56 protein-coding genes and 1 pseudogene (2 of these 57 cut by a window edge) are annotated in these 54,955 nt (G+C 66.3%); 33 read left to right on the plus strand and 24 right to left on the minus strand.

All coding sequences use genetic code 11. From position 1 onward, the window contains the following. From ACFYOW_RS28075 to ACFYOW_RS28100, 6 genes and pseudogenes are all read right to left on the minus strand, one after another. Positions 1-712: pseudogene (locus ACFYOW_RS28075) on the minus strand (DEAD/DEAH box helicase) (its annotated part extends 632 nt beyond the left edge of the window); the annotation flags it as partial. 123 nt (positions 713-835) lie between these two features. Further along, positions 836-1,774, minus strand: coding sequence for a M56 family metallopeptidase (locus ACFYOW_RS28080; protein ID WP_387292814.1), 939 nt, complete (start codon positions 1,772-1,774; stop codon positions 836-838). A gap of 63 nt (positions 1,775-1,837) precedes the next feature. Continuing rightward, the gene (locus ACFYOW_RS28085) at positions 1,838-2,230 is read right to left on the minus strand and encodes a BlaI/MecI/CopY family transcriptional regulator (protein WP_040689937.1); all 393 of its coding nucleotides are present in this window, start codon (positions 2,228-2,230) and stop codon (positions 1,838-1,840) included. A gap of 71 nt (positions 2,231-2,301) precedes the next feature. Continuing rightward, a complete protein-coding gene (locus ACFYOW_RS28090) occupies positions 2,302-3,117 on the minus strand; it encodes an ABC transporter ATP-binding protein (protein WP_387292816.1) in 816 nt (271 codons plus the stop codon). Then, complete coding sequence (locus ACFYOW_RS28095) at positions 3,114-4,259, minus strand: FecCD family ABC transporter permease (protein WP_387292818.1); 1,146 nt, start codon at positions 4,257-4,259, stop codon at positions 3,114-3,116. Before ACFYOW_RS28095 ends, ACFYOW_RS28090 begins: the two co-directional genes overlap by 4 nt. Before the next feature lie 55 nt (positions 4,260-4,314). Then, complete coding sequence (locus ACFYOW_RS28100) at positions 4,315-5,388, minus strand: FecCD family ABC transporter permease (protein ID WP_387292820.1); 1,074 nt, start codon at positions 5,386-5,388, stop codon at positions 4,315-4,317. A gap of 108 nt (positions 5,389-5,496) precedes the next feature. Between ACFYOW_RS28100 and ACFYOW_RS28105 the strand changes: the two genes are divergently transcribed. The 5 genes from ACFYOW_RS28105 to ACFYOW_RS28125 all read left to right on the plus strand — a co-directional run bounded on the left by ACFYOW_RS28105 (position 5,497) and on the right by ACFYOW_RS28125 (position 9,500). Next, positions 5,497-6,210: a hypothetical protein gene (locus ACFYOW_RS28105; protein WP_387292822.1), complete on the plus strand. Its 714-nt coding sequence runs from the start codon at positions 5,497-5,499 to the stop codon at positions 6,208-6,210. A gap of 479 nt (positions 6,211-6,689) precedes the next feature. After that, positions 6,690-7,088 (plus strand): PaaI family thioesterase, encoded by a 399-nt coding sequence (locus ACFYOW_RS28110; protein WP_051181982.1) that lies wholly within the window; start codon positions 6,690-6,692, stop codon positions 7,086-7,088. 66 nt (positions 7,089-7,154) lie between these two features. Next, positions 7,155-7,457, plus strand: a complete 303-nt coding sequence (locus ACFYOW_RS28115; protein ID WP_387292824.1) for an urease subunit gamma — start codon at positions 7,155-7,157, stop codon at positions 7,455-7,457. Positions 7,458-7,464: 7 nt separating this feature from the next. Further along, on the plus strand, positions 7,465-7,782 hold the full coding sequence (locus tag ACFYOW_RS28120) for an urease subunit beta (RefSeq protein ID WP_387292826.1): 318 nt from the start codon (positions 7,465-7,467) through the stop codon (positions 7,780-7,782). Next, positions 7,779-9,500: an urease subunit alpha gene (locus ACFYOW_RS28125; RefSeq protein ID WP_387292828.1), complete on the plus strand. Its 1,722-nt coding sequence runs from the start codon at positions 7,779-7,781 to the stop codon at positions 9,498-9,500. The genes ACFYOW_RS28120 and ACFYOW_RS28125 overlap by 4 nt, the downstream gene beginning before the upstream one ends. Here ACFYOW_RS28125 and ACFYOW_RS28130 read toward each other — a convergent pair. Further along, positions 9,485-10,006, minus strand: a complete 522-nt coding sequence (locus ACFYOW_RS28130) for a hypothetical protein (RefSeq protein WP_387292830.1) — start codon at positions 10,004-10,006, stop codon at positions 9,485-9,487. The two genes, ACFYOW_RS28125 and ACFYOW_RS28130, sit on opposite strands and share 16 nt — an antisense overlap. A 158-nt stretch (positions 10,007-10,164) precedes the next feature. Here ACFYOW_RS28130 and ACFYOW_RS28135 point away from each other — a divergent pair, with 158 nt between their 5' ends. The 5 genes from ACFYOW_RS28135 (at position 10,165) to ACFYOW_RS28155 (ending at position 13,971) form a co-directional block, all read left to right on the plus strand. After that, on the plus strand, positions 10,165-10,845 hold the full coding sequence (locus tag ACFYOW_RS28135) for an O-methyltransferase (protein WP_387292832.1): 681 nt from the start codon (positions 10,165-10,167) through the stop codon (positions 10,843-10,845). Between the two features lie 165 nt (positions 10,846-11,010). Further along, the gene (locus tag ACFYOW_RS28140) at positions 11,011-11,547 is read left to right on the plus strand and encodes a DUF3558 domain-containing protein (protein WP_387292834.1); all 537 of its coding nucleotides are present in this window, start codon (positions 11,011-11,013) and stop codon (positions 11,545-11,547) included. A gap of 12 nt (positions 11,548-11,559) precedes the next feature. After that, a complete protein-coding gene (locus ACFYOW_RS28145; RefSeq protein WP_387292836.1) occupies positions 11,560-11,925 on the plus strand; it encodes a hypothetical protein in 366 nt (121 codons plus the stop codon). 19 nt (positions 11,926-11,944) lie between these two features. Then, entirely contained in the window at positions 11,945-13,201 is a 1,257-nt protein-coding gene (locus ACFYOW_RS28150; RefSeq protein ID WP_387292838.1) for a hypothetical protein, read from the plus strand. Then, positions 13,198-13,971: an ESX secretion-associated protein EspG gene (locus ACFYOW_RS28155; RefSeq protein ID WP_387292840.1), complete on the plus strand. Its 774-nt coding sequence runs from the start codon at positions 13,198-13,200 to the stop codon at positions 13,969-13,971. Before ACFYOW_RS28150 ends, ACFYOW_RS28155 begins: the two co-directional genes overlap by 4 nt. Here the strand turns inward: ACFYOW_RS28155 and ACFYOW_RS28160 are convergent. Both ACFYOW_RS28160 and ACFYOW_RS28165 read right to left on the minus strand, forming a co-directional pair. Further along, complete coding sequence (locus ACFYOW_RS28160) at positions 13,962-14,942, minus strand: zinc-binding dehydrogenase (protein WP_387292842.1); 981 nt, start codon at positions 14,940-14,942, stop codon at positions 13,962-13,964. The genes ACFYOW_RS28155 and ACFYOW_RS28160 overlap by 10 nt on opposite strands. Before the next feature lie 57 nt (positions 14,943-14,999). Further along, complete coding sequence (locus tag ACFYOW_RS28165; protein WP_387292844.1) at positions 15,000-15,677, minus strand: TetR/AcrR family transcriptional regulator; 678 nt, start codon at positions 15,675-15,677, stop codon at positions 15,000-15,002. Between the two features lie 91 nt (positions 15,678-15,768). On the opposite strand from ACFYOW_RS28165, the gene ACFYOW_RS28170 reads away from it, so the two are divergent. Genes ACFYOW_RS28170 through ACFYOW_RS28180 form a run of 3 tightly spaced genes read left to right on the plus strand, consistent with a single transcriptional unit; the run spans position 15,769 to position 18,637 of the window. Next, positions 15,769-17,229, plus strand: coding sequence for an MFS transporter (locus ACFYOW_RS28170; RefSeq protein WP_387292846.1), 1,461 nt, complete (start codon positions 15,769-15,771; stop codon positions 17,227-17,229). A 50-nt stretch (positions 17,230-17,279) separates the two neighbouring features. After that, complete coding sequence (locus ACFYOW_RS28175) at positions 17,280-17,729, plus strand: hypothetical protein (RefSeq protein ID WP_387292848.1); 450 nt, start codon at positions 17,280-17,282, stop codon at positions 17,727-17,729. Further along, complete coding sequence (locus ACFYOW_RS28180; RefSeq protein WP_387292850.1) at positions 17,726-18,637, plus strand: SDR family NAD(P)-dependent oxidoreductase; 912 nt, start codon at positions 17,726-17,728, stop codon at positions 18,635-18,637. Before ACFYOW_RS28175 ends, ACFYOW_RS28180 begins: the two co-directional genes overlap by 4 nt. Here ACFYOW_RS28180 and ACFYOW_RS28185 read toward each other — a convergent pair. Both ACFYOW_RS28185 and ACFYOW_RS28190 read right to left on the minus strand, forming a co-directional pair. Further along, positions 18,598-19,695 (minus strand): epoxyqueuosine reductase, encoded by a 1,098-nt coding sequence (locus ACFYOW_RS28185; RefSeq protein WP_387292852.1) that lies wholly within the window; start codon positions 19,693-19,695, stop codon positions 18,598-18,600. The two genes, ACFYOW_RS28180 and ACFYOW_RS28185, sit on opposite strands and share 40 nt — an antisense overlap. A gap of 66 nt (positions 19,696-19,761) precedes the next feature. Beyond that, positions 19,762-20,340: a phosphatase PAP2 family protein gene (locus ACFYOW_RS28190; RefSeq protein WP_387292854.1), complete on the minus strand. Its 579-nt coding sequence runs from the start codon at positions 20,338-20,340 to the stop codon at positions 19,762-19,764. Positions 20,341-20,463: 123 nt separating this feature from the next. Between ACFYOW_RS28190 and ACFYOW_RS28195 the strand changes: the two genes are divergently transcribed. From ACFYOW_RS28195 to ACFYOW_RS28205, 3 genes are read left to right on the plus strand one after another with little or no spacing between them, the layout of a single operon-like run. Beyond that, positions 20,464-21,120, plus strand: a complete 657-nt coding sequence (locus tag ACFYOW_RS28195; protein WP_387292856.1) for an urease accessory protein UreF — start codon at positions 20,464-20,466, stop codon at positions 21,118-21,120. A 40-nt stretch (positions 21,121-21,160) separates the two neighbouring features. After that, positions 21,161-21,877: an urease accessory protein UreG gene (gene ureG, locus ACFYOW_RS28200; protein WP_387292858.1), complete on the plus strand. Its 717-nt coding sequence runs from the start codon at positions 21,161-21,163 to the stop codon at positions 21,875-21,877. Further along, positions 21,867-22,517, plus strand: a complete 651-nt coding sequence (locus ACFYOW_RS28205; protein WP_387292860.1) for an urease accessory protein UreD — start codon at positions 21,867-21,869, stop codon at positions 22,515-22,517. Before ureG ends, ACFYOW_RS28205 begins: the two co-directional genes overlap by 11 nt. Before the next feature lie 144 nt (positions 22,518-22,661). On the opposite strand, the gene ACFYOW_RS28210 is transcribed toward ACFYOW_RS28205, so the two are convergent. Together ACFYOW_RS28210 and ACFYOW_RS28215 are read right to left on the minus strand one after the other, a co-directional pair. Continuing rightward, positions 22,662-23,378, minus strand: coding sequence for a hypothetical protein (locus ACFYOW_RS28210; RefSeq protein WP_387292862.1), 717 nt, complete (start codon positions 23,376-23,378; stop codon positions 22,662-22,664). Positions 23,379-23,539: 161 nt separating this feature from the next. Next, a complete protein-coding gene (locus ACFYOW_RS28215; protein WP_387292864.1) occupies positions 23,540-24,979 on the minus strand; it encodes an NAD(P)/FAD-dependent oxidoreductase in 1,440 nt (479 codons plus the stop codon). Positions 24,980-25,157: 178 nt separating this feature from the next. On the opposite strand from ACFYOW_RS28215, the gene ACFYOW_RS28220 reads away from it, so the two are divergent. Continuing rightward, positions 25,158-26,660: a cytochrome P450 gene (locus tag ACFYOW_RS28220; protein ID WP_387292866.1), complete on the plus strand. Its 1,503-nt coding sequence runs from the start codon at positions 25,158-25,160 to the stop codon at positions 26,658-26,660. Here the strand turns inward: ACFYOW_RS28220 and ACFYOW_RS28225 are convergent. Further along, complete coding sequence (locus ACFYOW_RS28225; RefSeq protein WP_387292868.1) at positions 26,647-27,495, minus strand: tat pathway signal sequence; 849 nt, start codon at positions 27,493-27,495, stop codon at positions 26,647-26,649. The genes ACFYOW_RS28220 and ACFYOW_RS28225 overlap by 14 nt on opposite strands. 102 nt (positions 27,496-27,597) lie before the next feature. Beyond that, positions 27,598-27,795, minus strand: coding sequence for a hypothetical protein (locus tag ACFYOW_RS28230; protein ID WP_387292870.1), 198 nt, complete (start codon positions 27,793-27,795; stop codon positions 27,598-27,600). Positions 27,796-28,057: 262 nt separating this feature from the next. On the opposite strand from ACFYOW_RS28230, the gene recC reads away from it, so the two are divergent. From recC to ACFYOW_RS28275, 9 genes are all read left to right on the plus strand, one after another. After that, the gene (recC, locus tag ACFYOW_RS28235) at positions 28,058-31,405 is read left to right on the plus strand and encodes an exodeoxyribonuclease V subunit gamma (protein ID WP_387292872.1); all 3,348 of its coding nucleotides are present in this window, start codon (positions 28,058-28,060) and stop codon (positions 31,403-31,405) included. A 121-nt stretch (positions 31,406-31,526) separates the two neighbouring features. Then, a complete protein-coding gene (locus ACFYOW_RS28240; RefSeq protein WP_387292874.1) occupies positions 31,527-34,877 on the plus strand; it encodes a UvrD-helicase domain-containing protein in 3,351 nt (1,116 codons plus the stop codon). Then, a complete protein-coding gene (gene recD / locus ACFYOW_RS28245) occupies positions 34,874-36,754 on the plus strand; it encodes an exodeoxyribonuclease V subunit alpha (protein WP_387292876.1) in 1,881 nt (626 codons plus the stop codon). Before ACFYOW_RS28240 ends, recD begins: the two co-directional genes overlap by 4 nt. Positions 36,755-36,809: 55 nt before the next feature. After that, positions 36,810-37,283, plus strand: a complete 474-nt coding sequence (locus ACFYOW_RS28250) for an RNA polymerase sigma factor (RefSeq protein WP_387293233.1) — start codon at positions 36,810-36,812, stop codon at positions 37,281-37,283. Beyond that, positions 37,283-37,897, plus strand: coding sequence for a methylated-DNA--[protein]-cysteine S-methyltransferase (locus ACFYOW_RS28255; RefSeq protein ID WP_387293235.1), 615 nt, complete (start codon positions 37,283-37,285; stop codon positions 37,895-37,897). The genes ACFYOW_RS28250 and ACFYOW_RS28255 overlap by 1 nt, the downstream gene beginning before the upstream one ends. An 11-nt stretch (positions 37,898-37,908) precedes the next feature. Continuing rightward, positions 37,909-38,628, plus strand: coding sequence for a 2OG-Fe(II) oxygenase (locus ACFYOW_RS28260; RefSeq protein ID WP_387292878.1), 720 nt, complete (start codon positions 37,909-37,911; stop codon positions 38,626-38,628). A gap of 1 nt (position 38,629) precedes the next feature. Next, positions 38,630-38,884: an Ada metal-binding domain-containing protein gene (locus ACFYOW_RS28265; protein WP_387292880.1), complete on the plus strand. Its 255-nt coding sequence runs from the start codon at positions 38,630-38,632 to the stop codon at positions 38,882-38,884. Positions 38,885-38,946: 62 nt separating this feature from the next. Further along, positions 38,947-39,459, plus strand: coding sequence for a methylated-DNA--[protein]-cysteine S-methyltransferase (locus ACFYOW_RS28270; RefSeq protein WP_387292882.1), 513 nt, complete (start codon positions 38,947-38,949; stop codon positions 39,457-39,459). Between the two features lie 47 nt (positions 39,460-39,506). After that, the gene (locus ACFYOW_RS28275) at positions 39,507-40,019 is read left to right on the plus strand and encodes a DUF664 domain-containing protein (protein WP_387292884.1); all 513 of its coding nucleotides are present in this window, start codon (positions 39,507-39,509) and stop codon (positions 40,017-40,019) included. 41 nt (positions 40,020-40,060) lie between these two features. Here the strand turns inward: ACFYOW_RS28275 and ACFYOW_RS28280 are convergent, their stop codons facing one another. Beyond that, positions 40,061-40,639, minus strand: a complete 579-nt coding sequence (locus ACFYOW_RS28280; RefSeq protein ID WP_387292886.1) for a DUF3558 domain-containing protein — start codon at positions 40,637-40,639, stop codon at positions 40,061-40,063. After that, positions 40,636-41,244, minus strand: coding sequence for a hypothetical protein (locus ACFYOW_RS28285; RefSeq protein WP_387292888.1), 609 nt, complete (start codon positions 41,242-41,244; stop codon positions 40,636-40,638). Before ACFYOW_RS28285 ends, ACFYOW_RS28280 begins: the two co-directional genes overlap by 4 nt. Between ACFYOW_RS28285 and ACFYOW_RS28290 the strand changes: the two genes are divergently transcribed. Then, positions 41,224-42,717, plus strand: coding sequence for a flavin-containing monooxygenase (locus tag ACFYOW_RS28290; RefSeq protein WP_387292890.1), 1,494 nt, complete (start codon positions 41,224-41,226; stop codon positions 42,715-42,717). The two genes, ACFYOW_RS28285 and ACFYOW_RS28290, sit on opposite strands and share 21 nt — an antisense overlap. Before the next feature lie 7 nt (positions 42,718-42,724). Here the strand turns inward: ACFYOW_RS28290 and ACFYOW_RS28295 are convergent, their stop codons facing one another. Further along, entirely contained in the window at positions 42,725-43,390 is a 666-nt protein-coding gene (locus ACFYOW_RS28295; protein ID WP_387292892.1) for a TetR/AcrR family transcriptional regulator, read from the minus strand. 104 nt (positions 43,391-43,494) lie between these two features. On the opposite strand from ACFYOW_RS28295, the gene ACFYOW_RS28300 reads away from it, so the two are divergent. Further along, on the plus strand, positions 43,495-44,364 hold the full coding sequence (locus tag ACFYOW_RS28300) for a metal-dependent hydrolase (RefSeq protein WP_387292894.1): 870 nt from the start codon (positions 43,495-43,497) through the stop codon (positions 44,362-44,364). After that, the gene (locus ACFYOW_RS28305; RefSeq protein WP_387292896.1) at positions 44,361-45,431 is read left to right on the plus strand and encodes a PDR/VanB family oxidoreductase; all 1,071 of its coding nucleotides are present in this window, start codon (positions 44,361-44,363) and stop codon (positions 45,429-45,431) included. The genes ACFYOW_RS28300 and ACFYOW_RS28305 overlap by 4 nt, the downstream gene beginning before the upstream one ends. A 2-nt stretch (positions 45,432-45,433) precedes the next feature. On the opposite strand, the gene ACFYOW_RS28310 is transcribed toward ACFYOW_RS28305, so the two are convergent. After that, complete coding sequence (locus ACFYOW_RS28310) at positions 45,434-46,129, minus strand: TetR/AcrR family transcriptional regulator (RefSeq protein WP_387292898.1); 696 nt, start codon at positions 46,127-46,129, stop codon at positions 45,434-45,436. 164 nt (positions 46,130-46,293) lie between these two features. On the opposite strand from ACFYOW_RS28310, the gene ACFYOW_RS28315 reads away from it, so the two are divergent. Both ACFYOW_RS28315 and ACFYOW_RS28320 read left to right on the plus strand, forming a co-directional pair. Then, complete coding sequence (locus ACFYOW_RS28315) at positions 46,294-47,865, plus strand: succinic semialdehyde dehydrogenase (protein ID WP_387292900.1); 1,572 nt, start codon at positions 46,294-46,296, stop codon at positions 47,863-47,865. A 43-nt stretch (positions 47,866-47,908) separates the two neighbouring features. Then, complete coding sequence (locus tag ACFYOW_RS28320) at positions 47,909-48,739, plus strand: SDR family oxidoreductase (RefSeq protein WP_387292902.1); 831 nt, start codon at positions 47,909-47,911, stop codon at positions 48,737-48,739. 5 nt (positions 48,740-48,744) lie between these two features. Here ACFYOW_RS28320 and ACFYOW_RS28325 read toward each other — a convergent pair whose 3' ends face one another. The 3 genes from ACFYOW_RS28325 to ACFYOW_RS28335 all read right to left on the minus strand — a co-directional run bounded on the left by ACFYOW_RS28325 (position 48,745) and on the right by ACFYOW_RS28335 (position 51,228). Then, entirely contained in the window at positions 48,745-49,260 is a 516-nt protein-coding gene (locus ACFYOW_RS28325) for a maleylpyruvate isomerase family mycothiol-dependent enzyme (protein WP_387292904.1), read from the minus strand. A 200-nt stretch (positions 49,261-49,460) separates the two neighbouring features. After that, entirely contained in the window at positions 49,461-50,261 is an 801-nt protein-coding gene (locus tag ACFYOW_RS28330; protein ID WP_387292906.1) for a putative protein N(5)-glutamine methyltransferase, read from the minus strand. Between the two features lie 94 nt (positions 50,262-50,355). Beyond that, positions 50,356-51,228 (minus strand): YdcF family protein, encoded by an 873-nt coding sequence (locus tag ACFYOW_RS28335; protein WP_387292908.1) that lies wholly within the window; start codon positions 51,226-51,228, stop codon positions 50,356-50,358. Positions 51,229-51,434: 206 nt separating this feature from the next. Between ACFYOW_RS28335 and ACFYOW_RS28340 the strand changes: the two genes are divergently transcribed. Next, the gene (locus tag ACFYOW_RS28340; protein ID WP_387292910.1) at positions 51,435-52,289 is read left to right on the plus strand and encodes a bifunctional 5,10-methylenetetrahydrofolate dehydrogenase/5,10-methenyltetrahydrofolate cyclohydrolase; all 855 of its coding nucleotides are present in this window, start codon (positions 51,435-51,437) and stop codon (positions 52,287-52,289) included. A 93-nt stretch (positions 52,290-52,382) separates the two neighbouring features. Here the strand turns inward: ACFYOW_RS28340 and ACFYOW_RS28345 are convergent, their stop codons facing one another. Both ACFYOW_RS28345 and ACFYOW_RS28350 read right to left on the minus strand, forming a co-directional pair. Continuing rightward, on the minus strand, positions 52,383-53,975 hold the full coding sequence (locus ACFYOW_RS28345) for a 2OG-Fe(II) oxygenase (RefSeq protein ID WP_387292912.1): 1,593 nt from the start codon (positions 53,973-53,975) through the stop codon (positions 52,383-52,385). 8 nt (positions 53,976-53,983) lie between these two features. After that, positions 53,984-54,466, minus strand: a complete 483-nt coding sequence (locus tag ACFYOW_RS28350; RefSeq protein WP_387292914.1) for a MarR family winged helix-turn-helix transcriptional regulator — start codon at positions 54,464-54,466, stop codon at positions 53,984-53,986. Between the two features lie 82 nt (positions 54,467-54,548). Here ACFYOW_RS28350 and ACFYOW_RS28355 point away from each other — a divergent pair, with 82 nt between their 5' ends. Beyond that, positions 54,549-54,955 carry the 5' portion of an ABC transporter ATP-binding protein gene (locus tag ACFYOW_RS28355; RefSeq protein ID WP_387292916.1) on the plus strand. The gene runs 1,354 nt beyond the window's last position, so 407 of the gene's 1,761 nt are visible here — the first part of the coding sequence; its start codon is at positions 54,549-54,551; its stop codon lies off the right edge, out of view.

Here is a 54,955-nt window from a genome sequence, read left to right on the forward strand (position 1 = left end):
CGCGCTTATCGGCCTTGCGCAGGTACAGCAGATGATGCGACATCGTCGCGACCGAGGCCGACGGCGGCGCGGTGGAATGCGTGACGGGGGAGCGCAGGTAACGCTTGACCAGTTTGTCGACCTCACCGTCGAGAGTGGCCGAAAACAGCAGGCGCTGACCATCTTTCGGCGTCCGGTCGAGCAGTTTGGTGACCTGTGGCAGGAAACCCATATCGGCCATGTGGTCGGCCTCGTCCAGTGCGGTGATCCGCACATCGGACAGGTCGGCGGAGCGCTGGTTGATCAGGTCTTCCAGCCGTCCGGGCGTGGCGATCAGCAGGTCCACTCCGCGCGCGAGCCGGTCGGCCTGCCGCTTGATCGGTGCGCCGCCGACCACCGAGGCGATTCGCAGCCCGAGCGACAGTGCCACATTGTCCAGCGCCTTTTCGATCTGAGCCGCCAGTTCGCGGGTCGGCACCAGTACAAGGCCGCGCGGACGACCCGGCTTGGCCTGGGCCCCCGCGAGCAGCGCGAGCATCGGCAGCCCGAAGGCCAGGGTCTTGCCGGAGCCGGTTGGGCCGCGTCCGAGCACATCCTTACCCGCCAGCGCATCGGTCGCGGTCGCGGCCTGGATCGGGAACGGCGCCTCGATGCCGTCGCGGCGTAGCGCCTGGACGAGCACGGCGGGTAGGCCCAGCTCCGCGAAGGTGGTGGCAGGGGTGGAGGAGGTCAACGGGGTTGTGTGCCTTTCATGTCTCGGCGCGGGCGGATCCGGGCACGCGTGGTGCCGCCGAGATGGTTGGGCCCGGTCATCGGTATGCGGTAGGACCGGGTGTGTCGGGGAGAACCGGAGGAATCAGTTACGCAGCAGTCGATCCAGTTCGACCAGCCAGGGTACCGCGACGGCCATGGTCGGGACCACCAGGATGGCCGCCGACCCCAGATACGCCGCCGAGGCCACCCGAATATCGCCGATCCGGCCGCCCAGGCGCTGGATGCGGATCAGGGTGGTCGGCCCGCCCGCAGCGAGCGCGCCCTGCGGAGCGGTGGATTTTGCGCATGCCACCAGGGCGCGGGCCAGCGGCTTCGGGCCGGTCACCTTCACCGCCGAGTCGTCGGCGAGCAGTTCGATCAGCAGTTTCACCGAGCCGAGTGCGGCCTTGCTGCGCACCACTCGGGGGAAGGCCTCGTGCACTGCGGTGAATGCCTCGAGCACCAGATCGTGGCGGGCGCGCAGATGCGAGCGCTCATGGCTGACGATGGCGGTGACCTCGGCGTCCTGCAGGCTGGTCAGCGTGCCTTCGCTCAGCACGACCCGCTGGCGCAGGCCGGGCAGACAGTAGGCGATCGGCTCGGTCGAGGCGAGGACCCGGATATCGGCGGCGCGGCGCTGCGGTCCGCTCTGGTCGAGCAGATCGACGAGCATGCGGTGGCGCGCACGGCGCCTGCGGGTGTGGACGCCGACGCGCACGATCGCGTATATCAGCCGCGCGCCGACCAGCAGGGTCAGCGCGAAGACGAAGACATAGGCCAGCCACAGCGGCAGTCCGAGCGCGTCGATTTCCCGGGCCGGGGAGGTGGTCGGGCGACCGTTCGGTCCGGGGACGAGTAGTTGGGCGGCGATGGCCAGGCCCGAGCCGAATGCGCTGAGCACGGCGGCGAGCGCGATGGCCTGCCATAACACGAGCGCGGCGCGCGGAGTCCGATACGGCCAGGTCGCGCGGCTCAGCAGCGCTGGGGCAGGCCCCGCGAGAAGCAAAGCGAGACCGGCGAAGACCGGCGCGGTTGCGTTCATCGACTCAGCTCACTGCGTTGTGGGGCCAGGGTCTCACCTCGTTGTGAGGCCAGGATCCCAAGACTACTGCTTCGGCGGCGCAGTATCTTCGGATGCCTCGAGCTTAGCGAGTGCTTCCCGCAGCGCGTCCGTATCGTCCCTGCCGACCTGTTCGACGAAATGCACGAGCGCCGCCGCGCGGCTGCCCGCCACATCGGCCTGCTGCAATGCGTCGACCATCAAGCTGGCCACCAGTTCATCACGGGTGTGCACCGGGGCGTAGCGGTGGGCGCGGTCATCGCGGCGCTGGACCACCAGGTTCTTCTTCGCAAGCCGTTGCAGCACCGTCATCACCGTGGTGTACGCGAGCTCACGGCGGGCGGCCAAAGCCTCGTGTACCTGCCGTACGGTCTGCGGCTCGTCACTGGACCACAGCTGATCCATGACCGCCTTCTCGAGTTCACCAAGTCCTGCCATTCCACAAGTTTACGGACTCAACGACACAATTGCGTACTACACCCCGTCGTAACTACCTGATAGCTGGTGTGTCATTTGTCATACCCGGGCAAAACGTGCCGGGTTCCGATGGGCACGATCATCGGACGGCCGGAGACCGGATCGTCGAGGACCGAGGCGTCGAGATCGAAGACCTCGCGCAGCAGTGCGACATCGACGATATCGGCGGGCGCGCCCTGGGCGACGATGCGTCCGTCGCGCATGACGATGAGTCGATCGCTGTAGCGAAGGGCCAGGTTGAGGTCGTGCAGCACCATCACCACGGTGCGGCCGAGGTCGTCGTGGAGCCGGTCGATCAGGTCCAGTACCTCGACCGAATGCGCTAGGTCGAGGTAGGTGGTCGGCTCGTCGAGCAGCAGGATATCGGTGCGCTGGGCCAGTGCCATGGAGATCCAGGCGCGCTGGCGTTGCCCGCCGGACAACTCGTCGAGTGAGCGATCGGCCAGGTCGGCGATGCCCGTCGCCGCGAGTGCGGACATGACCTCGGCCTCGTCGGTGGCCGACCACTGCCGGATCCAGGATTGATGCGGATGACGCCCGCGCGCAACGAGATCCGCGACGGTGAGCCCCTCGGGCGCGACCGGCGACTGCGGGAGCATGCCGATGATGCGTGCCACATCCTTGGTCTTCATCGTCGAAATCGCCTTGCCGTCCAACAGAATTCGACCCTGTCGCGGACGCAGCAGGCGCCCGAGCGAGCGCAGCATGGTCGACTTTCCGCAGCCGTTGGGACCGATGACGGTGGTGACGACCCCAGGTGCGATATCGATATCGAGCCCGTCGACGATGACGCGGTCGCCGTAGCCGAGGGTGACTTCCTGTGCGGAGAGCCGCGTATCGCTGGTCATGACAGGGTCGCCTTCCGATTCATACGCACGAGCAGGTAGAGCAGGAACGGTCCGCCGAAGGCGGCGGTCACGACACCGACCGGCAGATCGACCGGAAACAGCGTGCGCGAGGCCACATCCGCGCCGACCACCAGGATGGCACCGATGAGCGCGGAGCCGATGAGTGGTTCGCCGGGAGTTCGCAGCAGTCGGCGTGCGATCTGCGGTGCGGCGAGCGCCACAAAAGTGACCGGGCCGACAGCCGCCGTGGCGACGGACGCGGCCACGACGGCCGCGCCGATCAATAGCGTCTGCTGGGTCTGGATCCGCACGCCGAGCACGCGGGTGGTGTCGGTGCCGAGACGAAGTGCGGCAAGGGTTCGCGCGGAGCCCACCGCGACCACGACGACCATGGCCAGGGCCAGCGCGGCCGGGACGAGTTTCGTGCGGTCCGCGCTGTTGAGCGAGCCATTGAGCCAGAGTTGCGCGCGAGCCGCGTCCTGCAGGCTGGCGCGGGTGAGCAGAAAGCTGATACCGGACAACAACAGCGCGTTCACACCGATGCCGATAAGCACCAGTCGCATCGGCGTGACACCGCGGTCGCCGGTCACACTGCGACCCCAGGAGAGCAGGTAGATCACGATCGCGGTGAGCAGACCACCGCTCAGCGCTGCCAGTGGTGTGCCGACACTCGCGGCGAGTCCGGTTGTCGCGCCGCCGGTTCCGACCAGGACCGCGACCGCGCCGAGGCTCGAGCCGGTGGTGATGCCGAGCATATCCGGTGCGGCGAGCGGGTTGTGCAGGATCGATTGGGTGATCGCACCCGCGATGCCGAGTGCCGCACCGACGACCGCGGCGGTGAGCGCGCGCGGCAGTCGGGACTCCAGCACGATGAAGCGCTGGGATCGAGTGCCGCCCCCGCTGAGCACATCGAGTACTCGCCCGATCGGAATGTGGGTGTCGCCGAAGGCGATATCGAGGCAGAACAGTGTGAGCGCGGTCGCGGCGAGCGCCAGAACTATGAGCGCCATGGTGGGGCGCAACCCAATCGACGCCGGACCGAGGCGCAGGGCAGGGCGGATGTGGCGCAACGCCGGCGGAGTACTGCCGGGCCTGGTCGCGGTGTTATCCGGGGAGATTTCGTCGATGATTCCTTCGCTCATGGATGCTCCCCGGTGGCCCGCGAATTCGTGCGCGGCGATCGCTGTGGCATCTCCCTCACAGGCTCACCAACCTCTTGCGACGAACGAGCAGAATGAAGAACGGTGCACCCAGGGCCGAGATCATCACGCCGACCTGTACTTCGCCCGGCCGCGCCACAATTCGCCCGACCACATCGGCGACGAGCAGCAGCAATGCACCGAGCAGTCCGGAGTACGGGATCAGCCAGCGATAGTCGGGACCGGTGAAAACCCTTGCGACATGCGGCACTATCAATCCGATGAATGCGATCGGGCCGACCGCCGCTGTCGCGGCACCGCACAGCAATACGATCGCCGCCAGGCCGAGCGCACGGCTGCGTCCGATATGTACCCCGAGTCCGCGGGCGACTTCGTCGCCGAGGCTCAGCAGATTCAGGCCCGGCGCAGCCGCGACGGCCAGCAAAACGCCTATCGTCAGGAACGGCAGCACCTGCCAGAACACCTCGGCGTCGCGCCCGTTCACCATGCCGACCACCCAGAATCGGTAGGTGTCCAGCGCAGCATTGTCCATGAGCACAATGGCATTCGTCATCCCCTGCAGGAATGCGGTCACCGCGGCGCCGGCCAGTACCAGACTGAGCGGACTCGCCTTGCCACCGCCGATCGCGGACACACCGAACACCACCAGCCCGGCGATCAGCGCCCCTGCGAAGGCGAACCAGATGTACTGTTCGGGTGCCGTCAGCGCGAACAGGTAAATGCTCAGTGCCGCAAGGAAGGCCGCGCCGGCGTTCAAGCCGAGCAGGCCCGCGTCGGCGAGCGGGTTGCGGGTATAGCCCTGGATCAGCGCACCCGCGATGCCGAGTGCAAGCCCGGTCACCAGCCCGAGTGCGGTGCGCGGCAAGCGAAGTCCGCGCACGATCTCCTCCGCGGTCGACCCGGCGGGACAGGTGAACGGCCCGCCCGGGCAGCTGAGGGCATTGTGCACGGCGTCGTAGACGGTGCCGGGCGACAGTGATCGGGTGCCGATGGCGATGCCGGCCACGGTGGCGATGAGGAGCAGTGCGGTCAACGCGACGAGTCCGAGCCTGCGACGGCGCGCCGTATTCGTTCGTCGCGCCCCCGGCGCGATGGTGCCTGATGCCGTCACGGCGACGAACTACTCCTGACTTGATATCTGGTATCCGATTGCTAGGTCTGGTAAGCCTAACCTATCTTTTCGACCCGACCCATCACGGAGCCGACCCGAGGAGGTTCGATGTCCGAGCCAGTCACGACCTACATGCCTCGCCAGTCCCAGGTGGCATTCGGTAGGGCCTGTGTCCGGTTGCGCTCGTTGCAACCCGAACATCCGCGGGTATATGCGGTGGCCGCCATGTCCGAGCAGGGCAAACGACGTTGGTGGCGGCTGGCCGACGGATTGCGCGAGGGGCGGATCGAATTGATGTATCGGCGGCATGCCGCGGAAATGATCAGCGCCGAAGCCGCCGCCGAGGTGGTGGCGACCGCGCTGATCCACGCGGTGATCGGCCGGGTGGTCGCGCTGCTGGTGGCCGAGGGGCGGGTCTGGGATCCGGGTCTCGAGAATCTGTGGCTCCATACCGACAACGACGGTGGCATCGACTGGGCGGGCTTGGCGGACACCACGATTCGGGTGGTCGACGGTGATCGGCTTGCCGGAGCGGCTGGGGTCGTCACGTTGCCGTGCGAGCGGGCGATGTACGTCTGGCTCGCGCATCGGTGTGAGCCGTCGTTGCGGTTGATCCAGCGGACATTGGCGGGTTGCGCGGGACTCGGTGAGCGTCGGTTCTGGTCGCTGGTCGGTGAATCCATTGTGGGCGCAGCCACCTATGTGCCGGATTTGGCGCGGACGGATTCGCAGATCGGTGCGCGCCGCGGTGAGGGGTTGCTGTCGACGCTGGAAGAGCGCGGTTTGCCCGTGCGACGCGTTGTGGGTTGCCTGGTTCGATAGGGCCCTATCAGGTGAGTGGGTTGCTCGGCTCTCCCGCGGCGTCTCGGTGGGCGCCGAACGAATCGCCATGGTTGCCGGTTGCGTGCCGAGCCGGTCCGCCGGGCCGTGTCGACAATCTGGCGCGCTAGTCGTGCGTGGAATGGGTTATGGCAGAAAGTGTCTGGCTGTCCGCATGCCTTTGGTCGAATGCGCCACGGCGAGCGGAGTCCGATACGGCAGGAGTTGCCTACTTAGGTAAGCCTGACCTATAATAATTTCGGCGTTGGGGTCGGCCGAGTGTTCCGGAGGGCTGCCGTGAACCCCCGATCCATTGCCGCGGCGGGCTCCATGTGCGTGTGGAGCCCGCCGCTCTGTCTCGGCGAGCGAACGCCGGGAAGTAGCCGTCGTGCGAGCGCCCGGACGCCCTGTGTCAAGGTGAATGCATGACACAGCAGGAAGTTGCCCAGATCGAGTCGCTGGCCGACGTGACGCCTGAGCTGATGACCGAGCTCAGCAAGAACACCTTCACCGATCTGATCGGCCTCGAATTCACCGAGGTCACGCCGGATCGGGTGCGCGGCGAGTTGACCGCGGGGCCGCAGCTGCTGCAGTTGGCCGGCATTGTCAACGGCGGCGTGTACTGCACGGTCGTCGAAACCCTGGCCAGCGTCGGCGGTGGGGTCTGGTACAACGCCCAGGGCAATAAGGGCACCGTGGTCGGGGTGAACAACAACACCGACTTCCTGCGCTCGGTCCGCGAGGGCAAGGTCTTCGGCGAAGCGACGCCGCTGCACCGCGGCCGCCTGCAGCAGCTGTGGCAGGTCGTGCTGACCGATGGCGAGGGTCGCACGGTGGCGCGCGGTCAGGTCCGGCTGCAGAACCTGCCCGCACGGGATTGATCGGCGTTCCCGGAACGGGCGTGCCAGAATTACCGTCACCCGATCCACGAGCGCTGAGGAGCCCGGATGCGACTGTCGCCGCACGAGCAGGAACGGCTGCTGCTGAGCTACGCGGCCGAACTGGCCCGGCGCAGGCAGGCGCGCGGGCTCAAGCTGAACCATCCGGAGGCGGTCGCGCTGATCACCGATCATGTGCTCGAGGGTGCGCGCGACGGGCGCACGGTCGCGGAGCTGATGTCTTCGGGACGAACGGTTCTCACGCGTGCCGATGTGATGGACGGGGTGCCGGAGATGATCCACGACGTGCAGGTCGAGGCCACCTTCCCGGACGGCACCAAGCTGGTCACCGTCCACCATCCGATCGGCTAGGGCGACCATGATTCCCGGTGAATACCTCTGCGCCGAAGGCGCTATCGAACTGAACGCGGGAGCGGACCGCATCGAGCTCGATGTCGTGAATACCGGCGACCGACCGGTCCAGGTCGGCAGCCATGTGCATTTCCCGCAGGCCAATGCCGTGCTGCGTTTCGACCGAGAGGCTGCGCACGGACGTCGGCTCGATATTCCCGCCGGTACCGCGGTGCGCTTCGAACCCGGTCTCGGCCAACGGGTCGCGCTGATTCCGCTCGGTGGGGCACGCGAGGTGCACGGCATCAGCCTGAATCCCCCCGGACGTTTGGACGATGCGTCATGAGTGAGCTGAGCCGTGTGCGCTACGCCGAGCTGTTCGGTCCGACCACCGGCGACCGCATTCGCCTGGCGGATACCGATCTGCTGATCGAGATCACCGAAGACCGCAGCGGCGGACCCGGACTCGCGGGCGATGAGGCCGTCTTCGGCGGCGGCAAAGTGCTGCGCGAATCCATGGGCCAGGCCCGCGCGACCCGCGCCGACGGCACCCCCGACACCGTGATCACCGGCGTGGTCATCATCGACCATTGGGGAATCATCAAGGCCGACGTGGGCATTCGCGACGGCCGCATCAGTGCCATCGGCAAGGCGGGTAATCCGGACACCATGAACGGAGTGCATCCGGATCTGGTGGTCGGCCCGAATACCGAGATCATCGCGGGCAACGGCCGCATCCTCACCGCGGGCGCCATCGACTGTCATGTGCACTTCATCTGTCCGCAGCTGATGGACGAGGCACTCGGCGGCGGCATCACCACATTGATCGGCGGCGGCACCGGCCCGGCCGAGGGCAGCAAGGCGACCACCGTGACGCCCGGATCCTGGCATCTGGCCCGGATGTTGGAGGCCACCGATTCCTGGCCGATGAATATCGTGTTGCTGGGCAAGGGCAATACTGTCAGCGCCGAATCCATGTGGGAGCAATTGCGTGGTGGCGCAGCGGGTTTCAAGCTGCACGAGGATTGGGGTTCCACTCCGGCCGCCATCGATGCCTGTCTCACCGTGGCTGATGCGGCGGGTGTGCAAGTGGCGCTGCACTCGGACACCTTGAACGAAGCCGGATTCGTCGAGGACACGCTCGGCGCCATCGCGGGCCGCGGCATCCACGCGTATCACACCGAGGGCGCGGGCGGCGGGCACGCACCCGACATCATCACCGTCGCTGCACATCTCAACGTGCTACCCAGCTCGACCAACCCGACCCGTCCGCATACCGTCAATACCTTGGACGAGCACCTGGACATGCTCATGGTGTGCCATCACCTCAGTGCGTCCATCCCGGAGGATCTCGCCTTCGCGGAGAGCCGAATTCGGCCTTCCACCATCGCCGCGGAGGATCTGCTGCACGATCTCGGCGCGATTTCCATGATCGGCAGCGACTCCCAGGCCATGGGCCGCATCGGCGAGGTCGTCATGCGCACCTGGCAGACCGCGCACGTCATGAAGCGCCGCCGCGGTGCGCTGGCCGGCGACGGCGCCGCCGATAACGCCCGCGTGCGGCGCTACATCGCGAAATACACCATCTGCCCGGCCATTGCCCACGGACTCGACCACGAAATCGGTTCGGTGGAGGTTGGCAAGCTCGCCGACCTCGTGCTGTGGGATCCGGCGTTCTTCGGTGTCCGCCCGCATGCCGTCCTCAAGGGCGGCGCGATCGCCTGGGCCGCCATGGGCGATGCCAACGCCTCCATCCCCACCCCGCAGCCGGTGCTGCCGCGACCCATGTTCGGTGCCGCACCACTGGCCGCCGCCGCGACCTCTTTGCACTTCGTCTCCGAACAAGCCATCGAGGACGGCCTCGCCGACCGCTTGGGTCTGCGCCGAAAACTGGCTCCCGTCAAGAACGTTCGTCGCGTCACCAAGGCGGATATGCCGAACAATGACGCCATGCCACGGATCGAAGTAGATCCGGACACCTTTACCGTGCGCATCGACGGCGAGGTCTGGACCGAGCAGCCCGCCACCGAGTTGCCCATGGCCCAGCGCTACTTCCTGTTCTGATTGCCCGTGCGGGAAAGGGCAGGTTGGCGGGCGACGGCTGACATCGTAAGGTCGGTCCCGGCGTTGGGGCGGACATTCGTGACCCCGGAACACCTACTCCGACTCGTGGGAGAACATTTCGGATTGGCGTCGTTGGCGCCGATATGCAGCGTCACGAGTTGGGTTTTCGGTCCGAGAGCGTCGAATTGCGCTGTGATGCCAGGGCCTTGGGATGCGATGAGGTCCGGAATCTTGGCGGAACTGCAGGTTCGGTCGTCCAATTTCAGGCTGAGGTCGGCGGCGACCAGCTTTGGGGTATTGGCAGTGGAGCGGGCGCATTGCAGCGGTGCCCCGGTATCGAATTTCTGGACGCCGGTGGTCGCGGCACCGGAATCACCCAGGGCGACGTAGGCGGCGCTGCCGTCGGCCGCAGCCGTGGATGCGGGTGCAGCCAGGAGAGCAGAAGTGAGGGTCAGCAGGCTGATCGCGAGTGCGCCTGCGCGCCAACCAGTTCGGCGGGTCTTCATGATCGCTACCTCGTCCGCAATAAAAGTGATACGGCTTGGTCTCAGTTCTTGGGGACACTACTGGGTGAGCGGTGTGGCCCGCAAAGGTTTCCGGGAACACGGGTGTCGGCTCTTGGAGTTTCGGCGGTATCCGGGCATCCGGTGGCAGACTTCATGGCATGACGACGTTCGAGTGGGCCGACGTGGACAGCTACATCGTGGACTCTCTGGTGGGAGGCGAAGATTCGACCGCGACGGCATTGGCGGCGAATGCGGCGGCCGGACTGCCCGCCATCGACGTATCGCCGGCGCAAGGGAAGTTCCTGCATTTGATAGCGCGGTCGATCGGGGCGCGGAGGGTGCTCGAGATCGGCACGCTCGGCGGTTACAGCACGATCTGGTTGGCACGGGCAGTGGGTAAGGACGGCCAGGTCATCACCCTGGAATTCGAGCCGCGGCACGCACGGATGGCGCGGGAGAATCTGGATCGGGCCGAGGTCGGGGACCGGGTCGAAATCCGAGTTGGTGCAGCGCTGGACAGTTTGCCCGTACTGGCGGAGGAGGATCCGGAGCCGTTCGATCTGGTGTTCATCGACGCCGACAAGGTCAACAATTCGAACTACGTGCTCTGGGCGCTGCGCCTGACCCGGCCCGGCTCGGTGATCATCGTCGACAATGTCGTGCGCAATGGCGCTGTCGCCGACGACCATTCGGACGATCCGGCGGTCCAGGCCAGCCGCGAGCTGGTGGAACTGCTCGCCGCCGAACCCAGCCTCGACGCCACCATTGTGCAAACCGTCGGCAGCAAGGGCTGGGACGGTTTCGCCTACGCCGTGGTCAACGGTGAGGCCCTCGACTGAACACGGCAGCTCGGATCTCCGGTGCGCGATTTCGCCGGTGATCCGGGCGTGGGGGCGGCGCCTAGGCGTGATTGGTTGGAACCGAACAGCCGCGGGGTGCGTCATAGACTTCGAGCGACGTGTGATGGCTGGAACGGGAGGGCCTTGGTGGGACGACGGACGACGATGACCGTGGTGGCGGTGGGAATGCTGTTGGTGGTGACCGGCTGCGGATCGACGAAGGGTGGGACGGCCACACCGAGCACCGGAGCTGCTGGTACCTCGGCCGCGGCTGCGGCACTGTGGGATCCGTGCACGCAGATCTCGGATCAGGTGCTGCAAAAGATCGGGTTGGATCCTGCCTCCAAGGAGAAGGACGTGGCGGGAGTTCCCGAGCCAGGTTTCAAAGTATGTGGCTGGCACGATCCGGCAATGCCGCACGTATACAACATCACTGTATTTTCCACGCTTCATACAGTGGAGGATTTCAAACGAAAGTCCGACAATATCGAGTTCACGGACGTCTCGATACAGGGCCGTGGCGGGCTCACCTATCGAAGTGCTAGTTACCAAAAGGACGAAGGCTGCGACCTGATTTTCCCGGCAACGCAAGGAGCAATTCAGGTATCGGCATTTAATCCTGGCCCCGAGGGGCGGCGGACTCCGCCGTGTGATCGGGCAAAAGCAGCGGCCGACGCGCTTGTACCACTATTCCCGCGATAACTGGGGGTTTCCATGTCCATGGAAGAAGAGAAAACACGCTGGCAGTTTCTCTCCGGGGAGGCAAGTGCTGGGCGGCTGTATTTGGACCCGTCGGTAGCAAAGGGGTGCCGTGACGCGTGTAATCGACAGATCGAGCTCTATACGACTCTGTCCAACAATCTCAACAATATGCGCGTCGTGACGGGGCTAGGGCGATTCGACTGCTCCGACGAACTTGCGAAGATGCTCGGCGCAAAGGCGATGGGTGGCGACGGCGACGTTGCTAGTGCACTCAAGGAGCACATCGAGGTAGTAACCCTCATCCGCGACACCATCCAAAAGTCCGTGGACAAGCTCGAGGCGCAGGACGAGTCCTACGCGAAGCTCTTCAAAAACTGAAAAGAACGGGGGAACAGCCGTGGTATTTCCAATTCTTCCGGAAATCGGTGTCGCGCTGTACGAGTGGAGTAAATCCGGCCCGCCGAGTTCGTCGTCTCGGGACGAGAGTGCGGATGCGACGGAGGCGCGGAATCGGATCAAGGAAATCGAGAGTGCCGGGCTCGGTCTGCAATCGCAGCCTTCGAAGGTGCCCGAATCCGCATATGTGAACCCGGACCAGTTGGACGATCTGTACGGTCGGGTTTCGGCGATGTCGGTGACCGATATCAAGGGGCTCGAGCAGCGGTGGAATTCCCTGAAGAACGCACTGGACGACGGTCTGAAGAATTTCCAGCCGGAAATCTTGAAGGCGATGGACGGCAAGTGGAACGGCGCCTCGGCCAAGTCGGCGTCGGACGGTATCAAGGAGTATGTCGACAAGTCGGCCGGTCTGGTCGGGTCTGTGCAGTTGGTCGCCGAGAAGGTGAAGCTCGTCCGTTCCGGGATCGAGCTCACCACCGCCAATGTGCAGGAAGCGCCCGGTCACACCATCACCAGCAACATTGCCAGCTGGATTCCGGGTCCGACGTGGAATATCAATAGCCATCGCGACGAGCAGTACAAGTCGGCCGCCGAGAACACGGTCAAGAACGTCTTCTACCCGTCGGTGCGCGAGGCCGATACCGGTGTCCCGCTGGTGCCCAAGCCGTACAACCCCGTCTACAAATCCGACGACACAACGAAGAAGCCGGGTGACGATACCGGCGGTAGTACACCGGGTAAGAACCAGTCGAAGAGCCCCACCACTGGGACGGACCCGAAGACGAGTAACACCGGTACCGAAAACCCGGGGAGCACCACCCCCTCCACGACGGACGACACGTCGAGCACCAGCCCCAGCGCAACCAACACCTCGACCACGCCGACCACCACCGACACATCAACCGTTCCGACCTCGACGACTCCCACCGGGACCACCCCGAGCCTCAGCTCCGGCACCTCCGGCCTCGGCAGCTCGGGCGCCCCGTCGACGGGCACGCCGTCCCCGGGTAAAACCCTCAACCTCCCGCCGGTCGTCACCACCTCCGGCACCACCGGCACGTCCACTTCCAGTGGCAGCACCGGCCGTTCGGGTATGTCGGGTATGGGTATGCCGGGTTCCCGTGGCGGCGGCAAGGATGACGAAAAAGAGCCGAAGTCGAAGGAATACCTGGTGAATCAGCAGAACGGTGAGGAGCTCACCGGTCTCGATGAGGCGCATCGGGTGAAGGCGGTGCCGCCGGTGATCGGCGAATGACCGTGCGGGACTGGACTTTTACTCCGCTCGGCTTCAAGGTGCTGTGGCGGGCGATGGAACGCGATGTACTGCCGTATCCGCTGCAATACCGCTCCACCGAACGGACCCTGGCCGAATACGACCAGGCGTGGAAGGACGAGGCGGGCGCCCTGCACCGCCAACTCGACGACTGGCTGCGCTCCGCGCTCGGTATTCTCGCGCAGCCCGAGGCGCGCGTCCAGGTCGCCGGATTCCTGGGCAAGACGAAGCTCCGGGTGCATGTCGCGGTTCGGCATCAGCACGCGGTATGGCTGCGCCAGGAGCCCACCGATGATCCGGATCGCGGTGGGGCGGTACATATGTCGATGATGGATGCGGACTATGTTTCGCGCCGGGTGGCGGATCTGTTGCCGCCCGCGCGGCGCGGCAGTGGACCCGGGCTGGAGGTTTCGCGCCACGATCTCGAGGACGGCGCGGATGACGACCGCCCGTACTACGTGGGCTCGCGCTCACCGCGTCAGAAGGCTGCCCAGTTCTTCGAACGGCAGCGTCCCAATGTCGTGCATGTCGCGGTGTATGCGGGTGCGGCCTGGGACAACCGGCCCGCACCCGCACGCGGCTTCCATGTCATGGACTATCCGGATGGCCGCTATCTGGTGCGCAGTGGCGGCACCATCAGCGCCGTCCCCGCGGACGCGCTGGTCATCACGGACAACCTCGACCGAGCGATGCGCGCAACGGTCGAGGGATTCCGCGAGGAGAACGACCCGGGCTACCGCTCCTACGCCTGAAGCACCACCTTGCCGACGGTGCCGCGCGACTCCAGCGCGCGGTGCGCGTCTGCCGCATCGGCAAGCGCGAAACGCTGGACCGCGGGCCGCAGCCGACCGGCTGCGGCCTCGGCCATTGCCTTATCCTCCAGCGGGCGCAGATCGCCGCCGACACGCTGGAGCATGCGGGGACCCACGACCATCTCGGAGGTGATGCCGCGCGTGGCCAACTCCTGCTCCGAAAGCGATAGCGGAGCACTGTCGGCCGCGCCGTAGATCAGATGCTGACCGCCCTTGCCGAGCAGATCGATGGCGGTGCGGCTTATTTCGCCGCCGACGCCGTCGAACAGCACGGTAGCCCTGCGGTCGCCGAGTTGGGCACGCACCTGCTCGGGCCAGTCGGGACGAAGGTAGTCGATCGCGATATCTGCGCCATTGCGTTGCACCAGTTCGACTTTCGCGGGTCCACCGGCCAGCCCGACGACAGTCGAGCCGACATTTTTCGCATACTGAACGAGTAGGGTCCCGATGCCGCCCGCGGCGGCGGTTACCACCACAACACTGTCGGGGCCGAGTTCGGTGAACAACAGAATCCCCATGGTCGTTCGCCCGGTGCCGACGATCGCGACCGCCTCCGCCGGATCGAGCTCGGCCGGAATCTCGTGCAGCCGAGCCGTTTCCGCCACGGCCAACTCGGCATAGCCACCGGGCTCCTGGCCGAGATGCGCGACGACTCGTTTGCCGAGCCAGGATGCATCGACGTCGGGTCCGATCTGGTCCACGGTCCCGGCGACTTCGCGCCCCGGGATCGTCGGCAGCGTGGGCGGCGGATAGGGACCGGCCGCACCACGACGCAAGGCCGTATCAATGAAATGCACGCCCGCCGCCGCGACCCGGATAAGCACTTGACCCGATCCGGGCACCGGATCGGGAACCGTTTCGTAGCGCAGATTTTCGGCTGGTCCGAAGGTGTGAAGGCGGATGGCGTGCACGATGGCTCCTAGTCGTCGGCGAACCAGCCCACCCTGCAACCTGAAGTGCCGTTCAGGTCAAGCGGTGGCGGACCTCGAGCACCGTGCCTCGAATCCGTCGCAGAGCGCGGACAATCCGATATACAGCAGATCCTCCGAGGTCAGGTCGCTGACGCCACTGCCGTTCAGATCGGCGAGCGCGGGTGGGATCGGCAGTTGTGATGTTCCTTCCAGCAACGCCCGCAGTCCGTTCGAGCCCTCCGGATTCATGCCCTTGCGGGCGACCAGCGCACCGCTGATATGTGGCAGCGTGGCCCCGGAGATGTAGTTCCACACCGCGAAGGCCATCGTGGACGCCTCGCGGGTCGAGACATCGAGCTCGCGCAGCCCCTCGACCAGCCAGGCGAAACAGGCCAGACCCTGCGGGCCGAAGCTGTAGCGGGGCATCGCGAAGGTGAGCAGCACCCACGGATGCTTCTGGTAGAGCGCCCAATCGATTTCGGCGGCAATGCGGACCCGGTCGCGCCAGGTCCAGTTCTTGCCCTCCGGCGACGGATACGGGTTGCGGGCCGAGATCTCGTCGGTCATCAGCGCGAGCAGTTCGTCCTTGTTCGCGACGTGCCGGTACAGCGACATGGCTCCGACACCCAGTTGCTCGGCGATATGTCGCATGGACAATCCGTCGAGCCCAGCCTCGTCGGCAAGGGCGATCGCGGTGTCGACAATGGCCGCCTGGGTGAGCTTCGGCTCGGTCATCCCATGACTCGCTTCCAGTTTTGGGACCGCATGCGTACACTGTACCCGGATCGATGCGTACGCCGTACGCGGCACGGGAGAGGAAATCGACATGACACAGGTGGAGGTCGCGCAGGCGCCGCCGACCGGTTCGCGGCGTGCTCGGCTCGGTCTCGCGGTACTGCTGCTGCCGGTGCTGCTGGTGTCAATGGACATTTCGGTGCTATTCCTGGCCATGCCGACGCTCACCCTCGATCTCGACCCCTCGGCCGCGCAGCAGCTATGGATTCTCGATATCTACGGCTTCCTCATCGCGGGCCTGCTGATCACCATGGGCAATCTCGGCGACCGGATCGGGCGGCGCAATATTCTGCTGGTCGGTGCGTCGATCTTCGGTATCGCCTCGATCATGGCGGCCTTCGCGCCAAGCGCCGCGGTGTTGATCATCGCGCGGGCGCTGATGGGGATGGGCGGCGCAACGCTGCTGCCGTCGAGTCTGGCGCTGATCTCCAGTCTGTTCCCGAACGCCCGTGAGCGTGCCGCCGCAATCGGCGTGTGGACCGCATTCTTCGCGGGCGGATCGGCAGTCGGCCCGATCCTCGGTGGCCTCCTGCTGCACCACTTCTGGTGGGGGTCGGTATTCCTCATCAATATTCCGGTACTGCTGATCCTGCTCGCCTTCGGTCCGTTCGTGCTGCCGGAACATCGCGCCGGGGTGGTCGGTCCGCTGGATATTCCGAGCGTGCTGCTGTCGATCGGCGGCATTCTGCCGGTGGTGTACGCGGTGAAGCAGATCGCCGCGGAAGGGTTCGATGTCGAACCGCTCGTGATCGGACTCATCGGTGCGGTGCTGCTCGCGATCTTCGTGCGGCGCCAGCGGCAACTGGCCGAACCGCTGCTGGATCTGCGACTGTTCCGGCGCGCGCAGTTCTCGGTAGCCATCGGCTCCAGCCTGGTCGGCATGATGTCGCTGGCCGCGATGAGCTACCTGACCAGTGTCTACCTACAATCGGTGACCGGACGGGACCCGCTCGCGGCCGCGCTGCTCGGGATTCCGATGGCGATCGCGGTATTCGTGTGCTCGATGGGTGGTGCGCGGGTCGGACACCAGCTCGGGGTGCGTCCCACCTTCGTGCTGGCGCTGCTGGCCTCGGCCATCGGCAATCTGATGCTGATCGGTGTCGGTGTGGCCGGCGGAATCGCCTGGTACCTTGCGGGATCCACGATTGCGGGCATCGGTTACGGCCTGGCGTTCACCCTGGTGTCGGACGTGGCGGTGTCCTCGGTGCCGGCGGAGCGGGCCGGATCCGCCGTCGGGATCTCCGAGACCAGTTTCGAATTGGGCAACGCGCTCGGCCTCGCACTGCTGGGTTCGGTTGCGGCACTGGTCTTCCGGTCCGGTGGCGACTATGCGGACACACTCGGTGAGACCATCCAGCATGCGGGCGGCAATTCCGCGCTGATCGATTCCGCACGCGAATCCTTTGTCTCCGGAATGCATGTCGCGACCTCGGTCGGTGCGCTGCTGTTGGTGGTGATGGCGGCGGTCGCCGCATTCTCGCCCCGGCGCTGACCGGCGCGCCTCCCCGGATTCGGCCGCGATTCGCGATATAATCAGTTGTCATGATTTCGCATGACATCACCTCGATCGAGGGTTTCATCCGCAGCTACGACGAAATCGTCGCGGCATCGGATTTCGCCGCACTGCCAAGCCTTTTCGAGCCGGTGATCCTGGTGACCACCCCGACATCGAGTCGCTGTGTGAGCCGGGAGGAGTTCGTGGCCGCCGCCCGAGCGCGGGCCGACCAGTTCGGTGCGGGGTCGACGCCGCGCACTCGTCTGGTCGAGCAAACCACCTTCGAACTGGGCGGACACTGCTGGCTGACCTCGGCCCGGTGGGCGCTGTCGCTCGGCGAACGGTCCCTCGACGTCTACAGCGACTTCCTGGTGCGCCGTGCCGAAGACGGGCTGCGGATCGCGGCCTACCTGCCCCGACAGGATCTGCCCGAGCTCCTGCGCACCTCGGCAAATGATCGCGAACAGGGCAGGTCGGCGCATACAGTCGAGAGGTGAACGACACTCCCGAATCGAGCAATGGCCGCCCGCTCGCCGAGCGAGTGGCGTCCTGGCTGCTGTACCCGACCTCCCGGCCGCGCGAAAAATCCCTGCGCGCGGAGGTCGCGGGCCGGACCGTGCTGGTAACCGGCGCGTCGCACGGTATCGGTAAGGCGAGCGCGCGCAAACTGGCCGCGGCCGGTGGGATCGTGCTGTTGGTTGCGCGCTCTGTCGACGCTCTGGAGCAGGTGGCAGCCGAGATCACCGCCGAGGGCGGTACCGCGCACGTGTATCCGACGGATATGACCGATATGGACGCGGTCGAAAAACTCGGGCACGACCTACTCGCCCAGCACGGTCATATCGATGTGCTGATCAATAACGCGGGCAAGTCGATTCGCCGTTCGATCGACGAATCCTACGACCGCTTCCACGATTTCACGCGCACCATCGATGTGAACTATCTCGGTCCGGTCCGGCTGCTGCTCACCTTGCTGCCGAGTATGCGTGAACGCAAACAGGGCCATATCGTCAATATCTCCACCTGGGGCGTGCTCATGCCGCCCGCCCCGCGGTGGGCCGCCTACGGTGCTTCCAAATCCGCCTTCGATATCTGGTTGCGCAGTGCCGCAGCGGAAATCGCCGCCGACAAGGTGACGACGACCGCTATCTACATGCCGCTCGTGCACACCAGGATGAGCGCGCCGACCGACTTCAGCCGCGTTCCCGGGCTTACCGTCGACGAAGCCTCAGATCTGGTCTGTCACGCCGTGGCCGCCAAGCCACGCAAGATCGCGCCTTGGTGGTCGCCGGGGGTCCAGGCGTGGTCCGATCTGACCCGAGGACGGGCGCAGCGTTTCATGGAACACGCGTTCCTCGCTGATCGTTATACGCCACGTGTCCGGCGCGGCCGCGGGCCGATCTGATCGAGCAGGACATTGACCTCGTCTGGGAAACCATTGGTCACAGCCTTCGGCGTCTTGGTCGGGAATCGGCGCGTGACGTGCTCCTCCGCTGCCGATCCCGGCAGGACGTAGACGGGTTCGGCCTTGTTCTGCAGCGGACGCACGACATCGTCGAGGTGGGTTTTGCGATCGTCGAGGTAGGCGCCGATCACATCCTCGCCGGCCGGGCAGACGGCCATGCAGTATCCGGCCTTGTAGTTGGGTTTGAACGACAGGCTCTGCCACATCGAGAACGATTCGCCGGTGGTGACGCGCTCGCGGTACTCGGCGGCGCTGTCGCTGTCGGCGACGGTTTCGGCCCAATCGGTGAAGCCGCCCATGAACTCTCGGTAGTTGTGGGTATAGCAGGCCTGGAAATCGAAGCCGCCGTCATTGGTGATCGCGCCGACCGGACAAGCCGATACGCACAGCTTGCACTCCAGACACGGATTGAAATCCAATGCGGCGCTCGGCTCGTCGATCACCGCATCGGTGACCACCGTGCCAAGCAGGATGAAATTGCCGAACTTCGGGTGAATCACGTTGCGGTGGATACCCATGACGCCCAATCCGGCCGCTTCGGCCACCACCTTGTGCGCGATCACCCAGATCCGACCCGGGAACTTGTCGACCTCCATCGGATATCCGGGCGCGGGGTAGACGGCGCGGTACCCGGCGTCCTGCAGGGCCCTGGTAATGCGGCGCGACACCTCGTTGGTCTCGTCGTCGGCGTGGTTGAATTCGGTATTGGCCAGGCTGCGCATGGTGCTGCGCAGGTTGTCCCGGTTCATCCGGACACAGAAGGTCACGAATGTGCGTGCGGAGGGCAGGATTTCGCGCGCATGCTCGAGTTCGACCGCCACCCTCGGGTCGTCGACCGGTACGAAGCCCACATCGTCGGCTCCGGCCGCGAGGCAGAGTTCGCGCAGCCGCGCCGCATTCAGCACCGGATCCGGTGTCGTGCGCGCCATTTCGGTCATCCGCTTGACGGTTGGATGCTCCGCCAATCGTCGCTGCCCAGTTGGTTCCTTATCCGACATCGGCCCTCCTCGTAACCGCGAGACCGATACGGCCTCAGGAAGATAGACCGCGCCGATCCCCGAAACTCATCGCACTCCGGGCGTGTCGGACGGTATGTGGTTGGCGGTATTGCGGTTCGGGCGCAACTTGTCGGTCGTCCACGCGACGGCCGCGCCGACGCCCGCGCCGAGCAGCCAACCGGCCAGGACATCGGTTGGCCAGTGCGCACCGAGATACACCATGCCCCCGCCCACGAACACGACCGCCACAACGAGCGTGGTGCCCGCCGCGCGGCGCATACGGGGCGAGTGCCACTGTACCGCCAGGAATATGCCCATCGCCAGTGCCGACGTAGCCGCAGCATGAGTGGAAGGCATTGCCCAGCTGTGGATTTCGGGCCACACGGTCAGATCTCCAGCCGGCCGCGGCCGCCTGACCACCTGCTTCAACCAATGCGCGATGAAATCGCCCAGTAACAGACTCCCCGCCGCGATACCGCCGACCCGCCAGCTCCGCGTCGCGACCACGGCCAATACCCCGGCCAGCGCGACGATCTCGAGTACCTCGATGCGCATTCCGGCATTGCCGATGCCCTGAATCACCTGCGTCACCGCGTCGGTGCGCCGGACCGAGACGACGCGCATGATGCTCTCATCGAACCCCATCGCGCCCATGTTTCCAGACCCCCAGCGGTGGCAGGAGACATCCCGAGCCCGCTCCGGTCCGAAGATCATGTGTGGCCCGGTCGGGGTGAGGGAGCCCGGCCGTGTCACGCATAGGATCGACGGGTGCACGGATCGGATGCGGGGACCACGGGGTTGGCGACGTTGTTCGCGTTGGCGGACTCGCGGCTGCCGATCGGGGGACATGTGCATTCCGGCGGTGTGGAGGAGGCGGTGGCGTCCGGGATGGTGCGCGATGTCGCGACGGTGGAGCTGTATTTGCGGCGGCGGATCCGGACGTCCGGTCTGGTGGCGGCCTCGTTGGCGGCGGCGGTGTGTGCGGGGAAGATGACCGCCGAGCGGGCGGAAGCAGAGGCCGATGCGCGGACACCGGCTCCGGCAGCGCGGGCGGCGTCGCGGGCACAGGGACGTGGTTTGGTGCGGTTGGCGAAACAGGTTTGGCCGGGGGCGGATTGGACGGTTCTCGGTATGCGGCCGCATCTGTCGACGGCCTTCGGTGTGGTCGGGCAGATCTGCGGTGCGACTCCGGAGCAGGCCGCCGCGGTCGTCGTGTACACGACCATGACCGGCGCGGCGACTGCGGCACAGCGGTTGCTGGCGCTGGATCCCGCCGCTGTCGCCGCCTGCACGATCCGGCTCGGCGAACTCTGCGATCGGACCGCCGCCGCGGCCGCGACCGAACTAGCCGCGCTCTCGGATCCGCTACAGGACGTACTCGCACAGCGACACCTCGTACGCGGTATGCCCCTGTTCGCGTCCTAGGCGCGCAATCGGTAAGGATGGAGGCGGAAAGGAGCACGATATGCCACCCCACCTGATCGACGGCGAACCGCACGATCACTCGCACGACCGGCCCAAGCGCGAGCGCACGCCCGGCGAGGCGCTGCGCATCGGCATCGGCGGACCGGTCGGTTCGGGCAAGACTGCCCTGGTGGCCGCCCTGTGCCGGCAGCTGCGTGCCGAACTCTCGCTCGCGGTGCTGACCAATGACATCTACACCACCGAGGACGCCGACTTCCTGCGCAGGCACGCGGTGCTGCCGGATGAGCGGATCACCGCCGTGCAGACCGGTGGCTGCCCGCACACCGCCATTCGCGACGACATCACCGCGAACCTCGATGCCATCGACGATCTGATCGCGGCCAACCCGCCGCTGGATCTGATCCTGGTCGAATCCGGCGGCGACAATCTCACTGCCACGTTCTCCTCCGGCCTGATCGATGTACAGATCTTCGTCATCGATGTCGCGGGCGGCGACAAGGTGCCGCGCAAGGGCGGTCCCGGCGTGACGTTCTCGGATCTGCTGGTGATCAACAAAACCGATCTGGCCCCGCTGGTCGGTGCCGACCTCGACGTGATGGCACGTGATGCCGCGAAGGTACGCGAGGGTCGCCGCACGGCGATGATCTCGCTGACCGAGGATCCGGCCGCCACCGCGGTGCTCGCGTGGGTGCGCGAGCAGCTGCGGACCATCGCTGAACAGGACAAATCCGTCACCGAATCCGCTGTTGCGCACTGAGGTTCGCATTGCCGCGGCCGTCGGCACGCTGCCAGAGATCCACGCGAGCGGCGGGCTGGCGGCCCGGCGCACCGGTCCGGACACCGTTCACCTGATCGGCACCGCGGCCACTCCGCTCGGCGGCGATGAACTCGATATCGAGATCGTGGTCGGCGCGGGCGCACGTCTGGTGGTGCGCTCGGTCGCGGCCACCATCGCGCTACCGAGCACACGCACACCATTGTCGTTGGCGCACTGGCATTTCGACGTCGCGGGCGAGCTGGATTTCGATCCGGAGCCGACGATCGTGGCGGGCGGCGCGCACCATCATGCGGTGACCGAGGTGCGATTGACCCCCGACGCCCGGCTACGGCTGCGCGAACGCGTACAGATCGGGCGCACCGGCGAAGACGGCGGCGGCTGGCGCGGTGACCTGATCGCCGATATCGGCGCCCTACCGCTGTTGCGGCATCGACTCGAACTCGGTGCAGGTGGTACCACCGACGACAATCTCGCCGCACCGAGGGCATTGGACAGCGAACTCGTCTATCCGGACGACCGCCCTGTGGAAACCGACGGCTTGGTCGCGTCCCGCCTCCCACTCGCATTGGGCGGGACCCTGTCCACCCGAACGGGACCGCTGCTCGTCAGTACGCGATAGCTCCCGATTCGCCGAGGAATGTGTCATCCATCACAGCGGCGCTTTGCCCGGACCGACGCGGTGTAGCGATGCGCCGGGTGGGGGAATGAAAAGAGGTGGGAACCCGACAACGTCGTCAGGTTCCCACCCCGGTTCGGCGCTCGATCAGTCGCCGACGACCCGTGACGGCGCATTGAACGCATTGACCGCGCCGATGGCCGCACCGGCCGCCGCCCCGAGCACGGCCGCCGGGGCCGTGATCACGGCCGCGCCGAAGCCCGCCCCGAGCATCGGACCCGCGACCACGCCCACCGGCGCGAACGCAAGTCCTACGACCAGTCCCAGCGCACCGCCGACCAGCGCGGAGGTCGCCGCGACCGGGACCGCCGCCCCGGCTCCAGCCGCAGCACCCATCGCGGCGGTGCCGATGGTCTGTCCGGCGATCCGGTCCGAGCGGCTGCGCTCCATGCCGATCGAATCGAGGAATGTCGCCAGATTGGCCTCGGCGATTGCGGAGTTGTCGTTGATCTGGATTGCCTGCTCCTGGTTGATCCAATCCGGTGCGTCGATGGTGACGTCACCGAAGCGGAACTTGCCGGGCGGCGGCGCGATCGGGGGCACCGGAGCCACGGGGCCGGGCGCGTGCAGCACACCGACGGGCGCTAGGTACTTCTTGTCGGGCGCGGGACGCGACCATTGCAGAGAGCTCTGGGTGTCGTCCGGGATGCGCAGGCCCTCGTACGGCATCGCATTGGGGGCTTCGGCCGCGGGCCACTGCGGCTTCTGCTCCTGAGTGGCTGTATTCGACTGTGCGGGATCGGCATTCGCGGTGCCGGTGCCCACCAGCGCCAGAACGAGCGGTACTGCACCCGCCGCGACCATCGTCCCCATCTTCTGCCGCTGCGGGTTAGGAGCTCTGTGCTTGCCTGTCCCCATACATCGCCTTTCATCCGGAGAAATGTCATCCCACATTCGGATTCGAGGGACTCTCGGATGGGTGCAAAATTGCCGAGGCGGCGATGTAGCTAATTATTAGCCGATGGCTAGCCCACCTTGCGGTCGGCCGCCTTCTCGGTACGCGCGGCCTTCCCGTTCTCCGCGGGCGGCGCCCCCAGCGCGGCCGCGAGTTCGTCGGCCTCCTGCTGATCGGCCTGCACCGCCTCCACTGCGAGCCGGGCGAAGACCCACTGCTCGGTGGCCGCCATCTGCCCGCGGGTGCGGCCGAGGAAGGTCACGAACCACTGGATGACGGTGATGATCCGGCTGCGGTAGCCGACCAGGTAGTACAGGTGCAGCGCGAGCCAGGCCAACCAGGCGATGAATCCGCCGAACTCCAGCTTGCCGACCTGGCAGACGGCGCTGAACCGCGACACCGTCGCCATACTGCCCTTGTTGAAGTACTTGAACGGCTTGCGGTCCTGCGGCGCTTCGCCTTTCAGTCCGGCCTTGATCTGCTTGGCCGCATAGGTCGCGCCCTGGATCGCGCCCTGTGCCTGACCGGGCACATTCGGCACCGACATCAGGTCGCCGACCACGAACACATTCGGGTGGCCCTTGATGGTCAGATCGGGTTCGACGATCACGCGTCCGGCGCGGTCGGTCTCGGTGCCGTCGGAGCGTTCGGCGAGCATCTTGCCCAGCGGGCTGGCCTGCACACCGGCCGACCACACCTTGCACGAGGATTCGATCCGGCGCACCGTGCCGTCGGCATCCTTCACCGTGACCCCGTGCGCGTCGACATTGGTGACCATCGCGTTGAGCTGGATCTCCACCCCCATCTTCTCCAGCCGCCGCTTGGCCTTACCGCCCAGCTTCGGACCCATCGGGCCCAGCACCGCACCCGCGCCCTCGACCAGGATCACCCTGGCATCGCGCGGATCGATGTTGTGGAAGGTGCCCTCCAGGGTGCGATCGGCCAGTTCGGCGATCTGACCGGCCAATTCGACACCGGTGGGTCCGGCGCCGATCACCACGAAGGTGAGCAGTCGGTCCCGCACTTCCTGGGTGGTGGCCAGTTCGGCGCCTTCGAATGAGCCGAGGATGCGCGCGCGTAGCTCCAGCGCGTCGTCGATGGTCTTCATGCCGGGGGCGTAGGTGGCGAACTGGTCGTTCCCGAAGTAGGACTGCTGCGCTCCGGTCGCCACGATCAGACTGTCGAAGGGGGTGAGGGTGTTCTGGTTGAGCAGCTGAGAGGTGACCGTCTTGTGCTCGAGGTCGATATCGATGACATCGCCGAGCAGCACCTGGGCGTTCTTCTGCTTGCGCAGCACCAGCCGGGTCGCGGGGGCGATCTCACCGACCGACAGGATGCCGGTGGCCACCTGGTAGAGCAGCGGCTGGAACAGGTGGGTCGAGGTCTTGGAGATCAGGGTGACGTCGACGTCGGCATGTTTGAGGTGCTTGGTACCGAACAAGCCGCCGAATCCGGAGCCGATCACCACCACCCGGTGGCGATGGTTCTCCTGGACAGACTGAGTGCTCATCGTCGGTGCTCCTCAAACCTGGGGTGCGGCCCCTCGAACGGTGTTGACCCGACTTACGGTAGTCGGCGCTCTGCTGGCCGTCGCGGCGAGATCCCGGTTGTTGATGTGCCGATTCTTTTCGAGCGAACGAATGTGAAAAAGAGAATACGATAGATCCTGTCGTTCAGGGAGGTTTGTCATGGTCGCTGGTGGCCGTGTCGCCCACATCCGCAGCGGGAATGGAAAGCCCAGCGTGCGGCACGAATCCGAGAATGCGTCGCTCATCGACGTCCCGGACGACCACCTGATCGATCGACTGCTACGCCGGGTTCCCGAGCGTCCCCATGTGCTGGCCTCACCGCCGCGCGGCAGCACCGCGATCGCGGTGACAGGAGATGCCGGACTTCCGTATTTCGGCCGGGGTCTGCACTACCTGCGCTGGGGTCCGGCGGAAATGATGCAGCGGTATCGCCGCTACGGTCCGGTATCGCTGAATTCGTCGCTGGGCTTGGATCGCGTGCTGGTCTGTGGTCCGGAGGCGATCGATGAGGTGCTCGGTAAGCGGCGTCGCGATTTCGGCCAGGGCTGGGACTACTTCATCGGTCCGTTCTTCCGGCGCGGATTGCTGCTCCTGGAATTCGACGAGCACATGTTCCACCGCCGGATCATGCAGCAGGCGTTCACCAGGGCGCGGCTGGAGGCGCATCTCGCGGCGTTGACGCCGGTGGCGCGGGTCGCTATCGATCGGTGGGCGCCGCGGACCGGCGGCACCGTCCGGCTCTATCCGACGATCAAGGAATTAACGCTGGAGATCGCCGGCGAGACCTTTATGGCCGTCGATGTCGGGATGCAGCGCCGCAAGCTGATCGATGCGTTCATCGACTGCACCCATGCGGGACTATCGGTTATTCGACATCCGGTGCCCGGCGGCAATTGGCGTGCCGGGCTGCGCGGGCGCAAGGTGCTCGAGCAGTACTTCACCGACATGCTGCCGAGCAAGCGACGGACGGAGTCGGCGGATTTCTTCTCCGGACTGTGTCATGCGCGCACCGAGGACGGCGCCGAATTCAGCGACGCGGATGTGGTCAACCACATGATCTTCCTGATCATGGCCGCGCACGACACCACGACGACCACCGCCACCGCCGTGGCCTACTACCTCGGCAAACATCCCGAATGGCAGCGGCGGGTGCGCGCCGAGGTGCACGCGGTCGATGCCGAAATCGGCGGCGCCGCACCGACAATCGCCGATCTGGACCGGATGTACGAACTGGATCTGGTGATCAAGGAGAGTTTGCGCTTGATGCCGCCGGTGCCCGGACTGCCGCGACGGGCGGTGCGCGACACCGAAATTCTCGGGCATTACATTCCGGCGGGCACGCCGATCGATTGTGCGTATACGGTCAATCACTTCCTGCCGGAGCTGTGGACCCGGCCGGAAGTGTTCGATCCGGAACGCTTCGGCGAAGCGCGGCGCGAGGACAAATCGCATCGACTCGCCTGGGTGCCCTTCGGCGCGGGTGCGCACAAATGCATCGGGATGCACTTCGGGACATTCGAGGTGAAGACGATCATTGCCGCGCTGGTGCGAGATTACGAATGGGAGCTCCCGGGGGATTATCGAATGCCGTGGGGATTCACGACGATTCCGTTCCCCCGGGATGGTGCGCCCGTATCTTTGCGTCCCGTCAGCGTCCGCTGAACAGGAGTTCGGCGACCTTGGTGTCGGTCGCGGCGCCTTCGGTATAGCCGCCGTCGCTGCCGAGCGAGCTCATGATGGCCAGGGTGTAGCGCTCGCCGGGGCCTGCGAAGCCGACCGAGTTCACCACCCAGCCGCCCTGTTCCTCGGACCAGCCGTTCTTGAGGCCGGGCCGCATCGCGGCGCCCGCGCCCCACACGCCCCAGTGCTGGTTGCTGTCGACCGCACGCATGCGGTCGAACAGGTAGTTCCGGTCGTCCGGGTGCATATTGTTGAAGATCGAATCCATCAGCCGATCCAGGTCGGCGGGGGTGCACTTCTGGAACGACCAGTCCGGGAACATCGCGGTATTCGTCGGCTGCGGAACCAGGTTCACCATGCCGCTGGCGCGGAAGGCATTGTTATAGGCCATCCGATCGAGGCCGGCGTACTTGTTCCAGAGGATGTCGGCGGCTTGGTCATTGGAGGTGGCGAGCATCGATTCCATCAGGCCGCGGTCCTCGGGACCGAGACCGATCGCGCCCGCCCGCGCGCGGTTGAGCAGGTCGGCGGCGATCGCCAGTTTGATGGTGGAGGCGGTCCAGACCGAGTTCTCCGCATTCTCGTTCGCGTACACCCCACCGCTGACTCGGTCGCGGACCACATAGCCGGTCACGCCGGGCCGACTCTTCAAATACGCGTCGACGGCGGCGATTCGGCTGCTCATATCGCAATCGAAACCGGCGATGCAGCCCTGCGTATGGGCCGGAGGCGCCGCGTAGGCCGACGGAATCAGCGCGGTGGTAGTGGGGACCAGGATCGCCGCAGCGGCGAGGACAGAGACGGAGGCGTGACGCACGAGGCAACACGATCGCACATCGGCGGGCCGGACGCACGTCTTGAGCTCTGCGCGACGCTGTGGTAGATGGCGTTGCGTGCTTGTACCGCAGCGTCTTTCGCCCTAGTGGAATGCGGCGTGCAATTCCTCGACAGTGCGACCGTTGAGGCGGTAGCAGTGGGCGAAGGCCTCGGCATGCTGATCGCGCGGCCAGGAGTGTAGGACGACGGTACGACCATAGGAGCGCGAGTTGACCAGCTCCCATCTGTCACCGACCCGGCGGACCGTGAATCCGCCTCTCGGCATCAGGGGAATCACCATCGCCATCATGAACGCGAACCAGCCTTTCGTGCAGCTATCCCGTTCCTCCCCGGTTGAGCACTGTTGCACATCGACGTCCGCGATCCGACGTGACACGACGAAGTAAATCGTTCGCGTGTGGCTTAATTCACTCCCGCGGGGATGGGGCCGGAAGGTTGCGTGCTGGTCGCTGGGCGTATAAACGTGCGGAAGCGCAGAGGCGTCCGGATAGGCGACTTGACGCGCAGTGCGGACATACCGGACCAACGACGAGAGGGCGCAGATGTCGCTGCACATACATCGTGCCGAGCGCGCCGATGCGTTGGCGGAGGCGTTGGCCGCGCTGCTTGCGGAACCGTTGCCGGACGCTTTCGCGGCCGAGGTGGTCGCGGTGCCCGCGAAGGGTGTCGAGCGGTGGTTGACGCAGCGGTTGTCGACGGTGCTCGGCGTGTCCGGTCGCGGCGACGGTGTTGCCGCGAATATCGAATTCCCGTCTCCCGGTGCGTTGGTCGCCGAAATATCGGCGGCGGCCAGTGGCGTGCGGGCAGAGGCGGATCCGTGGGCGTCGGAGCAGGTCGTGTGGACATTGCTGCGGGTGATCGATGCGTCGCTGGGCGAACCGTGGAGTGCGGTACTCGCGCGACATCTCGGGGTCGGGGAACCAGCCGGACATCGGGTCGGCCGGCGGTATGCGACCGCCGCGCATGTGGCGGCGCTGTTCGACAGTTATGCGGCGCAGCGGCCGGGGCTCATCAAGGAGTGGGCGGCGGGTTCGGATACCGACGGTGCCGGCCGTGCGGTGCCGGATGATCTGCGGTGGCAACCGGAATTGTGGCGGCGGTTGCGGGCCGAGGTCGGGGCACCGAGTCCGGCAGAGCGGTTGGACGCGGCTTGTGCGCGATTGCGGGACGAGCCGGATCTGGTGGATCTGCCTGGGCGTTTGTCGCTGTTCGGGGTGACGCGGCTGCCGAGCGATCAACTCGCGGTGTTATCCGCGCTGGGGGAGCGGCGCGATGTGCACCTGTGGCTCGCGCATCCGAGTCCGGCGATGTGGACGCAGTTGAGTGGACTGCCCGTGGCAGTGGCGCGGGCCGATGATGTCAGTGCGACGGTGGTGCGGCATCCGCTGCTCGCGGGCCTCGGCAGGGATGTGCGCGAGCTCCAGCAGCGGCTGGTCGGTGCCGTGGATCGGCACCATGCGGCTGTCGGGTCGAATCAGGATGGCCGTCAGGAAGTTTCGGGTCCGACACTGCTGACCGCCCTGCAATCCGGGATTCGCGACGATGTGTGGCCCCCCGAACCCGCGAGCTTTCCTGACCGCACCGTGCAGGTGCATTCGTGTCATGGACCGGCGCGACAGGTCGAGGTGTTGCGCGAATGCCTGCTCGGCTTGTTCGCGGCCGATCACACGCTGGAACCGCGTGATGTGCTGATCATGTGTCCCGAGGTGGAGGCGTACGCGCCGCTGGTGCGGGCAGCGTTCGGGCAGAAGATGGTGGGATCGGCCGAGTCGGTGGGGGATTCGGCGCATCCCGCGCATCTGCTGCGGGTGCGGCTCGCCGATCGGGGGCGCGGGGTGACCAATCCGATGCTCGCGGTGATCGCGGTATTACTCGAGCTCGCCGACGGGCGTGTGACGGTGACGCAGGTCCTGGATCTCGCGGCGTCCGAAACCGTCCGTCGCCGTTGCGGTTTCGATGACGACGATATCGAGCGGTTGCGCGAGTGGGCAGCCGAATCCGGCGCGCGGTGGGGTATCGGGCAGCGCCAGCGGCAGGCATTCGGGCTGGCCGACTTCGCGCAGAACACGCTCAACAGCGCGGTGGACCGCATCCTGCTCGGTGTCACCGCGGACGAATCTTCCGAGGACTGGCTGGATCTCGCGCTGCCGCTCGACGACGTGGACAGCAATGATGTGGATCTGGCCGGCCGGTTCGCGGAATTCATCGACCGGCTCGCGGTCTGCCTGCGCGACCTGCGCGGACCCCGTCCGGCGCACGAGTGGGCGGCGGTGCTCGGCCGCTGCCTCGAACTGCTCACCGATGTGCCCGACAGTCAGGCGTGGGTGCGCACCGAGGCCCGCCGCGAGCTGGCCGCCGCCACCGACCATGCGGGTGATGTGCCGTTGCGGCTGGCGGATGTCGGTGTGCTGCTGTCGAGTCGGCTCGCGGCACGACCGACGAGGGCGAATTTCCGGACCGGCGAACTGACGGTGTGCACGATGGTGCCGATGCGTTCGGTGCCGCATCGAGTGGTGGTGTTGCTCGGCCTCGACGACGAGATCTTCCCGCGCACCAGCGGCGTGGACGGCGACGATGTGCTCGCACGCAATCCGCTACTGGGCGAACGGGATGCGCGCAGCGAGGATCGCCAGCTGCTGCTGGATGCGGTGCTCGCGGCCACGGAGCAGCTGTTGATCTTCCACACCGGCGCCGACCCGGTGACCGGTGCGCATCGCCCGCCCGCCATCCCGGTCGCCGAACTGCTCGATGCACTGCGCGCACACGTCGGCGCGGCAGGTATGGACGCGGTGGTGACCCGACATCCGTTGCAGGGCTTCGACCGTCGCAATTTCGTGGCCGAGCGCCCGTTCAGCTTCGATACCGTCGCCCTCGCAGGCGCGCAGGCCGCCGGACAACCCGCACAGCCGCGTCCCGTATTTCTGCCCGAACCGCTGTCGGCACTCGAACTCACGGATGTCGCACTGGCCGACTTGATTTCGTTCGTCGAGCACCCGGTGCGGGCATTTCTGTGGCAGCGCCTAGGGCTGCGCGTTCCCGAACACGAAGACGACATTGCCGACCGGCTGCCCATCGAACTCGACGGTCTCGCGAAATGGGAGCTGGGCGAACGACTGCTGTCCGCGCGACTCACCGGCGCGGATCCATCGACGCTGCGCGCGGCGGAGTGGCGGCGCGGGACCCTGCCGCCGTTCGGTTTCGGTGGTGCGGTGCTCGATGAGGTCGAGTCGACGGTGGACAAGCTGGTGCGGGCGGCGCTGCCGGAGTACGAGGGTGCGCCGCGCGCGGTCGATATCGCGGTCGATCTCGGGAATGGCCGTCGGCTCACCGGCACGGTGCCCGAGGTTCGCGGTGAATCCTTGGTACGCACCACGTTCTCCCGGCTCGCCCCGAAACACCGCATTGCCGCCTGGGTTTCGTTGCTGGCATTGGCCGTCACGGAGGACCGCTCGTGGCGCGCTGTCACCACTGGTCGCGGCCAATTCGGCCGTCCCGCATGGCGTTCGGAAATCATGGCACCGGAACCACCTGCCGCGCTGGCGATCCTGCGTGAACTGGTGCGGCTGCGTGACGCCGGTCTGACCGAACCGCTGCCGATCGCCCCTTCCGCTACCGCCGTTTACGCCGAACGTCGCTTCCACGGCTCGAACGCCGAGGAGGCGGTGAGCGCCGCCGAACGCGAATTCAATGGCGGGCCCAACGGTCCCGGGCCGTTCGGTGACCACACCGACCGTCACCTGCGCTACATCTGGGGGCCTGCCCCTCGCCTCGAACACCTCATGGCTGCACCCGCGCCCGCGGGCGAGCCCGGGGAAACCACCCGCTTCGGATCCCTGGCTCGTCGCATGTGGGCACCGCTGTTGGCCGCCGAGAATCAGGGCCAGCCATGAGTCGGCGTATTGATCGAAGGGGACGGCACCTCGTTCGGCGCGCCTCCCGGATCCGGGCGGGCGTCGGGTGGACGGTGGAGGCGAGCACCGGATTTGCCAGGCACGGAAAGGGGCGGCGGGGATGACCATCGAGGACACCGCATTCGCCACGCCCTCGCTGGACGCCGACCGATTCGATCCCAACGGGCCACTGCCGACCGGAACCACCGTGCTCGAGGCGAGCGCGGGTACCGGAAAGACGCATGCGATCGTCGGGTTGGCGGTGCGATATGTCGCCGAGATCGGGATCGATATTTCGCAGCTGTTGCTGGTGACATTCAGTCGGGCCGCAACCCAGGAGCTGCGAGAACGGACGCGGGACCGGTTCGTCGCGGTGGCGGCGGCACTGGCCGATCCGCAGACGGCTCGGGCCCACGCCGATGAGCTGATTCGGCTACTGGCGCAGGCGGATTCGGCCGAGGTACTGCTGCGGCGGCGTCGATTGCTCACCGCGCTTTCGGATTTCGACGCCGGGACCATCGCGACGACCCACAGTTTCTGCCAGCGCATGCTCGATGAGCTCGGGTTGGCGGGCGAACATGACCCCGGGTCGCGCTTGGTCGAGACGATCGATGATCTGATCGGCACGGTCGCCGATGACCTGTACCTGAACCGGTATGCCCGTGCGGAGCCGCCGTTTTCGCTGAAGGAGGCGCATACGCTGGCGCTGGCGGCGGTGCAGGATCGCCACGCCGTATTGGTGCCGAAGGGGAACGGACTTGCGGGGGAGCGGGTCGCCTTCGCGGCCGCGGTGCGCGCGGAGACCGAGCGCCGCAAACGCCTCGCCGGACTGCGTGATTTCGATGATCTGCTGGTGCTGCTGCACGATGTGCTCGCCGATGCGGAGCACGGGCAGCGGGCCTGTCGCCGCATCCGTGACCGGTATCGGGTCGCCCTGGTCGACGAATTCCAGGACACCGATCCGCTGCAGTGGGATATCTTGCGGCTGGCGTTCCATGGCCATTCGACCCTGGTGCTCGTCGGGGATCCGAAGCAGGCCATCTACGCGTTCCGCGGCGCGGAGGTGCTCAGCTATCTCGATGCCGTCGCACACGCCGACACCCGCAAGGAGCTCACCGACAACTGGCGTAGCGATGCGGGTCTGCTTGCCGCACTGGATCATCTGCAGGGCGGTGCGGCTTTGGGGCACAGGGAGATCACGGTCTACCCGGTCACCGCGACCCGCGGCTGGTCGCGACTGTCCGGACCAGCGGAACTGACGACGCCGCTGCGGATGCGGTGTCTGCCGCGCACCGGTGCGGGCCCGTTGAACAAATCGGGATTCCCGGCGGTCGGGCGCATGCGCGCGAAGGTCGCCGACGATCTCGCGGCCGATATCGTGCGACTGCTCGAGTCCGGTGCGCTGTTCGAGGCGAAGGCCGGAGCGCGGCCGATCGGGCCCGGCGATATCGCGGTACTGGTGCGGACTCGATCTCAAATCGACGTGGTGCGAACCGCTTTGGACCGAGTCGGGATCGCCTCCGTACTCGCGGGTGGCACCAGCGTCTTCGCCACCGGCAGTGCGACGGACTGGCTCTGGCTGCTGCGCGCGCTCGAACAGCCCCACCGCTCCGACCGTGTCCGCCTTGCCGCCTGCACACCGCTGCTCGGCGTGACGGCGGTTGAAATCGACAGCGGCGGTGCGGATCTGGTCGGTCGTATCTCCGCCCAACTGCGGGAGGCGGCCCGGCTGTTCGCCCGCGCGGGTTTCGCGGCGGTCTTCGAAAAAATCTCCGCCGAAGCGAATCTGGCCCAGCGATTGCTCTCGGTCGAGAACGGCGAACGCGAGCTGACCGATCTGCGGCATATCGCGCAGCTGCTGGATCAGGTCGCATTGAGCGAAGGTCTCGGCCTCACTGCGCTGACCCGCTGGCTTGCCGACCGCGTCCGCGATCCCGCCTCCGGGTCGGTCGCCGACCGCAGCCGCCGCCTCGATCGCGATGCCGCGGCCGTGCAGATCGCCACCGTGCACGCCAGCAAGGGACTCGAATTCCCCATCGTCTACCTGCCTTTCGCGTGGGACAACGCGAAGAACCCGTACCCGCAGACCCTGCTGTTCCACACCGACGACGGCGCCCGGGTACTCGATGTCGGCGGTCAGGACGCGTCCGGTTACGGCGAGCGCAAACTGCGCAGTGAAACCGAGGAGGCGGGGGAGGAACTGCGCCTGCTGTACGTCGCACTCACCCGCGCGATGTGTCAGATCGTCGCGTGGTGGGCACCCGCGATCACCACGGCCAACGCGCCGCTGCATCGGATGGTCCTCGGCCGCCCGGACGGTGGGGATCTCGTGCCGAGTAAGGCGGCGGTGCCCGCGGATGCCGTTGCGGTGTCGATGCTTTCGGCCTGGGCCGCCGGTGCGCCGGAGGCCATTTCGGTGGAAGGCGTCGAGCACACCGATACGGTCGAGATCCGCCGCGTGCGCAGCGAACTCCCGAGCGGGGCCATCGCCGCCGCGCACTTCGCCCGCACCATGGACCTGCAGTGGCGTCGCACCTCCTATTCGGCACTGACGGCAGGTGCACACGATGCCGCCATCCCCGAGGCCGAACCCGAGGACGACCGCGGCCCGTCCGACGAACCAGGCACGCCCCTGCTCGCCGAAACCGAACCGCCGATCGCCGATGCGGCCCCGTCCCTGATGAACGCGCTGCCCTACGGCGCCGAATTCGGCACCCTGGTGCACGGTGTGCTCGAGCGAATCGATACCGACGCACCGGATCTTCCCACCGAGGTGCACACCCGCTGCCGTGCGGCGACCGAGGAGCTGATGGCCGAGGCCGATCCGGTGGTACTCGGCAACGCCCTGCTCGCCGTGCTGCACACCCCGCTCGGATTCGGTTGTCTCGCCGACATTTCCACCCGCGACCGGCTCAACGAACTCGACTTCGAGCTCCCGCTCGCCGGCGGTGACCTTCCTGGTGCGCAAACGGTCACGCTGCGCCGGATCGCCGATCTGCTGCGGATCCATCTCCCGGCCGACGATTCCTTGTCCAGCTATGCCGACCAACTCGTATCCCTGGACGACACCCCGCTCCGGGGCTACCTCACCGGCAGTATCGACGCGGTGCTGCGCATCACCGAAAACTCGGGCGCGCAACCACGATTCGTCATCGTCGACTACAAAACCAACCGCCTCGGCACCGGCGACCTCACCGTCGACCACTACACCCACGACCGCATGGCCGCCGAAATGCTGCGCTCGCACTACCCGTTGCAGGCCCTGCTCTACGCGGTCGCCCTACACCGCTATCTGCGGTGGCGGCTGCCCGGTTACGACCCGAGGAGCCACCTCGGTGGTGCCCGCTACCTTTTCGTCCGCGGTATGATCGGTCCCGAAACTCCAACGGGCTGTGGTGTTTTCGACTGGAATCCACCAGCCGCGCTGATCGTCGCCCTGTCCGATCTGCTGGCCGGGGAGGCTGCCCGATGACCTCGATCCAGTTGGCGCAGCGGGGAACCGGGCTGCTGCGCACGTTCAACGAGGCCGGTGTGCTCTCCGCCGCCGACGTGCACGTCGCTCTGCGATTGAGCCGGATGGGCCGGGAAACCTCGGAGGAGGTGCTGTTCGCGGCTGCGCTCGCGGTGCGGGCGGTGCGTTCGGGTTCGGTTTGTCTGGAACTGCACCGGATGCGCGAAATCGGCGTCGATGCCGATGAAACCTGGGATGCGGGTGCGGGAATCGATCCGGCGACGCTGCCGTGGCCGGACATCGATGCGGTGGTCGCCGCGCTGCGGGTCAGTCCATTGGTGTGTGGGGGTCCGGCTGGTCCGTTGCAGCCGTTGCGGCTGGTCGCGGGGCCATTGCTCTATCTGGACCGCTATTACCAGCAGGAGCAGACGATCCGCCGCGTGCTCACCGAGCGCTCCGGACACCATCCGAAGGTGGATCCGGTCATCGTGCGCCGCGAGCTCGACCGGCTCTTCGACGCCCCGGTCGGTGCCGCCCCGGACCGCCAGCGGATCGCCGCCGCACTCGCCGCGACGCACTGGACCACGGTGGTGGCGGGCGGACCGGGGACCGGCAAGACCCATACCATCGCCCGCATCCTGGCCCTGCTCGACGCGCATCAGCAGGCGCATCCGAAGTTGCCCACACTGCGCATCGCCATGGCCGCGCCCACCGGCAAAGCGGCCGCGCGACTGCAGGAAGCGGTGCGCGAACAGGCTGAATCGCTCGCGCTACCGGAGTTGACCGCCGCAACGCTGCATCGTCTGCTCGGTTGGCAGCGCGGCCGGGCGACCCGGTTCCGGTACCACGAATTCAACCGATTGCCCTATGACGTGATCGTGGTCGACGAAACCTCCATGGTGTCGTTGACCATGATGAGCAGTCTGCTGGCCGCGCTGCGCCCGGATACCCGGCTAGTGCTCGTCGGCGACCCGGATCAGCTCGCCTCTGTCGACGCGGGTGCCGTCCTCGCCGATCTCGTCGCCGGACCCGTTGTCGGCGAACCGAATCCAGTTCTCGAACAGGTGCTCGGTGCCGAATCCATTGCAACCGACGGTAATCCGGAGGCGCTGACCGATCTCGAGCGAACGCGGCTGCGCGGCGGCATCGTCCGACTGACCCGTGGCCGCCGCTTCGGCGGCAAGATCGCCGAACTCGCTGTCGCGGTCCGCGCGGGTGATGCCGAGACCGCGCTCGCACTGCTGCGGGCTGGCGGCGAAGAACTCTCGCTCTGTACCCCCGAGGACACCGCACGCGTCCGCGCCGATGTGGTGCGCGCCGCCCGCGAGGTCACCGCGGCCGCCCTCGACGGCGATGCCGCGGCCGCGCTGACCGCCCTCGAAGCCCACCGGCTCCTGTGTGCGCACCGGCAAGGTCCCTTCGGTGTCGAACGCTGGGACCGCATGGCCGGTGAGTGGGCCGCGGCCGGTGGCGCGGGGCCGGACTCGCATCAGGCGCCGTGGTACCCGGGCCAACCCCTGCTGGTCACCGCCAACGACCACGAGGCGCGCATCTACAACGGCGATACCGGTGTCATCGTGCGTATGCCCGACGGTTCATTGCGTGCGGCCCTGCAGCGCGGCAACGAGCCCTATCTGGTGCACCCGACCCAATTTCCGGCCGTGGTCACGGTCTTCGCCATGACCATCCACCGCAGCCAGGGCAGCCAGTACGACACCGTCTCGGTCGTCCTGCCCGAACCCGAATCCACCTTGCTCACCAGGGAACTGCTGTACACGGCCATCACCCGCGCCCGTCGCCACGTGCGCATCATCGGTACCGACGACTCGATCCGCGCCGCCATCGACCGCCGCGTCCTGCGTGCCAGCGGCCTGTCGCGCATCCCGGAGTCGAAGTGAGACTGACCTGGGAATCTCACGTTTTCCGCGTCCCCGACGTCTACCCAGCGTGAGATTGCCTCCGTTCGAGGATGTGGTAGCCGAATACGGCCCGATGGTGCTGCGCGTATGCCGGGCCGTGCTCGGTCCGACAGATGCGGCCGATGCCTGGTCGGAGACCTTTCTGTCGGCCTTGCGGGCCTATCCCGACCTCGACGCGAAGACGAATATCGAAGCATGGCTGGTCACCATCGCGCACCGGCGCGCGATCGATGTGGGGCGCGCACTGACCCGCGCACCCGTTCCCGCCGAAACGCTGCCCGAACGCACGGCACCCGATGCCGATCCGGCCGATTACGACCCCGATCTGTGGTACGCACTCGCGTCGCTGCCGACCAAGCAGCGCCAAGCGGTGGCCTACCACTACCTGGCTGGTCTACCGCACGCCGAAATCGCTCAGCTGCTGGGCAATTCGACCGATGCCGCCCGTCGCGCCGCCGCCGACGGCCTCAAAACATTGCGCAAGCTCTACCCGAAGGATCGAACATGATGGCCACTATCGACCGGGATCCGGACGGCCTCTTCGACGGCCTGAACCCGAACTCCGCCGAGATCCTGTCCCGATTGCGTCGACGGCTGGCCGCTGACGCCCAGGCCGCGGGCCTGCTCGACGTCGCCTACCGCACGCTGGACACTCCCGTCGGCATCTTGCTGCTCGCGGCCACCCCTGCGGGCCTGGTGCGGGTCGCCTACCCCAACGAGAACCACGACACCGTGCTCGCCGCACTCGCCGAGCGCATCAGCCCGCGCGTCCTGGCCGCACCGGCGCGTCTGGATGCCGCGGCACGCGAGATCGACGAGTACTTCGCCGGTGCGCGAACACAATTCGATCTGCCACTCGATCTGCGTTTGACCGTCGGATTCCGCCGCCAGGTGATCGAGCATCTGAGCGATATCGGCTACGGGCGTCGCGAGAGCTACGCAGATGTCGCTGCGGCCGTCGGCAATCCGCGTGCGGTTCGCGCGGTCGGCTCGGCCTGTGCGCACAATCCGCTGCCGGTGGTCATCCCGTGCCATCGCGTGGTGCGCAGCGACGGTTCGATCGGCCAGTACGTCGGCGGCGTCACCGCCAAGACCGCCCTGCTCACGCTCGAAGCGGCGTGACAGGAGACGCTATGAAAACCCTTGCCGCACTGGAAGAACGAGTCGAAGCGCAGCAGTGGCAAGATCTGACCGAGGAGATCGACGCCTATGGCTGCGCCCAGACCGGCCCGCTGCTGAGCCCGGACGAGTGCGCCGAATTCGCCACCATGTGGGACGATCTGGGCCGCTTCCGGTCGACGATCGATATGGCCCGCTATCGATTCGGCCAGGGCACCTACCGCTACTTCGCCGATCCGCTTCCGGCACCGATCATGCGGCTGCGCAGGGCTTTCTACCGCAAATTACTGCCCATCGCCCGCACGTGGGCCGAGCGACTCGGCGATCCGACGCCGTGGCCCGACGATTTCGACGATTGGCTCGACGCTTGCCACGCCGCCGGGCAGACAAAGCCGACACCAATTCTGTTGCGCTACAACGAAGGTGACTGGAACGCGCTGCACCGTGACCTTTACGGCGAGCTCGTGTTCCCGCTGCAAGTCGTGATCGGCCTGGACCGCCCCGGCATCGACCACACCGGCGGCGAATTCCTCCTGGTCGAACAACGCCCCCGCGCGCAATCCAAGCCGACGGTCACCATCCTGGAACAGGGCCACGCACTCGTCTTCACCACCCGAGATCGGCCGACCCCATCGTCGCGCGGTTGGTCCCGCGCTCCGATTCGCCACGGCGTCAGTCGAATTCGCAGCGGTCACCGACACACCCTGGGGCTGGTTCTGCACGACGCCGAATGAGATGTACACCCTGACCGATGCCGACGGCCGCCCGTATCCCAGCCCCGCCCCGGGCCGGTACGGCGGTCATCGGCGCGGGAAGCTGTACGGCCGCCTCGACTGCCCGTCGGCCTTGCGAGCCTTGGCACGCGGCCACTACCGCGCCCACCGTGTCTTCTTCGCCGACGAACAAACCGCCATCGCCGCCGGTTACCGCCCGTGCGCGGTCTGCTTGCCCGCCGCATACGCGGCATGGAAAGCCGAATCCGGTAGGTGATCTCACGTTTCGGCGCTGGGGAGCGTCTACCTGATGAAGGCTCGATAGAGAGGAGCAACATCATGTCCGATACTGCCATCGCACGACTGGTGCACGGCTCGACCCTGGGCAATCTGCTGATCGAAGCGAACCAGGCCGGCGTCACCCTGGTTGCGTTCACCGATGAGCTGCCGACCGAATCGACCGGCGAAAATTCCACGGCGCGTGAGCATCTGGAGACCGCAGCAGACCAAATCGACGAATACCTCACCGGCGAACGCCGGCAATTCACCGTCCCGATGGACCTGACGGATATGAGCGCGTTCGATCGAGAGGTCTTGCGGACGCTCGAGGCGACCACGGGATACGGCCGGGCAACCACCTACGGTGCCCTGACCCGGCAACTCGGCCGCGCTCCCGCCGACGCTCGCAAGATCGGCGGCGCGCTGGCTCGTAACCGGCTGCTGATCCTGCTCCCGTGCCACCGTGTGCTCGGGGCCGATGGATCCCTGACCGGTTACGCGGGCGGGCTACCTGCCAAACGGGCCCTGCTCGACCTCGAATCGGCCGACCTCCTGCTGCCGCTGGGCGGATGACGGCGCGATCGGGAATATCGGCGGCGACTGTGTGCTTGCATGAGGTCATGACGAGCGCTGAGTTGTTGGTCGATGCCTTCGGACGGGTGCGGGAGAATGTGCACGGCGCGGTAGAGGGGCTCGGGCAGAATGAGCTCGCGGCGCAGATCGATCCGGACGCCAACTCCATCGCCTGGCTGATCTGGCATCTGACCCGGGTGCAGGACGACCACATAGCGGACGTGGCGGGACTGGAACAGGTGTGGACGGCGGCGGGCTGGGCCAAGCGGTTCGACCTGCCGTTCGCCGATGAGGCGACCGGCTACGGGCACCGCGCCGGCGAGGTCGCCGATCTCGGCGGGATTTCCGCCGAGCTGCTATTGGGCTACTACGACGCGGTGCACACGCAGACGATCGACTACGTAACCGGACTCACCGATGACGATCTGCCCCGCATCGTCGACACCCGCTGGGATCCGCCGGTCACCCTCGGTGTGCGGCTGATCAGCGTCGTGGACGACGATATCCAGCACGCCGGCCAAGCCGCCTTCATTCGCGGAGTTCTGCTGCGCCGCAGGTAATTGGGGCCGGTTGAACCGCAAGGCCCGCTCGGCGAGATCAGTCAGCTGTCTCGGGGGAGGAGCGGGACGACGGCTTGGGCGATTTCGGTGACGTTATCGCAGGGGAAGAGTTTGCGTGGGTGCAGGCCGCGGGGGTCGTCTACGAGGATGTAGAGGGAGCCGGATTTCATATCGATATTGATGGTGCAGCCGCCGGGGATGTCGGGGCGGGCCTCGTAGCGTAGCGCCTTGCGGCCGTCGATGGTGAGTTCGGTTGCGGTGGGGAACTTTTCGCGAACCTGGGCGAGTGTTCCGTTGGTCGTCTGGACGCGGAATGTGTACGTGCTCTGCGCGACGTACAGGCAGCCTTTCCACTGGAAGTTGCCCGTCGAATCCTGCTTGGGTGTGGGGCTGCGGGCGTTCCATTGGTGTTCGGAGAGGAACTGGGGCGTCAGCGCGGTGCAGGGATCGAATGCGGTGTTCGATGTGCTGGACGGCGTGGCCGAGGTACCGGACGTGACAGGTGTGGTGGATGTGGCGGTCGACGTGGAATTGTTTCCGCCACCGCATGCCGCGAGGACGACGGCCGCAGCCGTGATCAGCAGCGCCGCTTTCGACGAGCGCTCGGCGCGGATCCTCATACGCGGATCTGCCGTATCCGGCGGGCGAAGTCTTCATCGGTGCGCTCATAGGCGTCACAGATGGTCTTGAACAGGGTCTGGATTTCCGTGGCGACCGCGATGTACTCGCCGATTGTGTCGTAAGCGTTGTTCGGGCCGCCGAATGCCTTCTCCCTGAACAATTTCACCAGCTCGACGGCAGAGGTCAGGCGCGGGTTGTCCTCACCGAGTCCCCAGGTCGACCGCTCACCGAGTGCACGCGCGTCGTTCTGGACCGAGGACAGGTCGATGATGAAGTTCTGGCAGGCCGCGTCGATATCCAGAAACGCCTGCGGTTCCATTCGCACCTTCAGCGCCCCGGTCTTCGCATCCTCGATATACCCGCCGAAAGCACTGTCGACAGCCATAGTGGTCGCCCCTTCAACTAGTCCCGTCTGATCATAGAGACGCACGCGCCGACGAAACGGTTCCATCGAAAACACAGATTCCCGAAATCGGGCGTTTCCGGCGCCTCCGGCGTCACGATCCTCGACCGAACCGCAGCGGATAGGCTGGGAGTTGAAATCGGTGCGAATCGCACCGCCGAATATCGGAGGACGAGATCGATGAGGATCGCTGGTGAGCATGTCGATGTGCTCATTGTCGGTGCCGGACTGTCCGGCATAGGCGCGGCGTATCACCTGCGGCGGGCCTTCCCGGAGAAGAGCTACACGATTCTGGAGAGCCGCGACGCGATCGGCGGCACCTGGGACCTGTTCCGCTATCCGGGAATTCGCTCCGATTCCGATATGTACACCCTCGGCTACCGCTTCCGTCCGTGGCTAGGGGAGTATTCGATCGCCGACGGCGCGGACATCCTCGACTATGTGCGCGCCACGGCCGCCGAGAGCGGGATCGACCGCCATATCCGCTTCCATCATCGCGTCGTCGGCGCCGAATGGTCGTCGCGGGAAAACCGGTGGACGGTGCGCGCCGAACGCACCGATACCGGCGAAACCGTCACTCTCACAGCCGGATTCCTGTTCTGCTGCTCCGGTTACTACCGCTATGACGAGGGCTACACCCCGGAATTCGCGGGTACCGAGCGTTTCGCCGGGCCGATCATCCACCCGCAGCACTGGCCGGACGATCTGGATGTCGCGGGCAAGCGCGTAGTGCTGATCGGCAGCGGCGCGACCGCGGTCACGCTGGGACCGGCACTGACCGAGCAGGGTGCGCACGTGACGATGCTGCAACGCTCGCCGAGCTACATCATCTCTGCACCCGCCCGCGACGACCTCGCCGTCAAGGCCCGCAAATTCCTGCCGACCCGCGCCGCCTACGCGGTGGCCAGGGCCGAAAATGTGGCGCTGGCAACCGCGATTTACCAACTGAGTCAACGGTATCCGCAATCCATGCGCAAGCGGATCAAGGGCTGGCAGCGGCGCTGGCTGCCCGAGGGCTACGACATCGATACCCATTTCACCCCGACTTACAACCCCTGGGATCAGCGACTGTGCTTGGCCCCCAATGGCGATTTCTTCCGCGCGATCCGCAAGGGTCGATTGGATATCGTGACCGATAAGGTCGAGACATTCACCGAGACGGGCCTGGCGCTCGCCTCCGGTGCGACCCTCGATGCCGACATCGTGATCACCGCAACGGGTTTGAATCTGCTCGCCTTCGGCGGCATCGAACTCGCCGTCGACGGACAGCAGGTGCACCTCGCCGAACACATGGCCTACAAGGCCATGATGCTGTCGGATGTGCCGAATTTCGCGTACATCATCGGATACACCAACGCCTCTTGGACGCTGAAGGCGGATCTGGTGTGCGAGTACGTCGTTCGGCTGCTACGCCACATGTACCGCAACGGATACGACCGCTGCACACCGGTGCGCGATCCGTCCGTCGGCGCGGCGTCGCTATTCCTGAATTTCAATCCGGGTTATGTCCAGCGCGCCGCCAGCCAATTCCCGATCCAGGGCACCAAGGCGCCGTGGCGCCTACGCATGAATTACCTACGCGATCTGGTCACGCTGCGCCACGGCAAGATCACCGATCGCGCGATGGTGTTCGAACGGTCGCGGGATCGGGATCCGGTATCCACACAGGGCTGACGACCGGTCAGTGCGGCTCCGACGACCGCGCGGCCGAGATATTGCGCAACACGCTGGTCGCGTGGTCGTCGAATCGTTCGCGTGGAATATCGATGGTGCCGTCCAGCCATGGGCGGTACATATACGCCATCGCGCCGAAAATGGCGTTCGAGTTGAGGCTGTTCTCGTACTGATCCGGTGGGGTCTGCGGTCCGTCGTCACCCAATCCGATCGTGAGCGCGATCGGCGCGGTGAACAATTCGATGAGCTCGTTGCCTCGGTCGCCGAGTACCCGGGTGGCTTGCGATTCCACGAACATGATCTGGCCGCGCCGGCGATCCTCGACCAGATAATCGGTGAATGCCGAAATGGCATGGCGAAATAGTTTTTGCGGTTCGGGTGGTGCGGTGGCAAGCGCCGCGAGCAGGCGTTCCTGTGCGCCGAGGACGACCGCTTCCAATGCCGCGGTGAGCAGTTTGTCCAGATTCGGGAAACTCTCGTAGAAGTAGCGCTCGGTGAGTCCGGCCTGCCTGCAGACCCCGCGCATGGAGATATCGGATGCTCCGATCGTGGCCATCAACTCGATGGCGGCCTCGACGAGCTGTTCGCGGCGCGCGGCGATTCGGTCGGCCGGGGGCGTGCCGCGCCAGCGGCGCATCCCCGGTATCGATCCATCGGAAACGGCGTCGTTCATGGCCCGATCCTCCCACAGTCGGGAAGTTGACATCATGTGATGTTGACAGCATTTGATGTCGGCAATACATTGATCGTCCAGGGACCAGACGTGAGGACCATCAGATGGGCACTGCTTACGCCGATCAGGCTCATGCCATCAACGCGCGGGACGTCAGCTTTGATTTCGATTCGGTGCCGATGCACTACATCCCCGGCGAAGTCATGGCCACCCACATCATCAATGTGATGCACCTGGTGCTCCCCGAAGGCGAGCGGGCCATGGCGCAGGCGCTGGCCGAGGCCTTACCGCTGATCGATGATGAGCGATTGCGGGAAGAGGTCCGCGGCTTCATCGGTCAGGAGACGATGCACGCCGGTTCCCACGAAAAGGCCCGCCACCAGTTGGAACGCCTCGGACTCGAGGTCGGGCCGATGGTGGATCGCGTCGCCTGGCTGATCGATCGGCTGCTCGGCGACCACGGACTGTCCGGCCGGGCCAGACACGAATGGCTGTGCGAGCGGCTGGCCCTGTTCGCGGGGATGGAGCACTACACCGCCGTCATCGGCGAATGGCTGCTCACCAACGACAAATTGGCGGCCAAGGGGATGCATCCGGCGATGCTGGATCTCGTCCGCTGGCACGGCGCCGAGGAGGTCGAACATCGCAGCGTGGTCTACGACGCGTACATGCATCTCGACGGCGGCTATGCCCGCAAGGCGCGTCAGGCGTTGATCGCCAGTTCGGGATTGCTCGCGCTGTTCGTGATTTCGGGTGCCTACCTCTTCCAGCGCGACCCATCGCCGAACAAGGGCCGGTGGTGGCCGCTACAGATGGCCAGTGCCTCGCTGCGCGGTGTGGTCCCGAACTTCACCACCTTCTTGACCGAGATTCCGCGGTACCTGCGGCCGGGATTCCATCCCTCCCAACTCGGTCCGATGGATAACGCACTGCGCTACCTCGCGCAGTCGCCGGCGGCACGGGCACGCTCATGACCGCCGTTGAGGAGCAGTTCCGGCCGGGAGCCGGGCTGCGGATGATCGCTTCGGCGGTGGACACCTACAAGCGGGTGTTCACCGAAGGGAAAGCGGCGCAGCTGCTTTCGCGACCACAGCCGGTGCGGCGCACCGGCTACGATTTCGAGCTGGCGATCTTGGGAATCGAGGTCGAGGCCGACGAGGTGGTCAGCCTGACCTTGTGCGATCCAGGCGGGGCGGACCTGCCCGCCTGGACGCCGGGCGCCCATATCGATGTATTCCTGCCCTCGGGTCGGCAGCGGCAGTATTCGCTGAACAGCGACCCGGAGGATCGCAGCTGCTACCGAATCGCGGTGCGGTACATCCCCGATGGCGATGGTGGTTCCTGCGAGATCCACGAGCGGCTGCGCGTCGGCGACCGACTGTGGGTGCGGGGCCCGCGCAATGCCTTCCCGCTCATCGACGCACCGGAGTATTTCTTCGTCGCGGGCGGTATCGGGATCACGCCGATTCTGCCGATGGTCACCGCCACCGAACGTGCCGGAATACCGTGGCGGCTCATGTATTTCGGACGCTCGCGGGCGCGGATGCCGTTCCTGTACGAGCTCGCCCACTTCACCGGTGGTGATGTGGTGGTCCGACCCGATGACGAGTTCGGAGTGCCGGATCCGCGGATGATCTTCGAACAGACGCCGACCGGTGCCGCGGTATATGTCTGTGGACCACCGGCATTGGCGGAAGCCGCGCGCAGGGTGTTGCTGTTGCACGATCCGACCGCCTCGCTGCATACCGAGCGCTTTTCGGCGGTACCCGTCAGCGACGGCGCGCCGTTCCGTATTCGATTGCGCCGCAGTGGAACCGAGGTCGATGTCGCCGCCGACGAGTCCGCGCTGAGCGCGATCCGGCGGGCGGTGCCCGGTGTCGCGTACTCGTGTCAGCAGGGTTTCTGTGGGACGTGCCGGGCGAGTGTAATCGCCGGTGAGGTCGAGCACCGGGACCGGGCGCTACTGCCCGGCGATCGCAACAGTGCGATGCTCACCTGCGTATCGCGTTCTCGCGGTGGCGAACTCGAACTCGATCTGTAGATTCACTCCGCGGCCGGGAAGATACCCGGCAGTGTCATGGCGTATTCGAGATCGGCGCGGGTACCGAGCGTGGTGAGCAGCACCCGGATCATGGTGAGCCGTCCGGCGGCGACGGTTTGCGCGTCCGGCTCGGCGCCGGGCGCGGTACCCGCCGAAATGCGATAGACCACGTACTCGCAAACATGCAGGGCCGCATCGAGATCCAGTGGTGAGGGGACCGGGCGGCCCAATTCGGTGAACGTGTCGCGCACCAGCGCGCGGATATCGTCCAGTGCCCGTTCGCGATAGGCCGATACCGGTGAGGCCGGATCGTGCAGTTCGGCGAACAACGGCCGCAGCATCGCACCGTGGCCGCGGGCCCAGCCGAGGTAGGCATCGATGAGACGAATGCCGAGTTCGACGGGCTCGTCGGGACCGGTCAGTGCCGTGCGGATGCCGTCGACGAGGCCGTCGTTGGATGCCTCCAGGACGACGTGCAGCGGTTCGGTGGCATTGCCGAAATAGCGGTAGAAGGTGGGTCGGGCGAGTCCGGCCTGTTCGATGATCTGGGCGACGCTGAGTCCGCGCGAACCGCCGCGGGTGAATACCGCCGCGGTGGCGAGCACGATGCGGGCGCGGACCTCCTCGGCCTGCTCCTGGGTCTGCGGTGGTCGGCCCCGGCGGGCCGCGCTATTCGTCTGGGAAGTGTCAGTGGACATGGTGATGCCTCACAACTCGAAGCCTGACCCGTCTGTGTGCCACACCTGACAGCTTGACACGAGGCGCGGCACCGACATTAATCTAACACTAGTGTTCAGGAAATAACCGAACCCGGCTTACCGCCTCGTCCAGCACAGGCGCCCGACCCAGGAGAGGGCCGACAATGACGACCGCCCGCCAGCTGACCGAACCGACGGCCCTGCCCGCGGCCCTGGTGCAACCCTTGCTAGATCGGGCGATCGCGGGCGCTGCCCCCGCGGTCGAGGTCTTCGCACCCGCGACCGGGCGCAAGATCGCGGACCTGCCGCAGTCCTCGACCGGCGATATCGAGACCGCCTTCGCGACCGCGCGCACCGAGCAGCGGGAATGGGCGCGGCGCTCGGTCCGTGAGCGGGTCGCGGTGCTGCGGAAATTCCATGACATCGTGCTGGCCGAACAGGACACCATCCTCGATATCGTGCAGACCGAGACCGGCAAGTCCCGAGCGCATGCTTTCGACGAGGTCGGGGATGTGGCGGTCAATGCCAGGTACTACGCGTCGGTCGCGAACAGGCTGTTGGCCACCCGCAAGCCGCGTGGTGTGCTGCCGGTATTGACCCAGGTCGATGTCCGGCACCGGCCCAAGGGCGTGGTCGCGGTGATCTCGCCGTGGAACTATCCGCTGGCGCTGGCCGTCTCCGACGCCCTGCCCGCATTGGTCGCCGGAAATGCCGTGGTCGCGCGGCCGGACAACCAGACCGCACTGACCGCGCTGTGGGCCATCGATGCAGCCGAGCGCGCCGGGCTGCCGCGCGGACTCTGGCAGGCGGTGCTCGGCCGTGGTTCGGTGATCGGCGGTGAGGTGATCGCGCGCGCCGATTATGTCGACTACACCGGGTCCAGTGCGACCGGCCGGACCATCGCGCAGCAGGCCGGGGAGCGGCTGATCGGCTATTCGCTCGAACTCGGCGGGAAGAACCCGCTGCTGGTGCTCGCCGATGCGGATGTCTCCAGGGCGGCCAAGATCGCGATCCGGGCCTGCTTCGCCTCGGCGGGGCAACTGTGCGAGTCGATGGAGCGAATCTATGTGCACGACAAGGTCTACGACCAGTTCGTCGGCGAATTCATCGAGCATGTGCGGGCGATCGAATTGGGCGGTGGGCTCGATTACGCCAGTGATATGGGGTCTTTGACGTTCCAGCGCCAATTGGACACCGTCAGTGCGCATGTCGACGATGCCGTCGCGAAGGGTGCGCAGGTGCTGGCGGGCGGTAAGGCGCGTCCCGATCTCGGACCGTACTTCTACGAGCCGACCGTGCTGACCGGCGTGCGGCCCGGGATGACTGTGTATCGCGAGGAGACCTTCGGGCCGGTGGTTTCGATCTATCGGGTCGGCAGCGACGACGAGGCGGTCGAACAGGCCAACGACACCGCATACGGCCTCAATGCGAGTGTCTGGACCAAGGATGTCGATCGAGGTCGTCGGGTAGCCGCGCGCATCAATGCGGGTTCGGTGAATGTGAACGAGGGCTTCATCGCGGCCTGGGGCAGTGCGGACGCGCCATCGGGCGGGCTCGGCATTTCGGGTACCGGGCGTCGGCACGGTCCGGAGGGCTTGTTGAAGTACATCGACACCCAGACGATCGCGGTGCAGCGGATGCTCCCGATCGCACCGCTGCCCGGTATGTCCGAGGAATTGTGGGCCAAGACCATGACGCTGTATTTCGGAGTCATGAAGGCGCTACGCCAAAAGTAATTGCGCCAAAAGCTATTTCACGACGAAATCACGATGAGGATGAATGAAACTGGACACGGTAGCCGATAAGAAGGTCCTGGTCACGGGCGCGGCAATGGGCCTGGGCAAGCTGTTCGCCGAGCGGGCGGTGCGTGAGGGTGCGGCCGCGGTGGTGCTGTGGGATATCAACGAAACCGCGCTGAAGGAGACCGCGGTCGAGTTGTCCGGTCGCGGCGTCGCCATCCATCACTATGTGGTCGACGTGTCCGCGCAGGACGCCATCGGCGAGGCCGCGGCGGCGGTGCGCGCCGACGTCGGCGATATCGACATCCTGATCAACAATGCGGGCATCGTGCGCGGCAACAGCTACTTCTGGGAGACCACCGATCGCGCCGATATCGATAAAACGATGGCGATCAATTCCCTTGCGCCGATGTACATTACGCTCGAATTCCTGCCCGCGATGGTGCGTGGCACGGGCTCGTCGCGCGTCATGACCATCGCGTCCTCGGCTGGTCTGGTTTCCAATCCGCGCATGAGCGTGTACGCGGCCTCGAAGTGGGCGGCGCTGGGCTGGTCGGATTCGGTGCGCATCGAGCTGGAACAGGCGGGCCACGACCATGTGCGGATCACCACGGTCTGTCCGACCTACATCAATACCGGAATGTTCAATGGCGCAAAGGGTTTCCTGTTCACGCCGATTCTCGAACAGGACGATGTCGTCGACACCTCGTGGCGCGAAATGAAAGCGGGCACTGCGCTGGTGATCCTGCCGTGGACATCCCGGCTCAACAAGGCGATCTCCGGTCTGCTGCCGATCAAACTGCGCGATCTGTTCCTGAATTCGGTTGGCGTGTACCACTCGATGGACGAGTTCACCGGTCGCAAGAAGTAGCGGCCTCAGAAGGTCGTGGTGAGCCGCGCGACGCCGGATCCGGCCAGACCGGACAGTCCCGCCACGCGGCCCGTCGACACCAGCAGCAGATCGCTGAGCGGGCCGCGGATCTCGGCAGGGCCGTCGCCCGCCGACCAGTCGGCATCGACGGCCGTCAACCGGATGCCGCGCAGGCGCTGGCGTGCATCGTAGAAGCGACTCCCGATGATGTGATCGAGAGCGGCGACGCCGGGTTTGGTCGGTACTTCCCGCACGCGTCCGAGCGGCCGTGCGATGTCCGGGCCGTGAATGATGGTGTCGGCCAGCGGATCGAGCGGTCCGGCGCCCGGGGCCCGGCGCGTCCAACCCGCCGATTCGCGAAGTTGGGCTGTGAGTTCGGCCGACGTGAATCGGGCGGCGCGCTCGCGGACGAGGTCGGCGGTCATCCGGTTCCAATCGCCGCGAGCCCGGAGCACACCGAGCAGCGTCCGCCCGAGCGTGACGCGGTTGGACAGCGTTACATGCGCGAGGACCTCGTGCACTGTCCAGTCGTCGCACAGTGACGTGACGGTCCAACTCGTGGTCGTCGAGATCGTCTAGGAAATCGGCGAGTTCGAGGCGCTCGGCCTGCGTCCACAGCTGGATCTCGTCAGAGGTCATGGTGTGCTCCGCCTTTCGGATGGGTCATCCGGATAGACCGGGCGGCCATGTCGATTTCATCGGCGTCGCGTGGTGATCTGAATCATATGTCCGGCTTGGTGCCGATGACGACGGTGGAGTAGAGCTCGTCGGATTCGGCGACGCGGCCGGTGAAGCCGTGCGCGGCGAGGACAGTGACCGAGGGCCTGGCCTGGGCTTCGGTGGATTCGACCAGCAGGTGGCCGCCCGGCGCGAGCCAGGTACGGGCGGCGGTGACGACGCGGCGGAAGATATCCAGGCCGTCGGGTCCGCCGTCGAGGGCGGTGCGCGGTTCGTAATCGCGTGCCTCCGGCGGCATCCTGGCGATCATCTCCGATGGCACGTACGGGGTGTTGGCGAGCAGGATATTGATTCGGCCGCACAATTCACGGGGGAGCGGCTCGAAAAGGTCGCCTGCGTAGACGGGTGCGCCGATCGGGGTGAGGTTGCGGCGGGCGCATTCGACCGCCGCGGGTTCGATATCGGTGGCGGCGAGTTCTATCGGGCGGCCTTCGGTGGCAAGAGTGTGTGCCAGCGCGAGACCCAATGCGCCTGAGCCGCAACATATATCGACGACGACAGGGTGCGAAGGCAGGGCGCGGGCGAGTTCGGCGGCCTCGTCGACGAGGAAGGCGGTGCGCTGGCGCGGTACGAAGACGCCAGGCGCGACCGCAACGCGGATGCCGTGGAATTCGGTCCAGCCCAGCAGGTATTCCAGCGGTGTTCCGGAAACCCGCTGTGCGACCAAGTCGCTGAGATCGGCACCGGTCTCCGCCGCCGCGGCGATGAGCAACCGCGCCTCGTCCTCGGCGAATACACAGCCCGCCGCGCGCAGTTGCGCGACCACATCTCCGGTTGGTGTCATCGGGATATCGTGCCGTGTGGATGGGGTGCGATGGGTCCGAGCGTGTACATTTGCGCGAATTATGCCATTTTCAGCACGCTCGGACCCGTCGCGTTCAGCGTGCGGTCGCGAGCTGGAACGTCCGCGTCGCGTCCAGGTAGATGCCGCGCTGCGCCTGCCTGGCAGGCGGCGGCAACTGCGATACCAGTTGCTCGAGTGAGGTGGTCGCCCCGACCACCTGAGTGCCCGCGACAATGAAATCGGCGACCGCGCGCCGGATGTGGTTCGGCGAGGTCACCACGACCGCGCTGTTCGCGCCGAGACTGCGCAGCATCTCGGTGCTGAACAGCGCGTTCTGCACCGTAGATCCGGCTCGGCCCTCGACATTGATCCGGGATGCGGGCAGCCCCTTGCCGACCAGCCAGGCCCGCATGGCCTCGGCCTCGGTGATCCCGTTCTGCGGGTTTCCGCCGGTGACGACGATCGGTGAAAGTGGCGAGGCGACCGCCTGCAACCACGCCGTGGTCAGCCGGTTCACCAGTTCGGGGCGCAGCGAACCGTCCGGGAGCAGACCGTAGCCGAGCACCACGATTCCGGTCTGCGGTCCGACGAGCGCGGGCAGCGGATTCGGCAGGGTGGCGACCGCGGCGCCGATTGCGCCGAGCACATTATTGGTCCCCTGGGCCATTGCCGGGTCGAGGGCATTGAGGCGGACCAGTGCATCGGCCATAGCGGGCAGATCATTGGCGTAATGCGACCAGATCGCCTGCAGCGAAAGGGCCTCGGCATCGGCCGGGTCGGCGGCGATCAGCTGTCGGAGTTCGGCGCGGCCGACGGCATCGTCGCCGTCGGTGAAGGCGCGCTGGGCGGAGTTGTAGAGGGCGTCGGTTTCCGGCGCCGCGATGGCGGGTGCGCTCGATAGTCCGGTGATGGTCGCGGCCGCGAACGCGGTCGCGACCCATAGTTTCCAATGCCTCGAGATCTTCACTACAGTCGACACCTTTCCACGCGTGAAACGGGGCTTTCGGTAGGTGAGCTGACAGTTAGCCGTGGGCAAGCACAACCACGATACGACTGGTAACAGCCATAATCGGGTAATTGCCAGGCGTTGCTTCCGGCGTCTTGGCAAACCGGGCGGCGCGCGGGGTGCCCGCCGAAACCGGCCGTGCGGTGCAGCCGATAAGGTGTGACAACGTGGATACCGTTTCGCTGTCCGGCAAGGAACTCGCCGCCGCCATCAACGCCGACACCAAGCAGCGCGCCGCCGCGCTCACCGCGAGCGGAACCGCGCCGCGCCTGGCCCTGATCGTGGCCAATGACGATCCGGCCAGCGCGTGGTACGTGAACTCGCTGCGCAAGGCTGCCGAACGTCTCGGAATCGCCTGCGACACCATCGAACTCGGCGCCGACGCGAGCATCGAGCGAATCCGCGACGAACTCACCGCCCGCAGTGCGGACACCGCCATCGACGCGATCATGCTGCAGACTCCGCTGCCCGCCGGTGTCACCCTCGACGATGTCAGCTCCGCCATCGCCGCGGGCAAGGACGTCGACGGCGTCAGCCCGCTCTCGCTCGGCCTGCTCGCCTCCGGCCTCGACGGCTTCGTCCCCGCCACCTCCGAGGCCGTCGTCGAACTACTGAAGCATCACGAAATCCCGCTCGCCGGACGGCATGTCGCCGTCGTCGGCCGCTCCAATATCGTCGGTAAGCCCCTTGCGCAACTCCTGCTCGCTGAAAACGCCACCGTCACCATCTGCCATTCCCGCACCACCGACCTCCCCGCCGTCACCTCCGCTGCCGACATCGTGGTAGCCGCTGCCGGCCGCATCGGCCTGGTCACCGGCAAACACATTCGCGAGGGCGCCACCGTCATCGATGTGGGCACCAACGAAGATCCCGACGGCAAAATCGTCGGCGACGTAGCCGCGGAAACCGTCCGCGGCAAGGCCGCCGCCCTCAGCCCCGTGCCAGGCGGCATCGGCCCGGTAACCACCGCCCTCCTCATGCGCCACGTAGTAACCGCCGCCGAAAACACCCACCCCGCCTGAGTTATCGGTTTCGATTCTCGAGTAGCGGATGCCCAACCAAGCGAACAGGGCGGCGTCGGGTAGAGCCGGTTGATGGTTACGCCGGTGGTTGGTTTACGGTCGGATCCGCCACAAGCGCACGGTTCCGTCGTATGAGGCGCTCGCCAAACGGCCGTCGGGGAGTGCGGCGAGGCTGCGGACGAAATCGTTGTGGTGGAACACCTCGAGTTCGGTGAGATCGGCTGCGCGCCATATTCGTACGGCACCGTCCTCGCCTCCGCTGGCGATGAGGTTCCCGGACAGAGGTGTCACTGCGCAGACGGCACCGGTGTGCGCTTTACGCGCGGTCGGCTCGCGTATCACCGTTTTGGAATCTGATGTCCGATCGGGCAGAGTTGGGGGTGTCGCCGCGTCGGAGGGGTCTGTCTGCTCATGTGACGCAGTCGGATTCAGCGCAACAGGGTGCGCTTCGTCATCGAGTCGCTGGGATCGATAGCCGGGCAGGTTCCAGGTGCGCAGCCATCCTTCGGCATCCCCGCTGATCACGGTGCCCGATGAGGTGACGGCCAGCGCGCGGACGGGTGCGGGCGCTCGCACACTCCCGACAAGTCCGCCCTCCGCATCCCAGACCCCGATGGTGCCGTCCTCTGAGCCGGTAATCAATTGCGCGCCAACGGAAACCACGGCCCACACCCAGCCGCCGATCTCGAGCGCACCATCCGACCCGTCCGCCCGCCACCATCGAAGCCGCCCGTCCGCGCCGCCGGTGACGACTCGGCCATCGGGTAGGGCACCGGCACACAGCATCGCGCCGTCGTGATGTCCGACCGTATGCGGCTCCCATGACCGCCAGACGCGGACGGCGCCGTCGCGCGACCCGCTCCACAGCTCCCCGTTCGGATGCGCGAGCAGGGCGGTCACCGAACTATCGTGACCGCGCAGTGTGCGCCACTGGGCATAGCCATCGCGGGTCGGCTCCCAGATGCGGATGGTGCGGTCGCGAGAAGCGGTCGCGAGCGTGCCGTCAGCGCATGCCGCGACGCTCCACACATACCCATCGTGCCCGCGCAGGATCCCGTCCGATGAAGTGTCGTATTGCTCCCGCTTGTAGAGCACGTCGGTACGCATCACCCACTTCGTGCCGTGCGTGACCGGTTCGCCGTCGTGCCAGAGCGCATGATCGAAGACCACGATGGTTCCGGCCTCGGGTCCAACCGCACCGAGCGAGGCGGCACCCGGTTCGCCGCCGGCATAGAAGCGGGTGCGCCCACCATCGAACTCGGTGCTGTCGTTGAGATAGATCATGCACGTCAGCCGGGAGACGACGGTGCTGCTGCGGGCATGCGCACCATCGCGGTGGGTGGCGAAGGATTGACCGCCGCGGTAGCGGCAGTACCGGAACCGCTCATTGAGGCCGACAAGCCGCCAGTGGGCGCCGTCGATGTGCAACCGCGCGGGAAGGAATTCGGCGATCCTGCTGAACAGCGTATCCGCCAGCACCGGGTCGTCGCGGACCAGCCGGTCATTGTTGCGATAAGACCCCGGATAGTGCGCGCCGGTCGGTACGAAGCCTGAATCCGTTGCCGTATTGATGATTTCGGCGCACTCAGGGGCGGCGAACACCCCGCGCAACAGGAAGCAGGTCCGTGCTCCGGCGGCAATGCCGGTCTGTACCTTCGCAATCGGACCGGCGGGCAAGTCCAACATGTCCCAATTCAGCCTCGGGGCCGCGGGGAAGTCAACGAGATGTTCGTCCCAGTGGATTCGCCGACCGATGCCTCCGAATCGAGTGCCGCAAGTAATTCACGAAGCGTTGTGCGCTGCTCGGCGCTCAGGCCGGCGAAGACCTCCTCGGCTGCCGCACGGCGGGCAGCGGCCATCTGGGAGAGCGCGGCTCGGCCGGACTCGGTCAGCGTCACCAGGGTCGAGCGGCGGTTGGTCGGGTCGGGCGCGCGCGAGACCAGCCCTGCGGTTTCGAGCGCATCGACGACGGTGGTGGCCGATCGCGGCACGATGCCGAGGTGGTCGGCGATTGCCGCCATCCGCAGAGGCTCGTCGTGGTGGCCGAAAATGCGGAGAGCACGGGCTTGACCTGGGGTAATGCCCAGGGGAGCGAGACGCGCGACCTGGTTGCGGCGGATGCGTTTCGCGGTGCGCAGGAACAGCTCGGGGAGATCGGGATCGAGCGCGGTAGCCATTTGTTGAGCATAACTCATTGTTTTGGGAACAATTATGAGTCATGCTCAGTTTCATGACGTAGTCCTCGGAAAGGAGGCGCCTATGCAGCCCCCTCATCAACTTCGCCGGATCGTCCGGTTGTTTCGCCCGTATCGCGCGCGCCTGGCACTCGTTGCCGCGCTCGTCGGTTTGTCGTCACTGGTCGCGCTGGCATCGCCGTTCATGCTGCGCGGCATCCTCGACGATGCCCTGCCGCACGGCCGCACCGGTCTGCTGACCGCCCTCGCCGCAGGCATGGTCGCGGTCGCCGCACTCACCAGTATCTTCGGCGTGCTTCAGACCTATATTTCCACCGCGGTCGGTCAAGAGGTCATGCACGATCTGCGCTCCGCGGTGTATGCGCAGTTGCAGCGAATGCCGTTGTCGTTCTTCACGACCACCCGCACCGGCGAAGTGCAGTCGCGGATCGCCAACGATATCGGCGGCATGCAATCGACGGTCACCTCGAC

The organism is Nocardia sp. NPDC006982 (assembly GCF_042869435.1).
In the GTDB taxonomy this organism is placed as follows: Bacteria; Actinomycetota; Actinomycetes; order Mycobacteriales; family Mycobacteriaceae; genus Nocardia.

What these genes read in the sequence shown, in the direction of transcription:
- ACFYOW_RS28130 (WP_387292830.1), bottom strand. Translation starts at nt 10,006, where the DNA reads ATGAAGACCCGCCGAACTGGTTGGCGCGCAGGCGCACTCGCGATCAGC.
- ACFYOW_RS28190 (WP_387292854.1), bottom strand. Translation starts at nt 20,340, where the DNA reads ATGGGGTTCGATGAGAGCATCATGCGCGTCGTCTCGGTCCGGCGCACC.
- ACFYOW_RS28320 (WP_387292902.1), top strand. Translation starts at nt 47,909, where the DNA reads ATGAAACTGGACACGGTAGCCGATAAGAAGGTCCTGGTCACGGGCGCG.
- ACFYOW_RS28170 (WP_387292846.1), top strand. Translation starts at nt 15,769, where the DNA reads ATGACACAGGTGGAGGTCGCGCAGGCGCCGCCGACCGGTTCGCGGCGT.
- ACFYOW_RS28350 (WP_387292914.1), bottom strand. Translation starts at nt 54,466, where the DNA reads ATGGCTACCGCGCTCGATCCCGATCTCCCCGAGCTGTTCCTGCGCACC.
- ACFYOW_RS28305 (WP_387292896.1), top strand. Translation starts at nt 44,361, where the DNA reads ATGACCGCCGTTGAGGAGCAGTTCCGGCCGGGAGCCGGGCTGCGGATG.
- recC (WP_387292872.1), top strand. Translation starts at nt 28,058, where the DNA reads ATGTCGCTGCACATACATCGTGCCGAGCGCGCCGATGCGTTGGCGGAG.
- ACFYOW_RS28230 (WP_387292870.1), bottom strand. Translation starts at nt 27,795, where the DNA reads ATGGTGATTCCCCTGATGCCGAGAGGCGGATTCACGGTCCGCCGGGTC.
- ACFYOW_RS28275 (WP_387292884.1), top strand. Translation starts at nt 39,507, where the DNA reads ATGACGAGCGCTGAGTTGTTGGTCGATGCCTTCGGACGGGTGCGGGAG.
- ACFYOW_RS28280 (WP_387292886.1), bottom strand. Translation starts at nt 40,639, where the DNA reads ATGAGGATCCGCGCCGAGCGCTCGTCGAAAGCGGCGCTGCTGATCACG.
- ACFYOW_RS28295 (WP_387292892.1), bottom strand. Translation starts at nt 43,390, where the DNA reads ATGAACGACGCCGTTTCCGATGGATCGATACCGGGGATGCGCCGCTGG.
- ACFYOW_RS28210 (WP_387292862.1), bottom strand. Translation starts at nt 23,378, where the DNA reads ATGGTCGCGGCGGGTGCAGTACCGCTCGTTCTGGCGCTGGTGGGCACC.
- ureG (WP_387292858.1), top strand. Translation starts at nt 21,161, where the DNA reads ATGCCACCCCACCTGATCGACGGCGAACCGCACGATCACTCGCACGAC.
- ACFYOW_RS28215 (WP_387292864.1), bottom strand. Translation starts at nt 24,979, where the DNA reads ATGAGCACTCAGTCTGTCCAGGAGAACCATCGCCACCGGGTGGTGGTG.
- recD (WP_387292876.1), top strand. Translation starts at nt 34,874, where the DNA reads ATGACCTCGATCCAGTTGGCGCAGCGGGGAACCGGGCTGCTGCGCACG.
- ACFYOW_RS28285 (WP_387292888.1), bottom strand. Translation starts at nt 41,244, where the DNA reads ATGCTCACCAGCGATCCTCATCGATCTCGTCCTCCGATATTCGGCGGT.
- ACFYOW_RS28125 (WP_387292828.1), top strand. Translation starts at nt 7,779, where the DNA reads ATGAGTGAGCTGAGCCGTGTGCGCTACGCCGAGCTGTTCGGTCCGACC.
- ACFYOW_RS28185 (WP_387292852.1), bottom strand. Translation starts at nt 19,695, where the DNA reads ATGTCGGATAAGGAACCAACTGGGCAGCGACGATTGGCGGAGCATCCA.
- ACFYOW_RS28240 (WP_387292874.1), top strand. Translation starts at nt 31,527, where the DNA reads ATGACCATCGAGGACACCGCATTCGCCACGCCCTCGCTGGACGCCGAC.
- ACFYOW_RS28165 (WP_387292844.1), bottom strand. Translation starts at nt 15,677, where the DNA reads ATGACCGAGCCGAAGCTCACCCAGGCGGCCATTGTCGACACCGCGATC.
- ACFYOW_RS28080 (WP_387292814.1), bottom strand. Translation starts at nt 1,774, where the DNA reads ATGAACGCAACCGCGCCGGTCTTCGCCGGTCTCGCTTTGCTTCTCGCG.
- ACFYOW_RS28255 (WP_387293235.1), top strand. Translation starts at nt 37,283, where the DNA reads ATGGCCACTATCGACCGGGATCCGGACGGCCTCTTCGACGGCCTGAAC.
- ACFYOW_RS28175 (WP_387292848.1), top strand. Translation starts at nt 17,280, where the DNA reads ATGATTTCGCATGACATCACCTCGATCGAGGGTTTCATCCGCAGCTAC.
- ACFYOW_RS28220 (WP_387292866.1), top strand. Translation starts at nt 25,158, where the DNA reads ATGGTCGCTGGTGGCCGTGTCGCCCACATCCGCAGCGGGAATGGAAAG.
- ACFYOW_RS28260 (WP_387292878.1), top strand. Translation starts at nt 37,909, where the DNA reads ATGAAAACCCTTGCCGCACTGGAAGAACGAGTCGAAGCGCAGCAGTGG.
- ACFYOW_RS28145 (WP_387292836.1), top strand. Translation starts at nt 11,560, where the DNA reads ATGTCCATGGAAGAAGAGAAAACACGCTGGCAGTTTCTCTCCGGGGAG.
- ACFYOW_RS28120 (WP_387292826.1), top strand. Translation starts at nt 7,465, where the DNA reads ATGATTCCCGGTGAATACCTCTGCGCCGAAGGCGCTATCGAACTGAAC.
- ACFYOW_RS28290 (WP_387292890.1), top strand. Translation starts at nt 41,224, where the DNA reads ATGAGGATCGCTGGTGAGCATGTCGATGTGCTCATTGTCGGTGCCGGA.
- ACFYOW_RS28315 (WP_387292900.1), top strand. Translation starts at nt 46,294, where the DNA reads ATGACGACCGCCCGCCAGCTGACCGAACCGACGGCCCTGCCCGCGGCC.
- ACFYOW_RS28270 (WP_387292882.1), top strand. Translation starts at nt 38,947, where the DNA reads ATGTCCGATACTGCCATCGCACGACTGGTGCACGGCTCGACCCTGGGC.
- ACFYOW_RS28140 (WP_387292834.1), top strand. Translation starts at nt 11,011, where the DNA reads ATGACCGTGGTGGCGGTGGGAATGCTGTTGGTGGTGACCGGCTGCGGA.
- ACFYOW_RS28105 (WP_387292822.1), top strand. Translation starts at nt 5,497, where the DNA reads ATGTCCGAGCCAGTCACGACCTACATGCCTCGCCAGTCCCAGGTGGCA.
- ACFYOW_RS28310 (WP_387292898.1), bottom strand. Translation starts at nt 46,129, where the DNA reads ATGTCCACTGACACTTCCCAGACGAATAGCGCGGCCCGCCGGGGCCGA.
- ACFYOW_RS28095 (WP_387292818.1), bottom strand. Translation starts at nt 4,259, where the DNA reads ATGAGCGAAGGAATCATCGACGAAATCTCCCCGGATAACACCGCGACC.
- ACFYOW_RS28300 (WP_387292894.1), top strand. Translation starts at nt 43,495, where the DNA reads ATGGGCACTGCTTACGCCGATCAGGCTCATGCCATCAACGCGCGGGAC.
- ACFYOW_RS28330 (WP_387292906.1), bottom strand. Translation starts at nt 50,261, where the DNA reads ATGACACCAACCGGAGATGTGGTCGCGCAACTGCGCGCGGCGGGCTGT.
- ACFYOW_RS28090 (WP_387292816.1), bottom strand. Translation starts at nt 3,117, where the DNA reads ATGACCAGCGATACGCGGCTCTCCGCACAGGAAGTCACCCTCGGCTAC.
- ACFYOW_RS28345 (WP_387292912.1), bottom strand. Translation starts at nt 53,975, where the DNA reads ATGTTGGACTTGCCCGCCGGTCCGATTGCGAAGGTACAGACCGGCATT.
- ACFYOW_RS28110 (WP_051181982.1), top strand. Translation starts at nt 6,690, where the DNA reads ATGACCGAGCTCAGCAAGAACACCTTCACCGATCTGATCGGCCTCGAA.
- ACFYOW_RS28085 (WP_040689937.1), bottom strand. Translation starts at nt 2,230, where the DNA reads ATGGCAGGACTTGGTGAACTCGAGAAGGCGGTCATGGATCAGCTGTGG.
- ACFYOW_RS28135 (WP_387292832.1), top strand. Translation starts at nt 10,165, where the DNA reads ATGACGACGTTCGAGTGGGCCGACGTGGACAGCTACATCGTGGACTCT.
- ACFYOW_RS28265 (WP_387292880.1), top strand. Translation starts at nt 38,630, where the DNA reads ATGTACACCCTGACCGATGCCGACGGCCGCCCGTATCCCAGCCCCGCC.
- ACFYOW_RS28115 (WP_387292824.1), top strand. Translation starts at nt 7,155, where the DNA reads ATGCGACTGTCGCCGCACGAGCAGGAACGGCTGCTGCTGAGCTACGCG.
- ACFYOW_RS28155 (WP_387292840.1), top strand. Translation starts at nt 13,198, where the DNA reads ATGACCGTGCGGGACTGGACTTTTACTCCGCTCGGCTTCAAGGTGCTG.